Source organism: Fibrella aquatica, from assembly GCF_041321135.1.
GTDB lineage: Bacteria > Bacteroidota > Bacteroidia > Cytophagales > Spirosomataceae > Fibrella > Fibrella aquatica.
In genome coordinates, this window is sequence record NZ_JBGGWF010000011.1 from 1 (window position 1) to 57671 (window position 57671).

Genomic DNA, 57671 nt, shown 5'->3' on the forward strand with positions numbered 1-57671 from the left:
GGCAGGTTATTTACGCGTTACGCACCCGTTTGCCACTGGCATTGCTGCCCGTCCGACTTGCATGTATTAGGCCTGCCGCTAGCGTTCATCCTGAGCCAGGATCAAACTCTCCATCGTAAATATGTGCGTAGCTACTCGAAAGTAACTACTATGTTTTTAGCACGATTTGTGCTTTACTATTCTGCCAATACGCCAAAGAACTGATCCCTGTTTGATAAACTTGCTCACCGTTGTGCGCTGTTTCTATCGATTTGGGACTGCAAAGGTAGGGTGACAATTAGCTTTACGCAAGCCCTAGACTGAAAATAATTTAAAAATCTTTTTCCATAAATGGATAACTCACTGAACGTGGGGAAACTAGCGTTTCTTTTATTGTTCGCATCGATACCCACCGCATCAAATTAACCGCTGATCCAGCCTTGTCATTGGTGCCAGAAGCCCTTGCGCCACCGAAAGGTTGCTGCCCAACAACGGCTCCAGTTGGCTTATCGTTGATGTAAAAGTTGCCAGCCGTGTTCACCAGCTTTGCGGTTAGCTCCGTAATCACATGCCGGTCTTTTGCTAGGATCGCTCCTGTTAAGGCATATGGTGACGTAGTGTCGATCAGGTTTACCACATCATCCAGCTTCGCATCGTCGTACACATAAACGGATAGTACAGGCCCGAACAACTCATCACACATGGTTTGATATTTGGGGTCGCTCACTTCGATTACGGTTGGCTCAACAAAGTAGCCGACCTGATCGCTGTAGTTACCGCCCGCTATGATCGTTTGACCATCGGCTTTTGCCTTATCAATGTAGCTTGTTATCTTTTTATACGACTTTGCATCAATGACCGCGTTGACGAGGTTGCTGAAATCTTCCACGCTTCCCGTTGTCTGCTTGGCGAGTTCTTCCTGTAGCTGTTCTTTTATGGCTGGCCACAAGCTGACAGGTACATAGGCTCTGGATGCTGCCGAACATTTCTGTCCCTGATACTCGAACGCTCCCCGAATCATGGCCACCACCGACTCTGTAACATCGGCCGTGTTGTGAACTAGGATATAGTCTTTACCGCCCGTCTCCCCGACAATCCGTGGGTACGTCTTGTACTTACTAATGTTCTCACCGATTGTTTTCCAGATAGTCTGGAACACACCTGTGCTACCCGTGAAGTGAATACCGGCAAAGTCAGGATGTTTGAAGATTACCTCTCCTGCCTCAGGACCATCTACATAAATCAGGTTGATAACACCGTTAGGCAAGCCGCTTTTCTGCAATACTTCCATGATCACTTGCGCCGAATACGCCTGCGTATAGGCCGGTTTCCAGACAACCACGTTCCCCATCAGCGCCGCTGATGTGGGTAGGTTACCGGCAATTGCCGTGAAATTGAACGGTGTCAACGCGAAAATAAATCCTTCTAATGCTCTGTATTCCAATCGATTCCAAACGCCCGGTGGCGAGTAGGGCTGCTGCGAATATATCTCCGTCATGTAGTGGACGTTGAAACGCAGGAAGTCAATGAACTCACAGGCAGCGTCAATTTCGGCCTGATACGCATTCTTCGACTGGCCCAACATCGTTGCCGCGTTGATCTTTGCCCTGTACGGTCCGGCAAGCAGATCGGCAGCTTTTAGAAATATACTGGCTCGTTGCTCCCACGGCATTGATGACCAGCTTTCGCGCGCCTGCAAAGCGGCGTCTATTGCCTGGTGTACATGTGAGGCATCGCCTTCATGTATATAGCCTAATGTATGCGCATGCTCGTGTGGCGGCGAAACCCGGACTTTTTTACTTCCGAAAACAGTTTCTCCGTTAATGCACATAGGCAGATCCTGCTCGATGGATTTAGCCGCTTTAAGAGCGTCCTGTAAGGCTTTGCGTTCTGGTGAGCCAACCCGATATTCTTTTACCGGTTCGTTCAAAGGCTGGGGTACACCCGTAATTCCGTTTATCATCGTTTTTAGTTTGTCTCTTGCAAACGTAACAAATAGCTACCCTTTAAGCGTTCTTTTCCGACTCATTCTAACGAAGCTGGATTGATTTTCGCTTTCTGTTTCAGGGGCTTTACCCCTAACTTGCAACCACTTTTTTTTGCTAATCGCTGCTCATGACTTTTTATAGTACTAACAATTCGGCCAACGTTGTTTCTCTTCAGGAAGCGCTGTTCAATAGCCTTCCTCAGGATAAAGGCCTTTATATGCCTACCTCTATTCCGCAGTTACCAGATGGATTTATGGAGGGCATTACCAATCAATCGCTGGCCGAAATTGCGTACAAGTTGACGAAGCTCTGGCTGCAAGATGACCTTACTCCTGCTCAGATCGAGGAATTGGTCACGCATGCCTTTCCTTTCGATACGCCCCTGGTTGAACTCGAAGCTAATCGGAAATACGTTCTTGAGCTTTTCCATGGTCCTTCCCTGGCTTTTAAAGATGTTGGCGCTCGGTTTATGGCGGGGCTCATGTCGATCTACTCGGCAACCCAGTCTCGTGAGGTTCATATTCTGGTTGCTACGTCTGGAGATACCGGCGGTGCTGTGGCAATGGGTTTCCATAACGTACCTGGCGTGCGGGTGTCTATTCTGTATCCGAAAGGCCGGGTTAGTCAGCTTCAGGAAAAGCAATTGACCACGCTAGGCGGTAATATCCACGCCTTTGAGGTTGATGGTTCGTTCGATGATTGTCAGGCGATGGTGAAGGCTGCTTTTCTAGATGAAGATCTGACAAGAGCGTTCTCACTTTCATCGGCTAATTCAATCAATATTTTCCGGCTTATTCCACAGAGCTTTTATTACTTCAGGGCACTTGCTCAACTGAAGGCTGATCACGCACCGGCTGTCTTCTCTACGCCTAGTGGAAACTTTGGAAATTTAAGCGCAGGTGTGCTTGCGTGGCGTATGGGATTGCCCGTTCAGGCGTTTGTGGCAGCGACTAATTTGAACAAGGTTGTTCCTGATTATCTCACATCCGGACAGTATGCACCGATGGCGTCGCTGGCAACCCTCTCTAACGCTATGGACGTAGGCAATCCAAGTAATTTTGTGCGACTGCAACGCCTTTTCGAAGACAATTTCGATCAGATGAGCGACCTTGTTTCTGGTGTTTACTTTACTGATGGTCAGACAGTTGACGAGATGATTCACCTACGCGACAAGTACAATTATATCGCTTGTCCACACACGGCTGTTGGTTTACTTGGGCTTGAAAGTTATCAACAATTACATGTGGATAACTGTGGTATAGCGTTGGCAACTGCTCATCCGGCCAAATTCAGCCCGGTTGTGGATACCATCTTTGGCCATGCCGTTGACGTACCTGAACGCCTAGCGGTGCTTTCTCAACGCGAGAAACACGCTATTGCCATTCCAGGTACGTTCAACGCCTTTAAGGAGTCTTTGCTTGAGTTAGTTTAAGCCTACTTATCAACAAACAGAAACGGGCCGGCCCTTCGATATGAAGAGTCGGCCCGTTTCTGTTTGTTGATAAGTAGGCTTAGTTGATTTGATCGCCTCGTAGCTGACGGAGACGCTTGCGGGCATCAGCAGCGAATAAACTTCCTGGGTACGTTGTCAGGAACTGCTGATACAGCTTCAGCGACTCTACGTTGTCCTTCTTTCGTTCATCTGTGAGCTTCGCCATCTCGTATAGCGCATCATCGCCCAGGATATCCAGCGGGTACTTATCCACAATTGTCTTCAAGTTGGCTATGGCCTGGTCGATCTTGCCTTCTTTTACATAGATCTTTGACTGTAGCCAGATAAGCTCGTCGGCTAACGTATGCTTTTCGTACTTTTTCAACATCACGTTGATCTGATTGGTAGCCTCATCCAGCTTATTTTGGAACAGAAGGAGATCAATGGCCGAGTATTCCTTCATGGCTGCTTCTGTGCTGTCGAGGCCGGTGTTATCCAGAATCAGCATACTCAACTGTTCGGCATCGTTGGCGATCTCACGCGTGGTGGCCATTTTCAACACGTCGAGGACACCCTTCGCTAACGTAAAATCGCCGCGGTAATAGTGAAGCTTGGCGTTTTTTAGTTTAGCCTCATATCCCAACAGATCATCTTTTTGTGATTTTTCCACTTGTGAAAACAGCAGGGTCGATTCCCAAGGTTCGTTCTTTAGCAGATATACATCACCCTTGTCCAACTTGCACTTATCCACAAATAGCGGGTCACTTTTCCCCATTGCAATGGCTTTATCCAGCATGACCAAAGCTGAATCTTTCTCATCAAGGTAGTTAGCGTACAGGTTTGCCGAGTTACGAAGCGCATCCAGTGTCTTAGGCGTAATACCCACATCACTCAATACCCGCTGATAATCGTGGATAAGTTTCCTTATTTCCGTTTTCTCGATTGGATATACATTTTTCACTTGCTCTTCACGGGCATTGATTATCATTCGACGGGCGTAGGGATAGAAAGTACCCTGTGGATAAGTCTGGATAATGTACTCGTAGGAGTCGATGGCAGTTTTATATTCCCGATTAGTCATGGCTAACTGGGCTAGTTCAAACACTTTGGCCCCCGATAGCTTCAGGCGCCTATCCATGGCTTTCTCCTGCAACAGTGCCCGGCTAAACTTCTGCTTCTGTAGGTAGTACCAGGTCAGCATATCATTGGTGGCGATAGACTCCGGCTCTTTCTGCACTCGGTCATACAGAACCTGCTCAAGCAATGCTTCTTCCTTCGTGTTGATAAGTGCCTGATAGGCGCCCTGCACCCGCTCTCGTTGATCTGGTTTCTGCGACAAAGGCAGCAGCGTTTCTATCCACCGTTTGGTATCGCCTTTACTGCGATATAAGCTAGCCAAATCCTCTGCGTGAAAGGTTGGGTCTTCTGTAAGTTGTTGGCCTCTCTGATAGGCCTGTATGGCCCAATCAGCGGCGCTGACGTCCTCGAATAGCTCGCCAGCCCGTGCTATCTTCATCGGATCACCTTTCGATAGCTCATAAACCTGAGCAAACTGCTTCTTTGCAGTCATGGTATCGCCCGTTTCCTGCGCATTACTGCCAGTCAACAACAGGGCATACGTTTTCAGGTTGCCCTCGCCTTTAGCCCACTTTTTCAACTGCCGATCGGCTTCATCCGCTTTTTTGGATTTTTTCAAACTGGTAACATATCTGTTCACCGTTTGCCAGGCCGGCCCCCCGTTTTCTTCATTTTTTCGGACTTGCTTCCCATACTCGACCGCAGCTTTTTCGAATTCTCCATTTTTGAAGTATTCGTCGGCCAGGTCTTGCTCGCTTTGACCCCACGACAGCTGGCTGACCAAAAGCAGGAACCCCAGCAAAATCTTTCCACAAGCCCTATTTTTCATTTTATAGTTTTGGTTTCTAAACCCTTTTAATGTCTCTATTATGGCTGTGCATAAGTGTACAACATGGTTGTCCACTAAAATCTATGCCAATTGTGTATAAGCTCTACGAGTTATCCACGGGGTTATCCATGCTCTTTTGGCCTGTTTGACACGCTTTGAACGCTTTTTCCAAGTTATCAACATTTCCCACAATAAGCCAGCGCGTATTTGTGGATTAAGACTGTCCACATTTCAGAAGACTGATAACTTGTTTGGGAGCCGTTCACAACCTGCTTGTTCTGCACACTATCTCTTGTGGATAACAACGAATTGTGAAGAACGCTTCTTTCATCCACATTCCGGTTTCTTACTTTATTTGGTTATCCACAGTTTAGCCAATGTTTTCCACTCTATTCTCCACAGAAAACTGGCGAAAAATATAGTTTTCATTGACCTTTTCTAATATGTAAGGTCTGTATTGTCAGACTCGAAGTTCTGCTTGATTACTATCACACCTGGATAATACACAATAGGTTCAGCGGCTATCCGTTGCTCGTAACGTCCTGTGTTCCAAATCCCGTTATTGTTTGTGTCGATGATGAGTCGCAGTCTATATTTACCCGGCTTGATATTTTTTAATTCGTAGGCAGGTACGTTCCTCAGTCGCTGCACAACAATCTTTCGCTCGTCTATCAACTCCAGGATGTAGTTCGGCTCTTTAGTAGTGATTCGACCACGCAATACACCAAAATTCTCTGGATCAATAATTGGGTATGTAATCGTTACAGCAGTAATGGTATCGCCCATCACACTCTCGAAAGCATCTTTATTCAGCTTTATTCGAATGAACTTCCGGGCTTTAGTAGCTATTCTGGTTGTTAACTCGGTTTGCTGCATACCTATAGCCGACGTGAATGAACTTAAGTCGGCTGTGGAAAGGCTATCGATCGAGAATTGAATTTGCTTTTCACTCACCTTTCCAAGTGGCTTATTGAACAGTAGTTTCCACGAGAAGTTTGGCTCTACTGCATCATTTGGCACTGGCTCTGGTTTGAACGTAAACTCTTCAGGCTTTTCCCGCTTGCTTTTCTGCCTGAAGCTGATTGTATGTTTAAGGGTATTTGAGAGTCCAAGTGAGTCGACTGCTGTCAGCGAAATAGATAGGGTATCCGTTGTCTCTTTTGTTCTGAAGAATTTGATCTGATTAACTGCCGGTTGAATGGATGGTAGGCTATCTGCCGGATTTCGAAAACTGATCGAGTATGTTTTTACTCCCTTGTTCAGATTCAGTACGTAACTGTCAGACCGTGAATCAGTTCGCTGAATACGAATGGGTGTAGTATTCTGCTCGAAGAGCTCGATCGAAAGCCCGCTCACTGACTTATCGAGCTTTACCCGCTCTTTTAAAAAGCCGATATCTTCGCCATTCGGGTTGAATAGGAAGTTGTTGTTCTTGTCTGTAAACGATAAAACATCGTATTCTCCGGCCTTAATATTCTCGATAACAAATCGGCCCGCCGTATCCGTTTTGGTGTAATAGACGGGCTTATTTCGCTGTGCATCAAGCGTATCGCGGGGAGCATACAGTCCGACGAGTGCGCCTTCGACCGTGGTGCCTGTAGTCACGTTAGAGACCGTTCCACTGAGGCTTAACGAGTCTAATTGATCACCCGTACTAAATACCAATTTTAGATTAGTTGCCGGGTTTCGTTCACTAGCATCACGGATACCGTCAGTGAAACTGATCGTGTAAGTTGTGCTGTCTTTCAGAGGTTCGTTGAAGATTAGCACCACGCTCGTTGGCTTCGCCCGATAATCGAATGTCATCCCGCTTCCAGGCGTAATGATTGTTTTTTGAGGCAGGTTTTCAACGTTGATGTACTCGTCAAAGAACAATTCAACCTGCTTGGGCTTCACGCTTTTAGCCCTCATTTTTGGATTACTATCAATCAGTTTGGGTGCAAGGGTGTCTTTCTTCCCACCGGGTGGTTGAGCTATCTGCGCGCAGTTACTGGCAAAAATGGAGATGCATAGTAATAAGAAAACGCCCCACAAGGAAGGCGTTCGGTAAGCGGTTGATTTCATATTGTTAGAGTTTCCTGAACACATAGGTGAGGCTTGAGTAGTTACCCGTTTTACTGGCAGCGGCATTGGATCGTATTCCACTTGCTATGCTTTCTGCATAATTAATTCTTCCGTCCCGATGCTTCGTGCTTAACATGGCGATGTAATAGGCATCGAACCGCATAGGTAAGCTCTTTTGGAGTTTTAGACCGAACGTTTCAATTAAGGCTGTTAAAACTGATGGCGTGAAGTGGTACAAATGTCTGGGTACGTCATAAGCGGCCCAACTTGAGCCATAAAGGGCTGCATCTTTCGAAGCAGGATTTGGTACGGCGATTACCAGATGACCGCCTGTTTTGAGTTTATCCGTCAGCATGGCTACTGTCTCTTTCAGGTCAGCCACATGTTCCAGCACGTGCCATAATGTAATAACGTCAAGCTTCGCCAAACTCCTTATCTCGTCGCTGTCTTTTAAGATTTTTTGGCTTATCCGTTCTTCAGATAGTCGACGGGCGTCAGGATCTGGCTCGAAGCCGGTAACGCTCCACCCTTTCTTCTGACACTCTTTGATGAAGGCTCCTGTGCCACAACCATAGTCGAGCAACGCCCCTGCCCCACCATTCATCGACCTGATCCAACTCTCTTTTTGGCTTAACGCGTAGGAACGGACGGTTCTGTATATAGTGTCAACGACTCCCTTTTTTGTGTCGTCGTGAGAGATATAGGTGTCAGACTTATAGTACGAACCGATGGTTTCGGCGGTTGGTCGAGGATTGGTAAAGAGCAACGTACACTGATTGCACTGCTGAATGACAAACTGTTTTTGACTGACTAACTGATCCTGACAGGTCAGGTACGGTGTAAACAACGTACCTGAACAAGCCGGACATTCCTGTAATTCTTCCACGATTAGCGACCCATGTAAACTAATAATATAGAAATATCGGATGGGCTCACGCCGCTTATCCGTGTAGCCTGACCAATGGTTTGAGGCCGAAGTTTCTTGAGTTTCTCACGGCCCTCGAATGATAGTGCTTTTACCTTATCGAAATCAAACATGGGCGTGATTTCCAGTGATTCCCACTTGGTTAACTTCTCAGCGTTTTGCCGTTCGCGGCTTAAATAGTCGTCATACTTAATCTCAATCACGGCTTGTTCCAATGTTTCGGTGCTGAACGAGGCGGGCACAAATTCTCCGGAAGCCCCGATCAGTTCGAGCAATTGACGAACATCTACAGCATCGATTTCCGGCCGCTTGATTAGGCTTAGCACAACCGATTTTTCACGTAAGGGAGCCGAGCCTCTGGCAGCAAGCCAGTCGTTCACTTCTTCCGGGCGAAGCTTTGCTTGCCGGAAAATAGTGGTTAGCTGTTCAATCCCGGCTTTCTTCAACCGCATTGTCTGGAGGCGGTCGTCATCAGCTAAACCAATTTCGTGGCCCTTCTCGGTCAATCGCAGATCGGCATTGTCTTGCCGGAGTAAGGTTCTGAATTCGGCCCGCGAGGTGAACATTCGGTATGGTTCTTCGGTGCCTTTGGTAATCAGGTCATCGATCAATACACCGATATATCCTTCTGACCGACTGATGGTGAAGGGCGTTAATTCATGCGTATTTCGGTGCGCATTGATACCAGCCATCAGGCCCTGGCAAGCAGCTTCTTCGTACCCCGTTGTTCCATTGATTTGCCCTGCAAAGAATAGGTTGGCTACCAATTGCGTTTCTAGCGTTTGCTTCAGCTGCGTTGGCGGGAAAAAGTCATATTCAACCGCATAGCCTGGACGGAACATCTTTGCCTTTTCAAAACCGGCTATTTTGGTCAGCGCTCTGTACTGAATATCTTCGGGTAACGACGTGGAAAAGCCGTTGACATACACTTCTACAGTGTTCCATCCCTCTGGTTCAACGAAGATCTGATGCCGGTCTTTATCAGCAAATCGGTTGATTTTGTCCTCAATCGACGGGCAATACCGTGGGCCTAATCCTTTGATTCTGCCTGTAAACATGGGTGAACGTTCGAAGCCTTCTTTTAAGACATCGTGAACGGCACCATCCGTATAAGTAATCCAGCACGACCGTTGTTTAGTTAAAGCCGGTGTATTGGTGTACGAAAACTTGCCTGGGTTATCATCACCCAGTTGTTCTTCCATCTTTGTGTAGTCCAGACTGCGTCCGTCTACCCGAGGTGGTGTACCGGTTTTCATTCGGCCCGATTCAAAGCCTAACCCAATCAGTTGTTCCGTTAATCCGGTTGCTGATCGTTCGCCTGTCCGTCCACCGCCGAAGGTCTTTTCGCCGATAAACAGGCGTCCATTCAGAAATGTACCGTTTGTCAGCACAACTGATTTAGCCCTAACCTCAACACCCATGGCGGTTTTCACGCCTACTACGCGATTATCTTTCACGATGACTTCGTCAACGGTATCTTGCCAGAAGTCTACATTAGGATTTCTTTCCAACGTATCGCGCCATTCCTGAGCGAATAATTGACGATCGCTTTGGCAACGCGGACTCCACATAGCCGGGCCTTTAGACCGGTTGAGCATCCTGAATTGAATCATCGTTTTATCGCTGATGATTCCAGATTGACCGCCTAAGGCATCTATTTCACGAACAATCTGCCCTTTTGCTACGCCTCCCATAGCTGGATTGCACGACATCTGCGCAATTGTTTGCATGTTCATCGTGATGAGCAATACGCTGGAACCCATCGTGCCAGCAGCATTCGCTGCTTCGCAACCTGCGTGCCCTGCCCCTACTACGACAACATCATATTCATTAAACATTGGTGAAAATTTAAAAATGTTCCACGTGGAAACTTTTGCAAAAACATAAAAAACGAGCAAACACTACTTGGTTAGCTTCTGCAGATAGCGATTAGATTCCCGCTTATAGAATAAGTTGTAAGCAGGCGAAACAGTTCGTAACGCCTCAACTTGACGAGAGCGATTCTGTAAATCAGGAACAATGAATGCTGGTTGACTAACATTCTGTTGTTTAGCCGCTTCCCCCTGACGCTTTGGATCTTCTTCTTGTTGACGCAAAGCCTTCTCAGATTCCAACAACCGGGTAAGAATATCTTTCTGACGGTTATTGACAACTGGATTCAACCGCTTGTTGACAAGATCCGTTTCGGTTTCATCCATCTTCTTCATCAAGTCCTGCACCTGTTCAGCTTGTTGCTTACCTGCTTCGGTGCCTTTGGCCTTGTCTTGAAGCTCCTTGAGCATATCGCGTAGAACACCCTGTTCGGCAGCCAAACGAGATAGTTCTTCCGATAAAGCCCGGCCCTGTTTGCCGCCTTGAGAAAGTTGCTGAATGCGCTCATTCAGTTGCTGTTGCTTTTCCCCTATACCTGGAGATGGTTGCTCGCCTTTACTTTTTCCTTTACTCTTACCTGATCCTGGCATGGCCATGGCATTCATCTGCGCTTGCATTTGTTTGAATGCATCATTCAACATCAATGATAAATTGTTGATAGATGTCATTGACGATTGCTGACGGGCAGATGCCATACTGAGTCTACGCTCTTTCAAAAACCGTGAACTCTCGTCCATGTAGTAACGCATGTTGGTTAACTCCCGGGTCACAAAAGGCTGAATTTGAGGCTCTCGTGAGGCGAGCGAGTTCAAGCTATCTTCAAGCACTTTAGCGTTATCCTGCAACCGAATTTGCTCTTGAGACAATTTTAAAACACGAGGATCCTGAAGGCTCATGCTCCTGAAGTCGCGCATCAACCGTTCTTGAGTAAATGAAAGTGTAATGAGATTATCGAGCAGATTTCGGAGATCGTCCAGGTTTTCGCTCATGCTTTTCATATCCATGCCCTCCATCGATTCTTCCATCGACTTGGCCATGTTGCGCATCGACTTGGCCGTTTTCTTCTGAGACTTGGCGGCGTTTTTCTGCTCCTTTTTATCCAACTCCTTTTTCGACTCGTCCATCTGTTTCTCAATCTCCTCTTGCTCCTCCTTCTGAGGGTCAGGTGATGATAGCTTTTCTTTTTCAGCTTCCTGTTTCAATTTGTCAAGCTGTTCCTGAAGTTTCTTGAACTCCTCTTCCGCTTTCTTTTGCTCTTCTTTTTGCTTCTCTAAAGAGGCGGGGTCTTTTTTAGCTTCTTCTTTCTCGTTCTTCTCGGCGAGCTTTTCCTGTTTCTCGGCCTGCTTCTCCAGCTCTTTAATTGCGTTCTGCGCTTTTTGATCCTGCTGCATCTGCTTGAACATTTTCAGGGCACGGTCAAGCTCTTTTTCCAGATTGCGCTCTTTCCGATTCAGCTTGTTCATCAGTTCAGAAGAACGCTCATCCTGCTTCTTCTCCATCATCTGTTTCAGCTCTTCATACAGCTTCTTCGACTCAGGGTCCTGCATCTGATCGAATAACTTTTGCAATTGCTCCAGCTTCTGCTTCATCGCTTCCTGCTGCTGCGGATTCATTCGTTGCTGAGTATCGTTCGTTTTCTTGAACTGCTCCTGCAACTTCTCAATCTCATTCATCAACTCGTCGCGCTTCTGCAGAATATCCTGAAGCTGCTTCTTATCCTGAAAGTCTGACGATTTTTTAGTGCGCATCCGCTCCTCTAACTGAGTCAGCTCCTTCTTGATCGCCTGCGCCGTTTTCATGGCGGCATCCATCTGCTGTTCGGTCTTATCGGCCGATTCGTCAACCTGTGCCTGTAGTTGTTCAAGCGAAGGAACGGCAAAGGTCATTACGGCTGAACGGGTCGTTTTCGGCCCGTGAACGCCATCATTATCAGCAACCTGAACGTAATAATCGAGTTTGTCTTTGGGTTGGAGCTTTAAGCTGTCGAGACTCCAGTTATACACGTAATTCTGCGACGTGGTTGAGGTCGCGATAGGAATAGGCCGCGTAAAGGTTTGTTTCGAGGCTCCATCGGCGCGGGTGACGGTAGCCACCAATTTCAGGTTTGAGAAGCCGTAATCGTCTGTAATAAGGCCGTAGAGGCCGATGTAGTTGTAAGTGACTGAGTCCTGTGTTTTCTGAAGATTGATCTGCGGAAAACGATCTGGAATAACTTGAATCGAGTAGGTCAGGTCTCCCCCATTGCGGGCATGACGATTCATCAGATTTAGCGAATACGTACCTGATTGGAGCGCGCGGTGTGATAAACCAAACGCGTTATCTTCTACCTGAGAGGCACGTACGGTACCACCCGGCGCAAACTGCACTGCCAATGAATCAGCATGGTCGGCCAGGAATTTCCATTGAACAGTAGTTCCTTCAGGAACAAGCAGATTGCCGACGTTTGAAAGCTGTTCGGCCGGCTTACCCAAATAAGATGGGTATGTTAGTGAGACATCGAACGAAAGAACTGAAGGGCGATCCAATAACTCGAGTTGGTAAGTTTGGGAGTTAAAGCCCGCCGCAGAAACCTGGAAATCAAGATCACGCTGTACGTTATCGAACGTGTAAGCGTAGGCGTTCTTGCCCACGTTCTCGAGCTTAAAACGGGTATCGTTCAAGACAAGATAAACCGCATCGGGAACGGCGTCTCCCTCCAAATGCAGCTTAAGCGTAAAATCTTCATTACGGAAAGCTTCAAGTCGTTTTGAGTCGAGAACAAACCGGAAAGGAGCTTCTTCCACAAACTCTTTATCGAACTGCACGATGCGCGACGAACTTTTGGTGAAGAAGGCCGGATACAGTAACAGAATACCGCCAATCACTGACGCCGGAATGAGGGCATATTTCAGGAAGCGGCGGTTCTTGTTCAACTGAATAGCTGACGAAAAACGCGTGATCAACAACTGACTGGAGCGTTGCTCAATACTAGCCTTCAGGAGGTCACTCTGGTCATTAGTCAGGCTACGAAGCTGGAGCGTGTTCAGCAGTTTGTCGCCAATTTCGGGGAAGAACTGGCCAATTTGCTGAGCTGCCAATTCGTCGGATATAGGTTTACGAAGACCATATAAGCCCATCAATGGCTTCAACACGTAGCCGTACATACCCGCCAAAAACAGGCCGATATAACTAAACAGCATGAAGGCTCGAACAGGTGTACTGAACCGGCCATAATACTCAACTGTGTTCAAGAGTAGATAGGTTGCCAACAGAATACCCAGAAAGAGCAACGACCCTTTGATCAACTGATTCTGAAAATACCGGCGTTTATATTCGTCGATCTGTTGGGTTAATGCGGTAAAAGAAGATTGAGTGACCATAGTTTAGCTGTTGAGCATCGAGTCAAAATAAAGCAACACATGTGATTTCAATAAGTCTTCCTGAGCAAGAATGTCGCCAGAAGGCAATGGCTTCAATAAGTCGAACTGCGGCCAATTATCTTTATCTGGTCCGATGGGTGAATAAAAACCAGATTGGCTCAAAACTGTACAAACAGCAACATGCAGAAGGTCCTGCTTTTGCTCTTTCGAGAAACGCTTAGGCCCCCGCCCCAACTCCTGCATGCCAATCAGGAACAAGACCCCGTTCAAATCGGCGGGTCGTTTACCCACGAGTTGCTCAATCTTGTTAAGTAAATTTTCCCAGTTGGCATCGAGGGTTGATGAAGCAGTACTAGTGAGCATAAGAAGTTGATAATGATTGATTAAAATTACGCGATTTCCTGCAAAGCAGGATATGGAGAGCTAGAGTAGAAACAGATTTATAAGCAGCAATAACACATATAGTTAGCGTGTATCTACAAAACGCTTAAGAAGCATGTTCCCGTTTATTCGATCGGCCTTTAGTAATCTTATTTATCTGTTTTATCCCACACTCTGTGCGGGTTGCCAAGCGATGCTTTTTGGCGAAGAAAAAGGTCTCTGCACTACCTGTCGGATGCAGCTACCACACATCAATACGGGTGAAGAACAATCTGTACTATTGAATAAATTCGGTGGGCGGGTAACCGTCGATTACGTATATGCTTATGCCTACTTCACAAAGAAGAGTATTGTGCAACGATTAATTCACCAGATGAAATACCGGGGCAAACGCGATCTCGGTTTTCAGTTGGGTAAATGGTGCGGTCAGGAATTGGCGGAGTTGAAAGGAATGCCCATGAAAGCAGATATGCTGATTCCGGTACCGATTCATCCCCTACGCCAACAGCAACGTGGCTATAACCAAAGCGAATGGATTGCTGAAGGATTATCGATGAGTATGGGCATTGTGACCCGTCCCGACGTGATGGAACGTACCCAGTTCATTTCCTCACAAACCCGAAAGAACCGACTCGAACGATGGCAAAATGTGGCAAATGTATTTCAGGTAACGAAACCCGTTGTGGTACGTGGGCAGCACGTAATCATTGTAGATGATGTGCTTACTACCGGCGCAACGCTGGAGGCTTGTATTGCTCAGTTGCGCGATGCTGGTGCAGCAACGGTAGGTATTATAACAATAGCGGCCACCCGATGACGAGTGGCCGCTAAGCGAAAAGAAATGATGTATTAGTGTGGCTTACTTGTTAAGTCCAACACCTGTCATAGCACAACGAAAACCGATGGTAGCCGTGGCTGAATCCTGATCCATAAAACGACGGGTACCCGGTGCTAACCAGTAAGCAACATCGCTCCAAGAGCCGCCCTTATATACACGAAGATTATCATTGATTAACGAGTTGTTACCCTTGCTGTCATAGTTCTTGGCATCGTCGAGATAGCCATTCCGACGAACCGGGTTCAGGTCACTCTCAACCTGGAACGTGAGCGGGCGATAAACGTCATAAACCCATTCGTTAACGTTTCCGGCCATATTGTAGAGGCCGAAGTCATTCGCAGGATAAGCGTAGATCTGTTGTGTAATAATAGCTCCGTCGTTCGACCGACCAGCAATACCGGCATAGTCACCGCGGCCACGTTTGAAGTTGGCTAACATTTGACCTTGTTTACGGCCTTTCTTAGGGTTGCGCACCGATGAGCCATCCCAAGGATAAATACGCTGATTCGACTGATTCTCGTCTACATACTGCGTACCGATGAGTGCCTTAGCGGCATATTCCCATTCTGCTTCGGTCGGAATACGATAATCGGGTAGAATCAATCCACTTTCCAGACTAGGCTTCGTAGAGGCAGTAGCGGTTTCAGCTCCCTGCACCGTTTCAGCAGCAGGATCAACCGCCTTCGACTTCCGTTTGAGCGAGAACCCTTTGCCCCCCTTTTTACCTGGGTTACCTTTCTTATATAGTTCGGCATTCACCGCGTCGGTACGCCATACTGAATAGTCGTTTGCCTGAACCCATGACACACCTACTACCGGATAGTAACGGAACGAAGGGTGACGCAGGTACTGTGTCACATACGAATCGTTAGCCGACAAAAGATTGGCCCAAACGGTTGTATCAGGTAAAGCGCGTGAATAAACCTCTTCCGAAGAATCGCGGCGGATTGCATCCAAATATTCGAGGTAGTGAATATTCGCGATCTCCGTTTCATCCATGTAAAACGACTGAATAGATACCGTACGTTCGCGGTTATCACGCGAGTTCACGACATCTTCTTCCAGAGCACCCAATGTGAAACGGCCACCTTCTACGAATACGAGGTTAGGCCCCGCTCCGGGAACCGAAAATTTCTTTACCTGGAATCCTTCTTTCTGATTGTAGGCAATGCCCGTTGCCGTACTGGTTTTTCCCGGCTTTACGCTCGTCGGGTGTTTGGTCTTACAGGCTGCCATGGCAACCGTGGCTAGAAGCACGAGAGCCGCGCGTTTCAGGTGATACTTCTGAATCATTGTTGTGTATTGTGTGCAGGCTTAAATTGTAGAAGCTAGAAAAGAGAGGTTAGAAGTAAGAAACAAGAGGCAAGACGATTCTCTGTCAGCATTATCTTGTCTCTTGTTTATCAAATCTCGATTCTCATTTCGTCAGTTTTTCAAGAATTCCATCCATCTGATCAATGTTGGTCACGTTCTGATGGGTGAAGAACAACCGGTTTTTAACGTCTTTAAGCGAACACTCCTTTGGGTGCGCCTTGATGTAGTCAATTACCTTGCCAAAGCCGTCGGATGAAAAGAAGCTGTTGGCTTGGTTGTCTTTCTCGGAAGAAACGAAAGTTCCTTTCAAAATCGTATTCTTAAGTGTCAGTTTTTCAAGGTGTAACTCCTCCGCCTTCCAGCGAACAGCCACCATTTTAAATAAATTCTCGACCCCTCTGGGTGGTGGACCGAATCGATCAGATACTTCTTTCCTAAAAGCCTGTAATTCAGCTTTGTCTTTGATGCTATCTAAACGGGTGTACAAAGATAGGCGCTCAGAGATGTTCGTCACATACGACTCCGGAATCATCACTTCGAGATCGGTCTCAATAACGGTATCGGGTAGCAGCGGTCTGAATACTTCGGGCGTATCCATGAACAGTTCTTTAAACTCCGTTTCGCGCAGTTCCTGAACGGCCTCGTCCAGAATCTGATGATACATTTCGTAGCCGAGGTCATTCACAAAACCGCTTTGTTCGGCACCCAACAAATTCCCTGCTCCGCGGATGTCAAGGTCACGCATGGCAATCTTGAAACCTTCGCCCAAGTCAGAGAAATCTTCTAATGTTTGCAGCCGTTTGCGAGCGTCAGACGAGAGCACAGATGCAGGTGGCGTAAGTAGATAACAGAACGCTTTCTTGTTTGACCGCCCTACCCTACCGCGCATTTGGTGTACGTCTGACAAACCGAAGTTCTGCGCCTGATTAATAAGAATCGTGTTGGCGTTTGAAATATCAAGGCCCGACTCGATGATGTTGGTCGACACCAATACGTCGGTTTCGCCTTCGATAAATCGGGTCATGACCTTCTCAAGCCGGTCACCTTCCATCTGTCCATGAGCAACGCCGATGCGTGCATCGGGTACAAGTCGCTTGATCATGTTACCCATCGACTCAATATCGCTAACTCGATTGTGCACGAAGAAAACCTGACCGCCTCGACGAAGTTCATAACTGACCGCATCACGAACTAGGGTATCGCTGAACGGGTGGGTCTCCGTGGTAACGGGCTGACGGTTGGGTGGCGGCGTGGCAATAACCGAGAGGTCGCGGGCACCCATCAACGAGAAGTGAAGCGTACGCGGAATGGGAGTGGCCGTTAGCGTCAAAACGTCGACCTCCACGCGCATCTCTTTTAAGCGGTCTTTCGTCTTCACCCCAAACTTCTGCTCTTCGTCAATGATCAACAAGCCAAGGTCTTTGAACTTGACGTCTTTGTTCACAATCCGGTGGGTGCCGATCAGGATTCCCAATTCGCCGGAAGCTGCCTGCCGAAGGGTTTCCTTGATCTGCGCCGTAGTTTTGAAGCGGTTGATGTAGCCCACTTTCACCGGAAAATTAGCCAGCCGATCTTTGAAGGTGTGGTAATGCTGCATGGCCAGGATCGTGGTCGGGACCAGAATCGCTACCTGCTTATTATCGGTCACTGCCTTGAACGCCGCCCGAATGGCTACCTCTGTTTTGCCGAAGCCTACATCTCCACAAACGAGCCGGTCCATCGGGTGGGGCTTCTCCATGTCGTTTTTGACATCGGCGGTTGCTTTGGCTTGATCGGGGGTATCTTCATAAATAAACGATGATTCCAATTCAGCCTGTAAAAAAGAATCGTCGGAGAACCGATAGCCCGGTGCATTTCGCCTTTTTGCGTACAAAGCGATCAATTCGCGGGCGATATCCTTAACCTGCTTACGAACTTTCGATTTTTTCAGGTCCCACTCCTGCGAGCCTAATTTGTTCATGGTTGGTGGCCCACCCTCTTTCCCACTATACTTAGAGATTTTGTGGAGTGAGTGAATGCTTACCAACAGGATGTCATTGTCGCGGTAGATGAGTCGGATAGCTTCCTGCTCGTTGCCGCCGTGGTCGACCCGCTCCATACCCGCGAACCGTCCGATGCCATGATCGACGTGCGTGACGTAGTCGCCCGGTTGCAGAGTCTTGAGTTCGCGAAGGGTAAGTGCCTTCGACTTGCTAAACTTGTCACGTACCCGGTATTTAAAATAGCGATCGAAAATCTGGTGATCGGTGAAACACGCGACTTTTAGCGTATCGTCGATGAAGCCCTCCTTAATGCCGACTTGCAGCGTTTGGAATTTGAGGAACGGATCCACTTCATCGAAGATCGTTTTCAACCGTTCGAGCTGCTTGAACGATTCGGCCACCAGAACGTTGGTGAACCCTTTGCTCTGGAAATCACTAAGCGCCTCGGCTACCCGCTTAAAATCTTTGTTGAATGAGGGTTGTGGTTTCGACGGATACGCCAGCTTACTCTCTGACTTGAAGTAAAACTTCCGGCCAAATTCAACAGTCGTAAATCCTTTTATTTGATTCAGAAAAGCCCGGCGCGTCTCGAATAACGTTTCAGGATCATCCACCACCTGAATATTCCCACCAGCTCCAACCAATTGCGCCAGGCTTTCCTCGGCGCGTTCAAAACACTTTTCAATAATTTCGAGGGCAAACTCAATGTCTTTGAACCAAAGGCAGGTCTCTTTCGGAAGAAAATCCAGGAACGATTCCCGGGTTTCGTGTGTCAGCCGCGTTTGAACATTCGGGATAATACTTATCAGGTCGAGGCGGTCGGTCGAAAGTTGAGTTTCAGGGTTAAAATGGCGCAGACTTTCCACCTCATCGCCAAAGAGTTCGATGCGATATGGAAACTCAGACGCAAACGAAAACACGTCGATAATGCCGCCGCGAACAGAGAATTGCCCCGCTTCGTACACGAAGTCAGTCTTCTCAAATTCATAAGTTTGTAGCATCTCCGAAATGAAGTTCGTATCGAGCTTATCTCCTGTCCGAACGGCCAGCGTATTGGCCTTCAATGAACGCCGATTGATGACCTTCTCGAACATAGCCTCCGGGTACGTGACAAGCAAAGTGGGCGATGCTCCGCTGTTTTGCTTTGCGTTACCCGACGAGTTACCCATATTGATTCGATTCAGCACCTCGGCGCGCATTAGCACATTGGCATTCTCAATCTCTTCGTATTGATATGGTTTCTTGTACGACATCGGGAACATTAATACATGACTCGATGTGTCTGTAGAAGCTACCTTCCTGTCGCGGTCTTGTATATCAGTGACGCCGAGCAGATTTTGCAGGTCATTGAAGAAGTAAGATGCCTCTTCTTTGTCGGTCAACACAAAAAGATGATTGCCGCCTGTTTGCTTCGTCAATGTAGCCGCCAAGACAGCGTCGAGGCTCCCGGTAATACCTTTTACCTGAACACGTGTAGGGTCAGTTTTGCTGCGATTAAGCAACGGTTGCGCGAGGATGTTGATGAACGGATCGTCGGCGTAAAGCGATAAAAGAGCAGTCGTTGTCAAAGCGTAAATTCAGGTCTGCAGGAACACGAAAAACCGCCGGGCGACTAAACCCGGCGGCATAAAAAGAACAGTAATTCAATCCAATTTGTTGCTGTAACGCGGGCTTTAGCCCGCATTTTCGTGATTAAAAATGCGGGCTAGGCGCCCCCGCTAAAGCCCGCGTTACGGCAATAGAATTACCCTACCACTTCAAATGCGATGCCCTCCTGTTCCATTAGGGCTTCAATGCGAGGGCTGGTCTGAAAAACGACCGAAAACTCTTTCTTGTCCGCCAAATCAGTCTCGTCATCGGCCATCCATTTCCAGTCTTCGGCGGTGGCTTCCAGAATGGCAAGTATCGACGCCATTTTTTTGGGGTCGCGCTCCTGACTGATAAGTTGATCAGTATTGGTGAAATAGAGCACAATCTTCTCATCTTCAAGCCATTGAAGATCATTTAGCGCGTCGTTCAGCGCGTCGAGGTTATTGCCAAAGTCCGGGAATTCCAGTGCATCGGCCATTTGGTCGTAAAACTGCCGGAGTGTCCGGGCCTTACTCCCATCGATGTGCGCAATGAAATGATCCGGAAACCGATCAGCCAAAGCAGGTTCTGATGAAGAAAGTATGAAGTTAGCAGCCATTTTTTTTGGGATTCGTGGTTTGTTGTTTGGGGTTTGTAGTTGCGCTGCTTTATTAGAATTTGGTGATAAAGCAGCGCAACTACAAACCCCAAACAACAAACCACGAACCGGTTTATTTCACTTCCACAAACGTGTTGTAATGATCATTAGTGAACCAAGCGCGGCCATCTGAGCCGGTGACCAGGCGTTGGGTGCCTCGGTTTCGACCCCGAACCTTTGGGTTGACGTCCCATTCCTGATATTGAATAGGCTTACCGTCTGTATCGGAACGAGGCAGATGATTCTCGAAATTACCGAACCGACGGCCGCCAACATACCCGTCCATCGCGCGTTTATTGGCCCGTGCGTAAGCCAGTACGTCGTACACCTTCTGCGGAATCTGCCCGGTTTGGATACGTGTACCATTGTTCTTTCGCGACGCCTTTTCAGACTGATACTGCTGGGTACGTTGCTGATCATCGTGCGGTTGGTAATCCCGGTCGCGATGCCGTTTTCGATGTTTTTTCTTTTGTGATTGCTGCTCCGTTTCCTGCGTTTCTTTCGCTTTGGGCTGGCAGTCAGTTAATAAAGACGTACCCAGAAACAGGCACAAAAACAGGAAGTAACGGCGGAGGTAGAAAGGCATTGATAGTAGCACCGAAGCTCCAGCTTCGGTAGTAAGTTGGCCGGTTTACCACTACCGAAGCTGGAGCTTCGGTGCTACACAGCTTAGTTCAACGAAAACATCGGTACACGCAACGACACCACGTTATTGAACATCAACTCAGAAATATCGGGTTTCATATAGTCGATCAGGGGGAATTGAGCGATCGTTTCCAGTACGTCCAATTCTGTTTCGGCATTAACAATGCACCACAATTTCGACCGGTCGGCTGCCAGCGAATAAGACAGAATATGCCCCTGCTCCATCAGCTCGTTGATTTTAGCACGCTGCTCCGGAACTTTGGCCATGAAGGCGGCGTCCATGTTGGCCAGCGAAAACTCGACCATGAATTGACTCATAACGGTTAGTAGTTAAGTGCCTGACCAGAATTACCCGGCCATTAATACGGTATTAACCAAAGATAATTCATCTTCGTTAATTGTGTGCCCTCCGTTGGGGTAGATTCTCGTCTGAACACGAGCACCCATTTTGGTATAAACAGTGTCTGTCTCCATCACACGTGCTTTCGGGATATGTGAATCCGGGTCGCTACAACCCAGTACAACCGGTGTTTCGGCGAACGTACCCGCGTAATCGCGTGGAGTAGTGTCCGGACCAATTAATCCACCACTAAGACCGAAAATACCACCGTAGGCAGCAGGGTTACGGGCCAGAAATTCCAGCGTTAAACAAGCACCCTGCGAAAAGCCAAGCCAGTACATCTGCGTTGTCTTTACGTTGAAATCAGCCTGCAAACGTGCTCTGAGTATTTCTAACACTGTTAGCGCCGAAGAAAGATACGGTTCGTTACGTTCGGTAGGCTGTAAAAACGAGTACGGATACCAAGTACCATCGGTTGCTTGCGGTGCTACGAAAGCCATGTCGTCGGCATCGAGATATTGAGCCAACGCCAGTATATCACGCGCCGAACCGCCCCGGCCATGCACCATAATCATAACGCGCTTCGCCTCTTCGAGCGGCACGCCTGCGGTCATAAAATTGGTTGGGTTATGAATCATCAGGAAGAAGAGGTTTATAGTTTGAGGTTTTGCGTTTAAACGCAAAACCTCAAACTATAAACTGTTTTTAGTCAATTACCGGCAAAACGCTCTCCAACTGTGCCCGGCGGGCTTCATATTGGGGAGGTAACATCAGCGACGTACCCAGCAATTCGGGCGACTCATCGATGGCAAATCCGGGGGGATTGGTTGCTACTTCGAACAGTACACCACCTGGTTCGCGGAAATAGATACTGTGGAAATAGTTACGATCCTGTACAGGCGTTACCTGATAACCACCTTCGGCCAACTGCTGCTGAATGATTAACTGCGTTTCGTCGGTATCGGTCGAAAAAGCGACGTGGTGGACAGAACCCGCGCCCTGTAAACCGCGAACCGGATTATCTGAAATGTGAATATCCACGTACTTACCTGACCCTCCCAGTCCAGCTTCGAAGCGGAAAAGTCCGGTTTCTTCGGCTACTAACCGGTGCTGCATAATGCCTGTTAATAACTCAACCGTCCGTTCAGGTTTCAGCAGTTCTAAAGTGACCGCATGAAAGCCACGAACGGCATTTTCGGGCGTTATCTGACCATTGTTATAGCCCAAACGAGCGTCGGCATCGGTGAAGACTAATTCAACACCCATGCCGTCGAAATCCTCGAAGCGAATGTACGTTTCGCTGAAGCGTTTAGCCGGTGCCGAGTACGGAATCTGGAACTGATGCAACCGATCGAGCCAAAAGCTCATCGATCCTACAGGTACTGAAAAAGCGGTGTATGTTAGTTGTCCAACGCCTTTTCGGCCCCGTGGAATGTTGCCATATGGAAACGAGGTATAGATGGTACCGGGCGAACCTGTTTCATCGCCGAAATACAAGTGGTACACATCTGGCGCGTCGAAATTGACGGTTTTTTTCAGGAGCCTAAGCCCTAATACATTCCTGTAAAAGTCAACGTTGCGATGCGTATCACCAGCAATGGCGGTGACGTGGTGAAGGCCGTTAATAAGCGTGCTCATGGTCTAGTTATTTTATTTTCAATTGTATTTAATGTTGATACATTTAATGATTCGTATTGGTTCAATTGCTCGTAAATTACCTGAAAAGTCCCACTATGTAGGCTTTTGCTGGCTATTTGAACCACTAGTCAACTGAAACGTTAATGTAGTTCGTCACTCACTATGCTCCATTCTTTACGTACCTGTAATGATTCCCTCTTCGCCACCCAATGAACGTCCGCTTTTAGGCAAGCGCATAGATGGAATACTGTTGTCGCTCAACAACGTATTTATGTTTGTGGGCCGCTTTTTTCGGGAAGTTGTTTTGCCACCTTATGAAGGCCGGGAGATTATTCGGCAATGCTACGAAGTTGGGGTACGTTCGCTGCCGTTGATTTCGCTGACAGGTTTCATCACGGGCATTGTTTTTACCAACCAATCTCGACCTTCGCTTGCGCAGTTTGGGGCCACTTCATGGTTGCCTTCGCTAGTGTCTATTGCGTTGGTACGGGCCATCGGTCCATTGGTAACCTCACTGATCGCAGCGGGCCGGGTGGGGTCAAATATTGGGGCCGAACTTAGCTCGATGCGGGTAACCGAGCAGATCGATGCCATGGAGGTGTCAGCTACTAATCCGTTTAAATTTCTGGTTGTCAGTCGTGTACTGGCCACTACGTTCATGACACCAGTGTTGGCCATGTACGCCATTGCGGTGGGTTTACTGGGCTCTTTCATGAATGTTAGTGGAAACGAGGCCACCAGTATGCAATCGTTTATCAGCGAAGTATTTAACACCATCACGTTTCTCGACATTTTCTCGTCGGTGATCAAATCCGTTGTATTTGGTTTCACCATTGGTATGGTTGGGTGTTACCAGGGGTACAACTCATCGAAGGGTACAGAAGGAGTTGGTAAAGCAGCCAATGCCTCGGTGGTAACCTCTATGTTTCTGATTTTCATTGAAGAATTGCTCGCCTTGCAAATTGTTGGAGCCCTCCGCGACAATTAGGTAAACCACACCACTATGCCAGAATCAGTTATTCAGATGAAAGACCTACACGTCGCTTTTGGCGATAATCATGTGTTGCGTGGGGTTAATCTGGATTTATACAAAGGAGAAAACCTGGTTGTACTTGGCCGTTCGGGTACGGGTAAATCGGTGCTTATCAAACTATTGGTTGGTCTTTTGAAACCCGATTCGGGTACAGTGACGGTACTCGGTGAAGATGTAGTGTCGCTCGATTCAAAAGCGCTTGATCAGCTTCGCCTAAAAGTGGGATTCTCATTCCAGAACAGTGCCTTGTATGATAGTATGACGGTGCGCGAAAATCTGGAATTCCCGCTTGTGCGCAACGTCCGAAACCTAACTCGTGCCGACATAGACCGGCAGATAGAAGAAGCGCTTGACGATGTTGGGCTGAAACAGGCGATTAATCAGATGCCATCCGAATTGTCGGGAGGGCAACGTAAACGCATTGGTATTGCCCGTACGCTAATTCTGCGACCCGAAATTATGCTCTATGATGAGCCGACAGCGGGCCTTGACCCAATCACTTGCACCGAAATCAATAGCCTGATCAACGAAGTACAGGAACGTCACGGGGCTTCGGCGATTGTGATTACTCATGACCTGACCTGCGCCAAAACGGTTGGCGACCGGGTGGCCATGCTCTTCGATGGTCAGTTCCAACGCGTAGGTACGTTCGACGAAGTCTTTGCTACCGACGACGAACGGGTGCAACAATTCTATCATTACAATTTCACTGAATAAAATAATGGGAACACGGATAACGTCGATTGGGCCGATTTGCACTGATCAGTGATAAATCAATTCGTCTGAATCAGTAATTAATCAGCATAAATCTGCCCAATCCGTTCAATCTGCGTTCTAGTCAACATACAACCATATGAAATCAAATCGACGGGGAGTTATTGTAGGCCTGTTTGTGTTTATTGGCCTGGCCATTTTGTTAGCAGGTATCTTGTTTCTAGGCGGGCAGCAAAAGCGGTTTGTGTCAACCATAGAGATAAAAGCTGTTTTTAATGATGTAGGTGGCCTGAAAACAGGCAATAACGTCTGGTTTTCGGGTGTCAAAATTGGCACTATCAAACGCATTCGTTTTGTTGGCTCCTCGAAAGTGGAGGTCGATATGAATATTGAGGAAAAGTCGGCGCAGTATATCCGAAAAGATGCACAGGCTACGCTTGGTTCCGACGGGCTGATTGGCAACAAACTGATCGTGATTGTGGGCGGTTCGCTCAATACACCCTCTGTTGAAGAAGGCGATATGCTGCGCGCCCGCGAAGCCCTTAGCATGGAATCGATCATTGATACGTTACAGGTGACTAATCGTAACTTGTTGAAAATCACGACAGATATTGGCAGTATCGTAAACCGGGTGAAAAACGGACGTGGTTTGGCTGGCTTGTTGTTGAACGACACTGCCATTGTTCAAAACTTCCGTGGTTCGATGGTTAGCTTGCAACAAGCGTCGGCCAACGCGGCGAAAATGACAGGTTCACTCACCACATTCACCGCTAAGCTGAACCGGCCAGGTACGTTGGCCAACGACCTCATCACCGATACCACCATTATGCGGAATGTGCGAACGTCGACTGCCAACTTGCAACGGGCTTCTGTGTCGGCCAATGATGTGGTTGCCGATGTGAAACAGACCACTGAAAAGCTCAAAAACGGCAACAGCGCATTGGGTGTCTTGACTAGTGATGTATCGGTAGGTAATGATATCCGAAGTACCGTTCGGAATTTGAATAGCAGCACCCAGAAACTGGACGAGAATCTGGAAGCCTTAAAAAGCAATTTTCTATTCCGGGGGTATTTCCGAAAACAGGAAAAAGCGAAGGTAAAAGCAGCGAAAGAGGCCGAGAAAAACGGAACGCCGATGCCTGCTGATTCGACAAAATAAGTCCTCTGTCTTCTGTTGCGCTGCTAATCAGTAAGTATGTTGATGAAGCAGCGCAACAGAAGACCGAAAACTCAATCCCTCTACCCCGCCCAATTCTCCCGGTCCAGGCTGCGGTACTGAATGGCTTCGGCGAGGTGCTCGATCTTGATCTCGTCTGAATCGGCGAGGTCGGCAATGGTGCGGGAGACTTTCAGAATGCGGTCGTAGGCGCGGGCTGATAACCCCAACCGCTCCATGGCGGTCTTGAGCAGAATGCGTCCGGCGGGGTTTATCTGGCAAATTTCCTTCACCATCTGCGACGGCATCATGGCGTTGGAATAGATGCCTTCCTGCCCCTCAAATCGTTTCGTCTGTCGTTCACGCGCCTTTATTACCCGTTCACGGATGGCTTCGCTGGTTTCGGCGGGGCGATTGCCAGTCATCTGATCAAAGGAGACAGGCGTCACTTCTACGTGTAGGTCAATTCGGTCGAGCAGGGGGCCACTGACTTTGTTGAGGTACTTTTGCACCACACCGGGTCCACAAACGCACTCTTTATCGGGATGGTTGTAGTAACCACAGGGGCAGGGGTTCATGCTTGAAATGAGCATGAAATTGGCCGGAAATTCAACCGCCCATTTAGCCCGCGAAATGCTGACTTTGCGATCTTCAAGGGGTTGCCGCATTACTTCCAGCGCCGATCGTTTGAACTCGGGCAATTCATCCAGAAACAATACGCCGTTATGGGCCAGCGAAATTTCCCCCGGTTGCGGAAAACTCCCCCCTCCTACCAGCGCTGCATCTGAAATGGTATGGTGCGGTGCCCGATAGGGACGTTGCGATACCAGCGTGGCTTTGGCACCCAGCTTACCCGCCACCGAATGAATTTTGGTTGTCTCCAGCGCCTCCTGTAAAGTCATTGGGGGTAAAATGGTAGGCAATCGCTTGGCTAACATCGTTTTACCAGCTCCCGGTGGGCCAATCATGATCACGTTATGGCCACCAGCGGCGGCAATTTCCATGGCCCGTTTAATATTCTCCTGCCCCTGCACGTGTGCAAAATCGGCGTCGTACGCATTCTGGCTACTGAAGAACAGGTCGCGGGTGTCGACAACGAGGGGATCGATGGTTCTTTTTCCTTCAAAAAATTCGAGGGCTTCCATCATCGTCGCCACCGGAATAATGTCGAGGTTGTTGACGATAGCGGCTTCTTCGGCGTTCTCAACGGGCAGCACAAACCCTTTATAACCGCGTTTCCGAGCTTCAATAGCAATTGGAAGTACACCTTTGATAGGCCGTAGCGTTCCGTCTAAGGCCAATTCGCCCATGATCACATACTCTTCGAGCTCTTTCTCCATGTTGACCTGCTCCGACGCTTTCAGCACGCATAGAGCAATGGGCAAATCATAGGCAGATCCTTCTTTCCGAATATCGGCCGGGGCTAAATTGACAACTACTTTCTGTCGGGGCATCCGGTAGCCCGAATATTTCAACGATGATTCAACCCGCTGTTCACTTTCTTTAACGGCGCTGTCGGCCAGGCCAACCATGAAGAATTTCATGCCCTGACCAGCGGTCACTTCAACGGTAATTATAGTGGCATTAACGCCATAAACGGCTGCGCCATAAGTTTTTGCAAGCATCTGTATACGGTAGGCAAAAGGCAGTTACGCCCGAAAAGTATATTACTCAAAGCTACAACCAATCCTGAATATCTGACGTACCTGATTGCTGGCCCATTTTCCCATTTGCTAAGGTCTTGCACTATTAACGTCTTTTGTTCGTTATGTCCATATCGTTTCATCCAAACCTGCTTTTCTATCGACTTACTCTACCTAATACCTAGTTCGTGTTTGTTTCATTTTAAAAATTCGTACTATAATTATGGAGAGTAATCAGCAAAAGCCTAAGGCAAACGGAGCGCTTTTAGCCGCCCTCATTCTCATGACGGGCCTGGCGGGAGTAACCAGCTACCTCTATTTCGATAAGAAGACAGTAGCAGAAACTCAGGAAGTGACAATTGCAGAACGCGTGGAAGAACTCTCGAACACCCGCGTTACCCTCGATTCGATTTCAACATCCCTAGATGCTAAGATTGCCGAAGTAGAGCGGCTGGGTGGCGATGTAACTGAGCTCAAAAAAGTTAAGGCTAAACTGGAAGCAGATAAGCAGGCACTTTCACGGGGAGCCAAACTTTCGCGGGCAGCCATTGCACAATACGAGCTCAAAATTCAGGAGTATACAGCATTTCTTGCCGAAAAGGATACAGCCATTGCCGTACTTCAACGCGAGAAAGAAGTATTGGTCGTTGATAACCAAACGCTGAATACCGAGAATGTTGGGTTGAAAACACGTCGTCAACAGCTCGAAGATACGGTAGCCGTTGTAGCTTCTCAGAATCAGGAACTGGCCTCGAAAGTAACGCGGGCTTCCGCACTTAAGGCGCAGAATATTAAGGTGCTGGCGGTTAACCCGAAAGGCAAGGTGAAAGAAGATGACGCTTACCGGGCAAAACGCCTGGAGAAAATTAAGCTGATGTATGCCTTGGCTGATAATCCTATTACGCAGGAAGAACCCAAGGATGTATTTATCCGGGTGCTCGACCCAGATGGGGCTGTGATCTCGGATATGGCCAACGGCTCAGGTACGTTCCGGTCGGGTAGCGATGAGATGGTTTACACTGTTAAGCAAACGGTAAACTATGACCGCAATGGTAAAAACGTTGAGCTAATGTATACCCGTGGTACTCCTTATCGGCCCGGAAAATACACGGTAGAGCTCTATAGCGAAGGTTTCAAAATTGGAGCCGGTGCCTTTGCCGTTCGTTAAAAGCAACTAAGTTAATATCGAAAAGCCCCATCAGAGCGCGACTCTGATGGGGCTTTTTTCGTTGTAAATAGTTGATAGTCATGTTAATCGACAATTCCGTTCCCATGTCGATCATCTGGAAACCCGTTCACAAACGCCTGTTTGATCCGACTGCCTTTTTTCAGCAGGAACGTAGCAATCTGTCCTACTGCCGGTGGGCGGCCAGGTAGTTTCCCTCCCGAAAGAACGTGAACGGGGTAGGTCGGAAATGTATCCCGTTTAACCGGATTACGCACGTTAAAGGCGGTTATGCCCTCTTCTCTGAGTTGCATGAGATTCAGCTTCCGCAAGCTGCTTATGGAGTCTAGCGGTTCTGTATACAGGCGCGCTGGCACAAGCGTTAGGCCGGTGGCATCGAGTTCGGCAAGACCGTGAAAGGTGGATAGGTCGCCCATGTCTTCAATGAGGCTTCGGTAAGCAAACGACCGGGCCGAATCGGTATTGACTTCGTAGTGATTGATGCCCAGATCAACGGTAGCCAGTTTGCCATTGCGCACAATGGTGGCGTTCCGAATCAACAGGTCGAACAGGGTACGGCTATTTTCGGGAATGGATTGGTACTCGGTGATTTGTTCTGAAGCGTACGACTCGGTAGCAATGGCGTGCAGAGCCGATAGAATGGCCACGAAGTTGAGGCGGCGAATGCTCATTTTTTCGGCATCACCAACTTGTCCCCCCGACTCGATCAGGACCAGCGTGGTACCCCACTTCTGAATGTTATCGCCAAAAGCGCGGGGTTCAAATTCATCATCATAACGGGCTACCTGACCGGGAATAAACTGCTGCAACACCCTGTTCATACCCACAATCAACTGCATCGATCGCTTTCGCACCTCGTTGATGCTGCGGGCCGGATCGTAGGCCGTAGCTAGAAAAGAAACCACCGCCTGCTTGCCCGACCTGCCTACGCTATAGCGCGGATTCTGGTCGTGCAGGTTGAAGCCTACCAGTGGCTTCAGGGTTTGCTGTAACCCCTTCAACAGCACCGATTCGGGCGATTGAAGTTGCAGGGCATCCCGGTTCATGTCGATGTTGGCCGAGGTACGTCGCTGAAAACGCTGGGCACCGTCGGGGTTGAGCATAGGCACGAAGTAGAGCGACGTCTGACTTAGAATCGTCTGCCGCATCTCGTCGAAACCATCATTGGAAGCTTGCAGGAACCGAAAAATATCGAACAAGGCCATGGTAGCTGTGGCCTCATCGCCGTGCATTTGCGACCAGAGTAGTACCGGAATTGACCCGGTGCCGGCCTTCACCTGATGAATGCTCCGCTTCTCGAGTGATGTACCGATCTGGCTCACCGACAGCGGACTGCCCACGTGCTGAAGGGCCGACACTATGTCGCGGTGTTTAAAGCGGCGATGTGTAAACGTGGTGTCTTTATAGACATCATGGGCATCGTGCAGACGCCTGGACAAGTCCTGCGCCTGGGTTTGGGTCAACGAAATCATGCACAAAAGTAAAATCAAGATTGTTGGGTACGTTGAGGTCATAATGAAAAGAAAAAGCTCAGAATGGAAGGTTAAAATACGCTGGAAAACGTACCTGACCCACATTCTGAGCTTTAACCCGTTACTAATCGCTTATCGGGTCACCATAATTTTTTTCACTTGTTTGGCATCGCCCGCGTTCAACTGCAGGAAATAAATACCAGCTGGCAGTTGGCTTACATCGAGTTGTTCGCTGATCTGTTTGCCGTTACGAACAGCCACAGGTAGCTGGCGCAATGTTTGGCCGGTGGGGCCGCTCAGGGTCATGGTACCTTCTGTAGCCGTTTGCGCCAGCTCTGCCGTTACGCGTACCGTACCCGTGGCGGGGTTCGGGTACACCGCGAAAAGCGGAATTGGTAGCGGCTCGGTGGCCAGAATCGGTGGCGGTGGTGCTACCTGAACTTTAAGATTATCGATCTGCCAGCCCCAGCCATGAACCAGTTGATCAGCAAAAAGCCTGAAACGAATCAGAACAACATCATTTGGTACGAAAAAACCGGTTGCCTGAATAAAGATGGTACGTGGTTTCACAAGAGCCGGTCTGCCTACGGCCGTAGAATTGGTTTCGTTGGGTAATCCCGAGGCTGTACTCGAATTCCAGGCGGTGGTCCAGTCTGTTTTATCGTTGATATTGTATCCATCCAGCATGGGCCGCCAAGTACGTCCCCCGTCTTTGCTGCCTTCTACAATGACATAGTCGTAAAAGCCGGCCTCACCGAAAACAGACCCCGGATCGCTCGGTTCGATCAACGCAATCTCGTCGAACTGAATGCGGGCGCTGTCAGGGTTTTCTTTCACCCGAATGGGGGCAAGCAGGGTGTAGGTGTAGTTGCTTTCGTTGAAAACATCTGCCCCGTTTTTGTAAGGATGATCGGAGTTGATACTCGCACTGCTGAAGCTGGTGGGTTGCTCAATTCTGAACCCGTTTCCAGTAAAATCAGCCGCTGCCGTAGCCGCATTAAAGTCGTTGATATACTGGTTTCTGACGGTCGTTTGCGGGGCCACAACGGTGATTGAATAAAAGCCTGTTGCCGGGCTATACACCAGGTTGCCCGTCGACGATAAGTCACGTGCACCAATTCGGTAACTGATCACAGAGCCTCCTCTGAGCGAGCCTACAGCGATAGGAATACCAGCCACCCAGGTACTGTCGGGTACGTTAAACACCGATGGATCTAACTGGAACATAGAAACGGCAGGTCTCGCCACCCCATCGACCCTATACTCCACGAAAACCGTATCTATGCCTTGTTTGGTCCGGGCCGCGTTCAGAATGCGCCGATCGTCGGTAACCTTGGCTAGAATAGCCAGGGTATCTACTTCTGCTTCCAGTAAAACGCTTTTTTCGGGCGCGTGTACAATGGTGGGTGGTACACGGTCGGGGCCAACCAAAAACGAGTAGTAGTACTGAAGGGTGCCAGCATTGTCTTTACCAGGATTGGTAAACGTCCGCCCCGAGGCATCCCGGGTTTGTAAGTAGTAAACGGTGCGGCCCGGTGTTTCGGTGGCCGGTAGCACGACTGAATAGGTATCTGAAGTGCCCTGGCGAACCAGATTGACCTCTTTATAGGTATTATCGGCTGTGGTTGGAAAACCTGTGCGGTAAAACAGTTTGGGTGGCTCAGCGCCCAGCGTAGTATCGCTGATCACACGCGCCGTAAAGGTTACACCGGCAGCTGATTCAAGATCAGAAATGGGTTCGTGTAGCAGAGACGTGGTTTTCCACTCCATGTCTTCAAAAAATGATAACACGACCGGACCGGGGTTTTGCGATACTTCGGCCGCGCCAATAAAGGGCGTCATTAATGAATTTGGCGTGCCCTGCCGGTATGTATTCTCATCGAGGTGATACAGGCTCGAGCCGGCATCGTAGGTGGCGGGGGCATAAATTTTGGCCTTATCGCCGGTTTTACTACGCAGAATAGGGCCGTTTATAAACAGGTTTTGACCTGTAGCCTGCGTGAGCAAGGCGGCGGGCGAATTAGCAACCTGTTCACTCAAAATTTTGGTGCCCAGATTATTCTCGATGTACGTATCGAACACAACGGGGAGAGCTACTTCAGGCTCTTCATTTTGATTCTCGGTAATACCGCCGCTGAACCCCAGGCCGTGACCCAGTTCATGAAGCACTACCGTAACCAGATCATAGCGTCCACCGGTTGGTTGTCCATCCAGTTTTGTGTACCAGGAAGCGTCGCTACTAAAATTCGCAACGATGTCTGGATTGGCGGGGTTATTCAATGGGCGGCGAGAAATTTTCTCGGCCAACGCAATAGGATAATAAGCGGTGGCTCGCTGCGACCCATCAGGCGCTCCAATGTAGGTGGCAGGCCGGGCACTGCCAAGCGCGCCGGTAGGTAACGATTGCCAGGTAGCTCTGATGCGAATAGGTACCGGGCTCACAATCAACGTTGACCAGATATCTACGGCGCGCTGAAAAGCAGCTCTTGCACTGTCGGGATAACCTACGTAATCAACGATGAACGTCGATGTGGCAGCGCGGCGGGCGCGCGAATCACCAAAACCTTGTGGCGGCCCAATGCGGGTAAATGCATTTTCTTTGGAAGCGTAACAGATGATAGAATCGGCTTTGACTAACCGATTACGCATGGCAAAGTTCTCATAGGTAGTCAGTGGCCGGGTTCGGGCGGTTGACGTTCGCTTTTGGGCCATGAGTGAGCCTGTGGTTAGCAGCAGCACAACCAGCAAACGCAATGCGTAATGGTGCATCATACACGTAGATTTGAGTCAAGAATCAAGAAGGATTGATTAATACTAAAGATACTGAATTCAGGCAATAGCGCAAGCCGGTTGGTGGTGGCCCATCGTCAAACACATGACCGAGGTGAGCGTCGCATACGTTGCAAAGCACTTCTACGCGGTACATACCGTAGCTGTAATCTTTTTCGAGCCGAATGGCGTCGGCAACCAACGGCTCGGTGAAACTTGGCCAACCCGTGCCCGATTCAAACTTGTTGGTCGATTCAAATAAAGGCGTGTGGCAACACACACAGGCATACGTACCCGGATCTTTCGATTCGCAATAAGCCCCCGTAAAAGCGCGTTCGGTACCTTTTTGGCGCGCCACCCGAAACTGCTCGGGCGTCAGAATCTGTCGCCACTCCTCATCGGTTTTGATAACTTTTTCCATGTTAACGTACGTTTCTTTCCTGCGAATTGAGGTTTACAATACAAACGAATAACTCAGCCTTATTGTCTTAAGAAAGCCGGGATGCCCCCGTTATTTTTGCAGTATCTATGACCGCTCGCCAATTATTACAAACGTACTGGGGTTACTCCGCTTTCCGGCCCTTGCAGGAAGACGTTGTCAATGCCATACTCGACGGTCACGATGCGTTGGTGTTGATGCCTACGGGCGGTGGGAAATCGGTTTGCTTTCAGGTGCCCGCTTTAGGAATGGAAGGCGTTTGTATCGTTGTAACGCCGCTCATCGCGCTTATGAAAGATCAGGTCTTTCAGCTTCGGCGGCGTGGCATCCCGGCCGCCGCGATTCACTCGGGCATGCATTACCGCGAAATCGATACCATTCTCGATAACTGTATCTACGGAAATCTTAAGTTTCTATACGTTTCGCCCGAACGGCTACGCACAGAAATAATGATTGAACGGGCCAGGCAAATGACGGTCTGTTTGCTCGCCATCGACGAGGCACACTGTATTTCGGCCTGGGGTCACGACTTCCGCCCCCCCTATCTGCAAATTGCCGACTTTCGGGAGCACCTGTCTGGCAAGGTGCCTACCGTGGCACTGACTGCCTCGGCAACGCCCGATGTGCAGCAGGAAATCATCGAAAAGCTGGATTTTAAAACCGGCTTTCAGGTATTCCGGCAAACGTTTGCGCGGGCTAATCTATCTTATTCGGCCATGTTGGAAGAAGGCAAGGAAGCGCGCCTGCTGAAAATTCTGACCAACGTACCCGGAACGGGTATCGTGTATGTGCGGAGTCGGAAACAAACGCAATACATGGCCGATTGGCTAGTAAAGCAGGGCATCTCGGCCGACTTCTACCATGCTGGTCTTAGCACACCCGAGCGGTCGCAGAAACAGGAAGACTGGATCGAGAACCGAACCCGCATCATCGTCTCTACGAATGCCTTCGGTATGGGTATCGATAAACCCGACGTACGGGTGGTTGTTCACCTCGACCCGCCCGATACGCTCGAAGCCTATTATCAGGAAGCCGGCCGCGCTGGCCGCGACGGACAAAAGGCGTATGCCGTGCTGCTGTATACCGAAGCCGACTGTGAACGAGTGCTGTTCCAGACCGAACAGCAATACCCATCTGTCGAGCTGATTCGACGTACCTACCAGGCGTTGGCCAACTACACCAAAGTGCCCGTTGGCAGTGGCGAATTCGAGACGTTTGATTTTGATCTGGCGCAGTTTACCAAGACCTATTCGCTGCCCCCACAAGACACACATTACGCCTTGAAACAGCTTCAGATGGCGGGCTACATCGACCTTAGCGAAGCTTATTTCCGATCGTCGCGGGTGGTGATGAACATGGATAATCGGGCCATTTACGAGTTTCAGGTTATGAACCCCCGCTTCGACCCGTTCATCAAGCTGATGCTCCGGATGTATGGCGGCGAAATTTTCACCGATTTCCTGCCTATTTCAGAAGGTAATCTGTCGAGGGCGTTTATGGTGTCGGAGAACGAGATCATTCAGCTATTGACGCAGTTGGCCGAACGGGAAGTGATTATCTACGAGAAACAAACGGATAAGCCACAGCTAACGTACCTGACGCCCCGGCAAGATGCTCGCCAACTTCCGTTCGATGTGCAAGGTCTGGAAAAGCGACGTCAGCATGCCCTGGCCAAAGCGCAGGCATCGGTCGATTACACTCGTCATCAGACCCAGTGCCGAACCCGTATCCTGCAAAATTATTTTGGCGAAAAAACGGATGCTGCCTGTGGTGTTTGCGACAATTGTCTGAAAGCCAAAAAGAAAGCGGGCCCTGACCCGCAGATACGTGAGCAGGTACGTCAGTACATCACGCTGGCCCGCGACAAAGGCGTCACACCGAAGCAACTGTCGGGTTATTTCAGTAAAACCGACGAAAACGATCTGGCACAAACTGTGCGCCTGATGCTTGCCGAAGAAGAACTCCGCTACAACGCCGCGGGTAATTTGACGATGAATCGGTAAGGGGGTAAACACGTCTCCAAAAAAGAAACGCCCTTCAGAACTAATCTGAAGGGCGCTCTTGAAAAAAGTGTACGCTGTTATTTGCGACCACCACCGATATCGAAACCGAGTTTCACGCCGACGTATGAATTTTTGCTCTGGACGCTGGTGCCGATCTGGTTTGTGCCGTCGCTGTCGAACACAATAGAGTTGGTGTTGGGCACCAGATTATACTCCAGACCCAGCAGGAAGTGACCAGCCTTGAAACCAACCCGTGCCATACCGCCAAACACATTACCTGCTGCAATAGAGCCATTGCTTGACTGACCGCCGCTTTCTGAAAAACCAGTGCTGGCTACTGAATAAAGACCGGCACCCACGCCAACGAACGGCCGGAAATTATTGGTCGACAGCATGTAGTTACCGGTCAAAATGTAAGAACCAGCCAGCTGAACATCGCCGCTGGTGGTGTTGCCATTCGCGACAACGTTGCGGGCCATAGCGGCCCCCTCAATGCGCAAGCCTAGGTCAATTTGGTCGTTGATGCCATACTTAGGTTCTAGAGAGAACAAAACGCCGCCACCTCCGCTTGGAATGGCTACCCCGAGTGAGAGGTTAACCTTGAACGCTTTAAATTCTTGAGCTTGAGCCGAAAAGCCAAGCAAAAGGGCTGTGAATAACGCAAAACACTGTTTCATAAATTTGAAAGTAAACTTTGTGAGTAAATGGACTTAGTAAAAGACAAAGGTAGACGCAAACAGATAATCAGAAAGGTCCGTTTATCACCTGTAAAGCCCGCTCGAAAAATGGAATGACTATAAACCTGTTATAATCAACCTATTTTACGAACACGAAAATCTGATTTACACGTATGAAACGCTTTTTTGCTACTGCTGCCCTGCTGATGGGCCTGATCGTTTCGGCCAATGCACAAACAGCCTCAACACCAGCTACTGCTCCGTCGCCCGAAATGATGAAGCTCGACTCGCTCACCAAACTGTCGCAGCGCTTTTTGAATGAACAGAAGGTTGATTCGCTCTACGCGCTCATGGGTACGGCATTTAAAAACCAGATTTCGCTGGACCAAATGAAGCAAGTAGCCTCGCAGGTAAGCAACCAATTGGGCAAGTGGACCGCCGCTGAACCCGCGGGCATAAAAGATGGAGTGGCCAAATACAAAGCCACCTTCGCTCTGGCCACGCTCGACTTTTTCATCAGTACCGATGCCGAAGGGAAAATCTACACCTTCCTGATGAAGCCCACAGAGTGACCTGCTTTTAAAAATTAGGGGCCGTGCTAGTCTAAGATCTAACATCCAGCATCCGCGTTAAGCTTGAGGCTGTTAAGTAAATTTAACTGCCTTTTCCAACGATTGGCCGTTAATTTGTATCTGTACTTTGAACGGGACGTACATTATGAAAAAAGCCTTACTCTTTAGCATACTTGCCTTTCTATCGGCCGCCTGTGGCCCTGGCAACGACGTAGCTCCTACGTTGGCGAGTGAAGTGTCGGGAACGTACCTGACCAATGGCTTTCTGGATTATCTCTGCGTGGCCCTTCCCGCCGATCAGATGCCCACCGCCACGTTGACGCCCGAGACCGATGCTACCGTTACGCTAACGTACCTGCGCAAGTACCCGACCGCTCAAATGCAGACGTTTACGCACCTGCAACTGACCCGCCTCGCCGATAAAAGCATTCAGCTATCTCAGCAAGGTCAAATCCTGGGCACCGTCCAAACCGACCGCGCATTCAACACCAACGGCATGGAACGCCAGGCCCTCGTCCTGCGCGTTCAAACCAACCCCAACGATCCGCAAACCGCCATCACCTTCACCGGCGCGAAAGAATAAACGTATCTAACAATACAAAAAGGGCCATTCCTGCACAGGAATGGCCCTTTTTGTATAAATACCTTGAGATAGTAATACAAGTTTTGAGCTTTAAAATGCTTGTATAAACTCGGCAAGGGGATGACTAAGGTATTATCGTTATTATCTTGCAAATAGAAAAAGGGCTGTTCCACCAGCCCTTTTCAACCGTTGTCACGCGCGGAGAGCGTGTCACTATGTTTTACCAAAACCATAAGACCATTATGGCTAAGTCAAACAAGAGCAACTCGAAATTCTCAGTTTCAAGTTGGCTCAAAAAGAACCAGCATAAGATCAATACGATTGCAACGCTGGTTCGGACTGCTTTCTCAATGTTGATGGACTATCATCGACACTAGTAGGCAGTCACCGCTTACCGAAAGCCCTCTGCCTTAATTGTCAGGGGGCTTTTGCCTAAATAGTAGCACAAATATAAATATCTGTCAAGTAACTTTCAAAAATTACTATCAATAGTAATTTTTGAAAGTTACTTGACAGATATAATCATGTCATTTAGCCACTAAAAGCAGCCTCTAATTCCGTAGCGGCTTGCCGCCTTGCAGCAAGCTTTGAATACGCTCTAGCGTTTTCTTCTCGCCGGTTAACGACAGGAAGGCTTCACGCTCCAGGTCGAGGAGGTATTTCTCCGTTACATTCTGGGGTGAACTCAGGTCGCCGCCGCAGATGACGTAGGCTAGCTTATCGGCGATTTTCAGGTCATGATCTGAGATGAACCGGCCCATTTTCATAGCCGTGATACCCGCTTTGAACAGCGCGATGCCCGTTTTGCCCTGAACCTTGATGTCGGTACGTGGTTTCGGCTGCGTGTAGCCGTTTTCGGCCAGTTCAATCGCTACCTGCTTGGCTTCGGCGATCTGGCGGCTGCGGTTCAGCACGATTTGCGCGGAGGGTAACAGGTAATTCATCTCGCGGGCCTCCTGCGCCGAGGTCGACACTTTCGCCGTGGCAATATTCATGTAGGCGGCTTGCAGGATGTTCAGTTCAGGATCGCCGGTTTGGTAGAGATCCGAGCAGCGGGCGGCCATTTCTTTGGTGCCACCACCCGCCGGAATCAGGCCGACGCCTACTTCCACCAGACCCATGTACGTTTCTGAATGTGCCACTACGCGGTCGCAGTGGAGGTTCAGCTCGCAACCACCGCCCAGGGCCAGCGAATGAGGTGCGCCTACGACCGGAATAGACGAGTACCGCGCCCGCATCATAGTCTGCTGGAACTGCGAAATCATGAGGTTGATCTCGTCATATTCCTGCTCCAGGGCAAACATAAACAGCGTAGCCAGGTTGGCCCCCGCCGAGAATGCCTCAGTCGATTCGTTACCGATAACCAGACCACGGAAATCTTTCTCCGCCAGCGCAATCGCCTTGTTCAGACCCTCGATTACTTCCGCGCCAAAGGTGTTCATCTTCGAGCGGAATTCGAGGTTGATAATGCCGTCGCCCAGATCGTAAATGGCAGCACCGGCATTTTTCCAGATCACGTTATCGCTCAGGCTTTCCAGAATGATGAACGACTCGGTACCCGGAATCGTCTTGTACGCCTTGGCGTTGATATCGTAATACTGCTTTTTGCCTTTCTCGGTTTTGTAGAAGCTCGTAGCACCGCTGGCAGCCATGTCGTAGACCCACTGAGCAGGTTTCGTGCCCTGCTTCTCCAGCATGTCGATACCAGCCTGTAATCCAATGGCGTCCCAGGTTTCGAACAGGCCCATCTGCCAGCCAAAGCCCGCTTTGATGGCCTCGTCGATCTTGAACAGTTCGTCGGCTACTTCGGGAATACGATTCGTGGCGTATTGGAAGGCATCGGAGAAGGTGCGGCGGTAGAATTCACCCGCTTTGTCGGTACCCGCCAGCAGCACCGAAAACCGCTTACGTAGGCTCTCGATGGCTTTGGTGCTTTCCAGCGTGGCAAATTTTACTTTCTGCGAGGGTTCGTATTCAAACGTTTTCAGGTTCAAGGCCAGAATGACCGTCTTGCCTTTCTCGTCTTTCGTCTTCTTATAAAAACCCTGCCCTGTTTTGTCGCCGAGCCATTTATTATCGCTCAGCTTCTGCATCACCGACGGCAGTTCAAACGCCTTGTGTGACTCGTCGTACTCCAGCTTCACCAGATTACCCGCCACGTTGACGGTCGTATCCAGACCCACCACGTCTGACAGCCGGAACGTACCTGACTTCGGCCGACCAACTACCGGGCCGGTCAGTTTATCGACTTCCTCCACGCTGAGGCCCATCTCTTCGGCCACGCGGATGGTCTGCACCATAGCGTAGATACCGAGCCGGTTGGCAATGAAGCCGGGCGTGTCTTTGCAAAGAACGGTGGTTTTGCCCAGATACAGATCGCCGTAACTCATCAGGAAATCAATGATGGCGGGATCGGTGTCGGGGCCGGGAATGATTTCGAGCAGACGCAGGTAGCGCGGTGGGTTGAAGAAGTGGGTACCGCAGAAATGCCGGCGGAAATCGTCGCTACGGCCTTCGGTCAGCAAGTGCATCGGAATACCCGACGTGTTGCTGGTGATCAACGTACCTGGCTTGCGGAACTGCTCCACACGCTCGTATAGTGAGCGTTTAATATCCAGCCGCTCCACGATCACCTCGATCACCCAGTCGTAATTGGCAATGTCTTTCAGGTTATCGTCGAAGTTGCCCAGTTTCACGCGGTCGGCAAATTTGGGACTGTAGAGCGACGCAGGCGTTGCTTTCAGCATCGCTTGCCAGGCATCGCCCACCATCCGGTTACGCACGGCGGGGCTGTCGGTAGTCAGGCCTTTTGCGGCTTCGGCGGCGTTGGGTTCACGCGGAACCATGTCGAGTAGCAGAACGTCGAGGCCGATATTGGCGAAGTGAGCCGCAATGCGCGACCCCATGATGCCCGAGCCAAGCACGGCTACACGCCGTATGCTACGGTTCTTCTGGGTTGTTTTGGGTTTTTCGAGTGTTGCTTCCATGAGAAGGGTATTGGTATAGATGGGTACGCGGATTAAAGGGATTTAAAACGATTTACGCGGATTCTTGGATTATAATGGATTGGCTCTGCTTCAGGCTACGAATCCGCTTAAATCCAAAAATCTGCGCTGATCGTTTTAAATCGCTTTAATCCGCGTACCATTATCATCAGCGGTTTATAAGTTTAGTGAGTTCATCTACATCACCAAGGTCCTTAGGGCGGCCAGTGGCTTTTTTTTCAGTGATCAGGTCATTTAGGTGAATGACTTTAAACGGAACATCATCGAACGTGGCATCGCGGGCTCGAGCGTAACAGGCATCGAAATCGGTATCAGCAAATGCTTTCAACGAATGGCCCATGTCCAGCGTAAATCCCTGCTTGCCGACTGTCACTGTCGACCATCCAAATAGCAGGGGAACGTTCATCAGCAACTCGGCTCCAACCACGTTGTTCTCGACCAATGCCTGCACAAGGCTTGCTTTGTTAGCATCGTCAGCTCTGATCCACAAATCAAGGTCTTCCGTTGCCCGGATATAGCCGTGAACAATATTGGCCATACCACCAACCAGCAGATAATGAACGCCAAACCGGTTCAGGCTACGGAAAAGGCTCTGTACGTCGCTCTGCGATATGTCCATCGTCTTGGCTGGATTAGCTGAGTTACCCCGGTAAAACGCGTTCGCCACCTGCATCAGACCAACAAAGCGGTCTAAGAGTGGCTTGGCGATAACAGGGTAAGTCGGTTGCATTAGTGAAATGTCATTAAGTAGTCATTATGCTTTGCTGTCATTAGGTGGCCACTGATAGTCATTTGTTGTCTGGATAGTTTTTTCAATAAATGACTATCAATGACCACTTAATGACGCGAAGCATAATGACATTTCCACTATAAAACGTCTTCGATTGGGGCGTTGGTGGCTTTCAGCTTCACGTTTTCTTCTTCCACGATGAGGTTGATTTCCTTAATGACGTCGAAGAAAACAACGAGCTTGTCGAGCGGGATTTTCTCACGAACCATCTTGTTGAACTCGATGACGCCTTCGCGGGCCATTTCGCGCTTTGCTTTGCCTTCTTCCGTGAGGTAAATGCGCACAAACCGCTTGTCTGACTTGTCGGTCTCGCGCCGAATCAGGGCGCGTTCTTCCAGCGTTTTCAGCATCCTGACCAGGCTTCGCGGCTCCATACCCAACAACGGACCAATTTTCGTCGCCGGTGTGCCTTGCTCTGCATCGATGTTAAGCAGGACGTACCCAGTCGCCATCGTCAGATCGAACCGGGCCGCGTGGGCATTGTACATCCTGGAAATGGCGTGCCAACCCCATTTCAGGTGAAAATCAACGGTTTTCTCTTTCTTCATAGTGGATGTCGCCCGCCCAGGAGGTTGCTGTTCAGTAAGACAAAACTACGAAATTTTCAAAAATAGTATGCATGCATACTGATTTTGGCAAAAATGGAGTTGAAGCGAATCCTGGTTGAGATGGCCGATTAAATAGTGGTCCAATACCTTCTAAAATGTAAGTTAGGTTTGACTATATTGCGGAGGAAGCTATCATGCCTTTAGTTAAGTACCTCCACTGCCGTCACAGCTTTCTGCGTGGTCTGCATATACTTAACAGATAAGTAGTTGAGAGTAAAATGAAACTCAAAACTAAATCGTCAGTCTATTTACGCGATGAACATTAACACAAGAAAGATTCAGCAAGTAATCATTTGGGGAATAATACTGCCTTACTTCTTGCTTAGCACTCTTTACACTATGGTTGTCTACTTTGACAGATCGCTCAGAGTCGACTTTGTTGATAATAATAGAGAGATTATTCAATTGGTCGTCACCGTATGTGGCTGTCTTTGCCTCGTATTAAATTCAGCTGCCATGAAGAAGAAAAACCCATCCTGGCTCGCCATCGCGTATTTCTTCGGCGCTGGCACTGTACTCGTGCTTGCCGGATGCTACCTGTTTGTAACGCATCTCAGCGTAGACGTGGGGCGTACCCTCATGGCAATTGGTATGCTATTAGAGCTAACCGCTTTTTTCCTGACAGCCAGACGGGTGATTAAACATCGTCGTATCGCTTAAAACGAGTTTGGGGTTTGTCGTTTGACGTTTGTCGTTGCTCTGCTGATTCCAAGAATGGTAATCGAGCAGGGCAACGACAAACGTCAAACAACAAACCCCAAACTAATTTCTACGCCGCCCGCGTAACGGCAGGCTTCGCCTTAGCTGCGCCGTAGGCCGGGCAAACGCCTTTGCGGGCGCAGGCACCCATTGAGAGCAACAGCACGGCACTTGCCAACATCACTACCTTTTTCATGAGTTTGATTTAGTTAATTCTCTTCCTTCACTAATTCAGGCTGTAATTCGGCAATTTCCTCTGCTTCTTCAGCGGCCTGTGCCGCCTCCAGTTCAGTTGGTTGCGGTAAATTGGTAGGCGTATAGCCCAATATTTTCAACATCGACTCGCTGTGCTGCTCCGGCGCAAACAGGCGCGTGCGGAGGTTGCCTTCCTCATCTTTGTCGACAATGACGTGTTGTGGCGCCGGAATAAGACAGTGCTGAATGCCGCCATACCCGCCAAGCGATTCCTGGTACGCACCCGTGTGGAACAGGCCCACATACTGATCTTCCGTTTCCTGATCGAAAATAGGTAAATAGAGGTCAGCCGAGTGTACTTCGGTATTATAAAAGTCGTGCGAATCGCAGGTTAGTCCGCCCAAATTTACTTTCTGGTACGGGTTATCCCAGTTATTCACCGATAACATAATGTACTTCTGTCCCAAGCCCCACGAGTCGGGCAGTTGCGTAATAAACGATCCGTCGATCATGTACCACAACTCCTTGTCATTCTGAAGCTTCTGGTCAATAACCTTGTATATAACGGCGCCGCTCTCTCCTACCGTATACGAACCGAATTCTGTGAAGATATGCGGAACAGGTACGTTGTTCTTGTTGCAGATCCACTGAATCGATTCCACGATCTGGTCGATCATGGCCTGGTAGTCGTACGAGAACTGGAACGAGGTCTGAATGGGTAATCCACCACCGATATCGATGCTGTCGAGGTCAGGGCAGATTTTTCGCAATTCGCAGTATTTGTACATGAACCGGCTCAGCTCGCTCCAGTAATACGCGCTGTCTTTCACGCCCGTATTGATGAAGAAGTGCAGCATTTTCAGTTTGAACTTGCTGCTGTTCTGAATCTTGCTCTTGTACAACTCGTTGATGTCGCTGTAACGAATTCCAAGCCGCGACGTATAGAACGCGAAGTTTGGTTCTTCATCCGTTGCAATTCGGATGCCAAGATTTACCGTATCGGCCGTTACTGAGTCTTCGTAGGCCTCAATTTCTTTGAGGTTATCCAGAATCGGGAATACGTTGAAACCCTCGTTGATCAGTTCGCTGATATACTGCGTATAGAGCGGCCGTTTGTAGCCGTTGCAGATGATATACGTGCTTTTGTTGATCTTGCCGCTTCGGTACAACTCCCGAATAATGGGAATATCGAAGGCCGATGAGGTTTCGAGGTGCACGTTGTTTTTCAACACTTCGTCGAGCACAAACCGGAAGTGCGACGACTTGGTGCAATAGCAATACGTGTAATTGCCTTTGTAATTATAGCGCTTCATCGCGTTCTTAAACAGCGACTTAGCCTGATCGATATGTTCCGAAATCTTCGGCAGGTACGTCAGTTTAAGCGGGGTGCCATACTGTTTTACAATGTCCATCAAGGGCACATTGTTGAACAACAGGTGGTTGTTCTCGACGTTGAACTCCAAGGTTGGAAATTCAAAGGTCTGGTCAATCAGGTCGTAGTACGTCTTCATCCCTGCGTTTAGCGCATAAAGAGTTTGTTCGTGGTTAGTTAAAAACGGGTTGCGAAAGTGGGGCTAAATTTGGTGTCGCGCAACTATACCCCACCCGTAGGCTAGAAAACGAAATTGATGGGGGTTTGATTCTATGATGAGCAGTTTTTTGGGGAAAGTTTGGTTGTTACTGTTGATTGGCCTCCTGCCAGATGGTGGATATGCCTGGTGTTTGCCCTCGATGCTGGATGGTAAATATGTAGGGGCAACCGGAATGCCGGACCACCCTCGTGGTCGCCCGCTTTCGGACCGTCAGGGCCGCGTATTTGTTTCGAGAAGATACACACCCGATAATCACAATTCACAGGCCAACGCATTTCCGGCAACTCAACATCCGGGAAATGAATCCCATGTACAGGCGTCCCTGTCGGGCCGAGAGCGGGCGGCCACGATGGGCCGCCCCTACATATCGCCCATCCAGCATCAAATAACCATAAGGCCGTTCACCTTCCGTCGTGGCCTCATGGGGACAACGTTTACGGTTACGCTTTACGCGCCCGACAGCCTGACCGCACAACGTACCTACGAAGCCGTTTCGGCGCGGATGGATACGCTGAACCAGATCATGAGCGATTATCTGGATGGCTCGGAATTGAACCGATTATCGGCAACAAGCGGGCAGAATCGTTGGGTGCATGTCTCGCCTACGCTGTTCGATGTGCTGCAAAAAGCTAAACTCATCGCCCAACAATCGGGCGGGCGGTATGACCCTACGATTGGGCCGCTGTCGCAATTGTGGCGGCGGGCGGTACGACAGCGCCAATTTCCGGATGCGCGCGAACGTCGAAAAGCGCGGAAGGCCGTGTCGTGGCGGTACATCGAACTGGATTCGAGTAGCCAGTCGGTACGATTGCGGAAGCCGGGTATGCGGCTTGATTTGGGTGGCATTGGGCAGGGGTTCGCTATCGATGAAGCGCAGAAAGTGCTTTACCAGCACGGTACTCGCATTTTTCTGCTCGACATTGGCGGCGATATTCTGGTGGGCGACGCACCGCCCACACAGCCCGAAGGCTGGCGAATTGGTCTGCCCAAGGCCGAAGCTGATTCCGTAATTTTCCTTAAAAACGCCGCTATCACTACCTCCGGCGATACAGAGCGGCATCTGGATATAAACGGACGTCGGTACTCGCACATCATGAATCCGCGAACCGGTCTGGGACTGCGTCATTTTGTGCAGGCAACTGTTCATGCGCCCACAGGTACGTATGCCGATGCACTCACGAAGGTCTTCAGCGTAGCCACGCCTAATCAGCGAAAGCGCCTGCAACGCCGTTTCCCGCAGGCGAGAGTGTGGATTAAGGAGAAGAAGAATGGGAATACGGATTTAAGGGATTTAAAATGATTGACACGGATGACAATGGCACGCGGATGATGATGGTACGCGGATTTTGCGGATTAAACGGATTTGCGCAGATTATGGATTTAAGTGGATTTGTAGCCTCAAGCAGAGCTAATCTATTTTAATCCATTATCCGCGCAGATCCGTTTAATCCGCAAAATCCGCGTGCCATCATCACTCGCTTAAATCAAAAACCCGCGCAAATCCATTTAATCCCTTTAATCCGCGTACCATCACCGCACTATGCTCCATCTCCACAATTTCCAGAAATCGTACGGCGAACGGCCCATTCTCACGATTCCTGACTGGCAGTTGCCAACAGGCATTCATTGGTTGAAAGGGCCGAATGGGGCCGGCAAAACCACGCTGTTTCGCTCCATTGCCGGTATGTTGCCGCACGAAGGGTCAGTGATGCTGAATGAACTGGATAGTCGACGCGATGTGATGGCGTATCGGCTGAAGGTGAATTATGCCGAAGCCGAGCCAACCTTCCCGCCATTCCTAACGGCGTACGAACTGATTTCGTGGGTGGCCGATGCCAAGCAGGCACCCGCTGGACAAGCGGAAGGGCTGATTGAAGAGTTTGGCGTGGGTACGTATCAGCACACGCCTGTGGGTACGTATTCGAGCGGGATGTTGAAAAAGACATCGCTGATTATGGCGTTCCTGGGTCAGCCAACGTTGATTTTGCTGGATGAACCATTGGTCACACTCGATGTGGCCGCTACTCAAACGGTGGCCAACCTGATCGACAGAGCACGACTGGCGGGAGTGAATTTCCTGTTATCGTCGCACCAAGCCATGGAAACAGCGCAACTGCCCATTGATTCGGTTTGGCAGGTTGCGAATCAGACGGTGGTGCGGGAAGAATGAGCGATTCTAACTACACACAAAACTTCACAGCAACACAATGCAATCAACAATCACCGTTCTGACCAAAACGCTGGTATATCCATTTTACCGGCAAAATGCGGGTTTGCTTTGGATGACTGGGCTATTAGCGGGCGGTTTCATGCGTGGTGACGATCATATTGCGCTGGCAACCTATGCCGTTTCGTCGGCGCTGGTACTGTCTCTGTACGTGGCTATCTGGCTGCTGTACACCTTGCTGGCTACGCGTTTCGCCGTAGGCATGATCAACCGTTACGATGTATTGCTTCATCTCAGGCTGTTCAGCCCTATTCAGAAATGGGCGGGGCTGGGCATTGCCCAACTCCTGCTGATGGGACCGGCGGTGGCCTATGCCTTGTTTGTTGGGCGAATTGCGGGGCAGGAAAAGCAAATTTGGGCTATAGTGGCCATCATCAGTGGCTTACTTCTACTTTGGGCGGCGGGCCTCAGCTGGTACGAATATGCTCTGCGTCACCCAAATCCGGTGAGTCGCTGGATGGCGTGGGTAAACCGGTTGCGCAGGTACGTTCGTACACCCTATAGCCTGTTTTATTTCAGACATTTAGTGAATCAGGAAGCAACACTTTTCTGGCGAACAAAGCTTGGAACGGGCTTGGTCTGGATCGGTATTTTGAAGCTCTACGCTACGGACCATTACCGGATCAATCTTTTCCGAACCCCCGATTATGACCTTCGGCTGATCGGGTTGGGCGCATTACTTGTTGGTCTGGGCCACGCTACAGTAGTTTACGAACACTATCGGTTTGAGCATCGCTGGTTGTCTATTTATCGGAACATACCTGTGGCCAACTGGCGGCGATGGGCTGGGTACGTTGGTCAGTTTGCGTTGTTGCTGCTCCCCGAAGCCCTGCTCCTGCTCTATCACCTCCCTGTTGATCAACCCCTATGGAGGTCGCTCGGGGCCTGGGTGTTTGGCGTTAGTTTGCTGAGTCTGCAACACGGCCTGCTCCTGCGCGTTCATCGCACGCCCGATCGAACCATGACGTACCTGTATATCATGCTGATCGTCTATTTCCTCTTCATCATGTTCCGGATTCCGCTTTGGGCATTGGCAACGTTTAATTTACTGGCGTCGGGTTGGCTATTTAAACGCTACTACTGGACGTCGGCCTGGGAAGAAGAATGAAAAAATAGTCCGATCTTGTTGTCATGGAAAAAGACCCCTGGGACTTCCTGCAAACCTATACCGCCGCCCGCATCGCACAAGGCCGTGCCGGGCATAGCCTACCAACACGCGCCCTGCTCGATTTTCAACTCGACCATGCCCGCGCTCGCGATGCCGTGTATTCGACACTCGAAACCGGACGGCTCCTAGCCGACATCGATCGCATTTCTCCCCGGCCCGTACTACTCCAAAGTCAGGCCACCGACCGACGAACGTACCTGCAACGTCCTGATCAGGGCCGTCGGCTGGAATCTGATTCGTGGCTTCGGCTGAAAACGCTTAGTACCCGCCCCGCTGACTTGTCAATTGTGGTGGCTGATGGATTGTCTGCCACGGCTATCAATACACACGTTGTTCCGTTGCTGAAGCAGCTTGTTCCTGAATTAGTGACGTTGGGCTGGTCATTAACGCCGATTTGTTTGGTGCAGCAGGGGCGCGTGGCCATTGCCGATGAGGTGGCTCATGCCCTGAAAGCCGGCATGACCCTGATGCTCATTGGTGAACGACCCGGCCTTACGTCGCCCGACAGCATGGGCGCTTACCTGACCTACGCCCCCCGCCCCGGTTTAACCGACGAATCCCGAAACTGCGTCTCGAACATTCGCCCCGAAGGCATGCCGTACCACTTTGCCGTACAAAAGTTGCTGTACCTGCTTTCCGAAATGAAAACCCGCAAACTCTCCGGCGTAGAGCTGAAAGATGAGATGGGGTTACTGGATGAGTGACCGCGCTTACCCTCACCCCTAGCCCCTCTCCCCCTACGGGAGAGGGGAGCAGCACTACAATAGCTTCGCCCGCGCACCAATGCTCAGAGAAACAATATCTTGATAAACAATCGCGAGGTAGAAATGCCCCCCCTCTCCTGGTTTTCAGGAGAGGGGCCGGGGGTGAGGTGAAATGCGATCAATGGTGTTGCCGGTAAAGGGGAGCCCCATGAAGTTGGGAAAATAATAGACCCGGAATGTGCCGTTGTCGTTGATAGTCCAGCGTTCGCGGGTAGCAATGCGGAATAGCCACGACGATACTTCAGATTGCCCCGCCCGGAAACCCCGGTCGCGGAGATATACTTTTACGTTGAGTGTTGTCGTGCTTCCTTCGGCCAGCATCAGCATCGTTGCCGCCATGCGTACAGACTGCCGGTTGAGTGGTTTTAGCTTCATGATTCTCAGAGGTTTAGGTTGTTACAGTTTTACGCGAACCAGATATCGAATGGTGTTTTGATTCTGGTTGTAAACAATGAACTCATTCTTTAACAGGCTCTTACCACGCTGAGCATATACTGAGTCGAGGTTTGGGTTACGTCGTTGTAACACCTCGCCCGTCAGGTTATAGTGCCAGGTTTCATGTTCGTTTACTACAAACTGCTTGCCAACATGTACTTCGTAAATGGCCAAATAAGCCTCACGCTGCCGACCACCTGCCCAAACAGAGCCACTCAGTGAGGTGTAGTTGAGTGATTTGCTGAATTGATCGGCAAAATAGATGCCGTAACCAAACATTTTGCCGGTAATGACGGCGTTGGTCGGCCGGAGCACCAGACCACTTTTCAAGATCGATAACCAGTTTTCGGAGCGGCTTCCGTGCCAGAGCAACTGTGTCTTTTTGTTGTTGGCCGTAGCTACGTGTTTGGTAAAAGACGCCTCAGTATGAGTCTGTTGGACAGAAAAGGCAGCGTCAAATTTAGCGGCGTCTGAACCCATCATCCGCCTAATTAAGGTCAACACCCGGTCATCAGTAACGGGCTCTACGGTCAGGCCCAGCGCGTCGAGCAAAGAGGGCGCTGCCGCTTCGGGACTATTCGGGTCGGGCTTGGGCTGATTCAACTCTACCTGGCTTCGCATCACATCCAATGTGTCTTGTTCGGCAGCCAGGTAATCACGTAATTCCTGTAGATCACTGCTTGTCTGTGGACTTTGCTGGACAAGGTGTTGACTTACCTTCCCCATCTTCCTCGGAATCGTTTTGAACAGGTTCAACAACGCGTCGTTGTATCGCCCGATATCCAAACCCATGTCGGTGAGTGCAGCGAGTTCGTTCAGCAATTGTTGTGCCGTGTCAACCTGTTGTTTCGTCACCTGCTGCGCCGACACTATGTAGTTCTGGAAGATCGACTGATTGGCATACTCCATCAGCTTCGTCATCAGGGCACGTACCTGAACATCGGCGATCGAATCGGCGCTGGTCGTGGTGGGTTTGTCGGCATACAAATGCGTTTGGTCGACGTAGCCCTTCGCCACTTTTTCGCGAAACTTCTTATCCCACAAATTCATCGGGTACGTGGCCGTACTGACCGAACCACCCACCCGGCCATAGCTGACGGTGAACGTACCTGAGGTGGTTTCGTGCATTTCGTAATACTTGTTATTATTGGCCGCCGTCACCATAATCAGCTTCACCGTGCGCAAAGCTGGTGCGCTTGAGTCTGTCACCGACAACGGCGCGGGTGCTGCCGTTGATGTTGTTGTGAGGGCGGGCGCAGTAACTGTTTTCAGCGCCGAAGCCGGATTAGCTGCGCCTGTGATATGTTGTATGAATTGAGATAGCATAAAGAAGGGGTTATTAATTAGGTCGTCATTACGCTTCGCTGTCATTAAGTAGTCATTTGCTTGGCGTCATTTGTAGTCATTTACTGTTAAGCAATGAATGACCATCAATGACAGCGCAGCGTAATGACATTTCTTAAATCATTGCCCGCCAGAAAAGAGTCAGGCGTTCGCGTTGGGTGTAGCTGCCGGCATGGGCATTAGCGCTCTCCGTGATGCTGCCGTACTGGCTTAAGCTGTACATGCGGGCCTGAGCGGGTAGCGAAGCATATTTTACCAGTGCCTGAAACCATGTAGCCCGATCTTGATAAGGAGCCAGCAAGGTGCGGCCACGACTCAGCAAACGGTGCTGTTTCGGTGTCCAGACGGGCCGACGCAGGTAGATCAGGCCGTTGCCGGATAGCAGATCGGGTAATGCCTCGGGAGGAGCGTCGGGCAGCAGTTCGGTAAGCAGAAAAAGACCTAATTCGATATTTAGAAGGCGATTAGCCGATTGGCCCGCCAGGTTATACTGATGCTTCAGGCGTGTAGCCAGGGGTTCCTGCCAGCTGAAACGCGTAGCCCGGATGGGCAGCGAAGGCAGTGGGTTGGAAGCTAGGGTGAAAGCAGTCATGTTCATCTTCTTTGTTGTTGTTCGAGCAAGAGTGCTGCGACATGTCGACCTTAGGCCAGCAGTTGACGCAGGGTAAAGACGCGGTTGCGGAAAAAACCAACCGACTTCTGGTTGAAGTGGCTGCGATCGTTACTAATGTCGAAGGCCTGCATCTGGTCAGTCAGGCGGCTGTATCGGTCAAGAAGGTCGCTCCACAGGTTGCTTTGCTGGAAAGGCCTCAGCAGTTCGCGGCCCCGGTTCAGGCAGCGGCGCTGTTTGGTTGTCCAATTGTCATCCTGGGTCAGTGCGTCATCGCTAAGTAGCGTGGGCAGGTGATCTGGAGAAGCCGTTGGCATCAGTTGGCTCAGGAGCACCAGCCCCAGTTCAACATCAAACAGTTGACGGGCCGATAAGCTGGCTCGATGGCTGACCCGGCGGGGGCAGGTTACGGCAGCTGGCGAGTTGGCCAGTGCGGCGGGGTAAGTTGCGTTCAGTCGCGGACGTTGCGTAAGGTTCATGATTATCGTTTCTGTATGTCCGATACAAATATTTAACTAGCAAGACGTAATCTTTTTACGTTGATCTTTTTTTCTGAAATTTTTTTTCAGGAGATTTACCCGTATTCACCTCACCCCCGACCCCTCTCCTTCATAAGGAGAGGGGGGTGTTCGGCCCATTCTTCAGCGGAGCTACGCCAAAGCAACTCCCCTCTCCCGTAGAGGGAGAGGGGCCGGGGGTGAGGGTAAAACCCCCACTCCTCTCCTATGCCTATTACCCGCTCTGCTTTTCAACGCTACCGCCTAATCGACGAGGTCATTAGCCGGTACCCCCGCCAATATTCCAAAGAACGGTTGTTCGAACTGTGTCAGGAAACCTGTGGTATCCGGTCAATTTCGTCGCTCGAAAAAGACATTCAGCGTCTACGTGAAGACCACGATGCGCCTATCGCCTACGACAAGCGGGCCAATGGTTACTACTACACCAACCCGCAATTCAGGCTGCTGAAGCTCATGCTCACGCCCGACGATATGGAAGCGCTCGATTACGCCCGCGAGGTGCTGGCCGCCACGCAGGGAGCCTCTGTTGCCGATGAACTGACCAGCGCCCTGCAAAAAGTACGGCAGAGCCTCGACATCATCCGCGAGGTAAAACCCGGTGATGGCCCAGAGGGTCTTGGACGGCGTGTGGTGTATGTAGAAGAGAAAATTCTGGGTGGAAACCGGCAATACGTACCTGTGTTGATCCGGGCGGTGAACCAGAACCGGCAGATCATGTTCCGGTACACTAAACACGAGCCCACCGAACCCGGTGTGGTACCCGTACTACGCACGTTGCATCCGATTTTACTTCGGGAAGTGTGGGACAGCTGGTATGTGATTGGTTTCGACGAACGTACCCAGAAAGAACGCACGTTTGCGCTCGACCGCATGAGCGACCTGTCTATTCTCGACGAACCCTGCTACGTACCTGAAGAAATTCTGACCAACGTCAGCGAACTGTTCGAACACATCTACGGCATCACCGACAGCAGCGGCCCTGTTGAAGAAATACGCCTGTCGTTCAGTCCGTTATTCGGCCGCTACGTAAAAGCAAAACCGATTCACCAAACCCAGGAAGTGATTTCCGACACCGAGACGGAGTGCATTGTCCGGCTTCGACTGGCCCCCAACCGCGATTTGCTCATGCACCTGCGCTCCTACGGCGAGCACCTGCGCGTGCTTGCCCCCGCCAGCCTCGCCGAAGCCATGGTGTCATCATTGAAGGCTACGCTGTCGCAGTATTGACGTGCTGCGGCGCACGCGGGGCTGGCGCGAGCATGTGCTCGTGCCTTTTATGTCGCAAGCATCTGCTTGCACAGCGCGAAAGCGCAATATGGTAGAGCAAAAATGTATTTCAGCTACCCTTGCGCTTTCGCGCTGTGCAAGCAGATGCTTGCGATATAAAAGGCACGAGTACACACTCGTGCCAGCGCCGCAGCTAGCCAGTTACACAGCGCGTTAACCTAAAAGCATCAAACTCTCCAACCAGTTACTACCTTGCCTGTCTGACTTTCCAACCCCTTTATAATGACCATTCAATTTATGGGTGCCGCCCGCACTGTTACGGGCAGCAAACACCTCATTACCACCGCCGATGGCTTCCGCATTCTGCTCGACTGTGGCCTGTTTCAGGGCATCAACACCGACGAGCTAAACCAGGATTTTCGCTTTAACCCCGCCGACGTCGACGTACTCATCCTGTCGCACGCGCATATCGATCATACGGGACTGGTGCCCCGGCTCGTGCGTCAGGGCTTTACAGGCCCGATTCTCTGCACACCGTCGACGCTTGATCTGTGCCGGATTATGCTCATGGACAGCGCACGGATTCAGGTGAAAGACCTGGAGCGGGTAAACAAACGCCGCCGCAACCGGAACGAGCCTGAACTGGACATTCTATACACGGAAGACGACGTACAACAGGCCCTCGACCAGATGCAGGCGGTCGAATACGGCAAACGAACGTACCTGAACCCCAACGTCAGCTTCCTCTACACTGACACCGGCCACCTGCTGGGCAGCGCTGCCATCAGCCTGAGCATCAAAGAAGCCAGTGCGGACGGTAAAACGGTGGAAAAGAAAGTGTTTTTCAGCGGCGACATTGGTCGCCCCGATGACAAGATCCTCCGCACGTTCGAGACCTTCCCCCAGGCCGACTACATCCTCTGTGAATCGACCTACGGCGATAAGGTGCACGAAACCGAGCCCGACATGAAAGCGCATTTGTTGCGCATTGTGGAAGAAACCTGCGTGCAGAAGCAGGGTAAGCTACTCATTCCCGCCTTCGCTGTTGACCGCACGCAGGAATTGATTTACGCCCTCGACCAGTTGGCCAGCGAAGGCAGGCTCCCTACCTTACCGGTCTACATCGACTCGCCCATGTCGGTCAGCGCCACCACGGTGATGCGGAACCACGAAGAAGATTTTAACCCCGACATTCTGGCCTACATCAACAAAGACGGCGACGCCTTCGACTTCCCGAACCTGCATTATGTGTCGGATGTGGAGCAGTCGAAAGCGATCAACAACCGGCCGGGGCCGTGCATTATCATCGCGCCGTCGGGTATGGCCGAGGCGGGACGGATCAAGCATCACATCAAAAACAACATTGAAGACCCTAGCACCACGATCCTGTTTGTGGGTTATGCCTCGCCCAACAGTCTGGGCGGCATCCTGAAGCGTGGCGACAAGCAGGTAAACATTTTCGGTGAACGCTACGACGTCAACGCCACCGTCGAGATCATGGATTCGCTATCAGCCCACGGCGATTCGGTCGAGATGCTCCAGTTCCTGAGCTGCCAAAACCCCGCCGCCGTGAAAACCCTGTTCCTCGTCCACGGCGACTACGACACCCAGCAAGTCTGGCGCGAAAAGCTTCTTACCGCCGGTTTTCCCAACGTAGCCATCCCCGATATGTACGAGAAAGTAGAGCTGTGATGATGGTACGAGGACTTTAGGGATTTTAGTCTTCTCTACAAGAAGCTGACCTACACGGATTTGCGTCAGCTAGAAAGATGGTACGTGGATTCAAGGGATTTTAGTTTCAGCTGCAAGAGACGAATCTGCGCGGATTTCCAGCTGACGCACGAGTAAACAGTAGCGTAAGCAAATCCGTGTAAATCCAACTCTTGTAACCAAAGCTAAAATCCCTAAAATCCGTGTACCATTGTTTTTTTGCGCAAATGCTTGCAAAACGTACAGGTGGCCCCTTATCTTTGCAGTCCCAACAAGGGAAAGCGTACCTGCCGAAGTGGTGAAATTGGTAGACACGCACGTTTCAGGGGCGTGTGTCTTTACGGACATGCGAGTTCGAGTCTCGCCTTCGGCACACTAGCAGGATATAAATAACTATAAATCAGTTGTTTATATCCTGCTTTTTTTGTTTGTGTACGGTTTCGTGTACGGTATGCCCAATTTTATCTGTAATCGTCAGATTAGATGGTATAAAGCGAAATAGTATTGCTTTTGAAATACCAATGGATGATGAGCAAAATGGTTAAGACTTACAAAATCAGTTTATGAATTAAGTAACTGATTATCAAATAAATAGTGTTCTATAAAGCCCTTACCATCTAAAAGGTTACTTAAGACAGCGTTTAGCTTGCCGCCACAGTTGCAAAACGGATATGTTTCAAGTAAAATGCGAAAAGTCAAGATAGAGCAATTAGATGAACAACTATCCATGTGAGCATTTAAGCGCAGATGAGTTTGAGAACTTAGTCATTCGTATCTGTAAGGAAATTTTGGGAGTGGGTTGCAAAACATTTTCACCGGGAAGGGATGGAGCAAAAGATAGCTGGTTTACAGGAGTAGCTGAAAATTATCCTTCAAAAGTGAGTCCATGGAAAGGTACATTTAATATTCAGGCAAAGCATACCCAATTACAAGATGCTAGCTGTTCAGATAACGATTTTTACGTGAATGTAAGTAGTGTACTAAGTAAGGAGATTAAAAGACTTAAGGAGGTAATGGTCACTACTAGGTTTGACAATTACATAATCTTCACAAACAGGAAGCTCTCAGGTGGTGCACATACTAATATAATCAAAAAATTACAGACCGGTACTGGGCTGACTAATGTTGAAATTATTGGTAAAGAAGAAATTAATACTTACCTAAACGACTTTCCACATATCGCTCAACAGTTTGGCTTGTTCAAATTTGCAGCTCCACTTCGCTTCTTTGAAAAAGATTTAAAAGATGTAATAATATTCTTTGGAAGAAATAGAAAAGTCTTAAATAGCGGAATTAAAAGCTATGCTTCCGTTTTTCCTATTATTGACAAAGTCCAAAAGAACAAATTGAATAATTTGGGCGAAGAATATTTCGATTTTATAAAGACAAATTCATTACAATACTTTGGAGAAATAGAAGATTTCCTAAGAGAACCTAAAAATGAAATATATACCAACATGTATACTAACACGGTTAGTGATTTACAAGAATTAATAATTTTAGAAAGAAAAAGGTTTAATGAATTTGAACATATTATTAAGCATTTGGTTGAATATGTAGTAGATTCCAATAGACAAGAATTGCAAAGTCTGCGCAGTTTAGTAAGAGTTTTTATTCACTTTATGTACTTTAATTGCGATATAGGAAGAGTTCAATGATTGCTCCACATAAATATTTAGACTTAAACTTATCCATTCTAAATTTAGGTGGTGTTATACTAAAAATTATAATGGAAGACGGTGCTATAAAGTATGACGAACTACTTAACCGTGTTGTGCTTGCTAGAGGCAAAAATGCTAAAGATGTATTTGTGCAAACTTTGAGCTTTTTGTATATTTTAGGGAAAATAAATTATCAAAAGGATATTGACACAATCGAATTTGTAAAATGAAATTAAGTCAAATATATTCTAATAAAAGTTTTAAGAACATCGTTTTCAATGATGGACTGAACCTTGTGTTGGCTAAAGTTACCAAGAAACTCGATCTGAATAAGGATTCTCACAATTTGGGAAAGACAACATTGATTTATGTTATAGATTTTATGCTCTTAAAAGAATTAAGTGAAGAAAATATATTTAAAAAATATCAGGATAAGTTTATAGATCATGAATTTTATTTAGAAATAAAACTTAATGACAATAATTATTTAACAGTAAAAAGATCGATTAAGAATCAGACAAAAGTATCGTTTAAGCAAACAGATACTTCTGTTAATTTAGTAGATGAGCAAGATTGGGATAATCTGAACATGTCTTTATCATCCGCTGAAAAAGCTTTAAATAAATACTTAAATTTTGATGTTTTAAAAGAGTGGTCTTACAGAAAATCAGCAACATACTTTTTAAGAACTCAGCGTGATTATCATGATGTTTTTCAACTCTCAAAATTTGTGAGGGGAAAAGATGTTGATTGGAAACCTTTTATGTTTAATCTATTGGGATTTGACAAGAGCTTATTAATAAGTAAATACGAAATTGATCAAAAAATAAACGAGCAAAAGGTTTTTATAAATAATTTAAAAAATAAATTTTCGGTTGATGCAAATGAAGTGGACAAAATAAAAGGTTCTATTGAACTAAAACGTTCAGAGCAAACGGAGCTGCAAGACCAAATTGACAATTTTAATTTTTATCAGCAAGAAAGGTCTATAAGTAAAGAATTAGTTGATGAAGTAGAAGTTCAAATTTCAATTTTAAACACCGCAGAGTATAACACAGAATATGATTTAGATAAAGCGAGGCAATCACTATCACAGCATATTTCCTTTGATGTAGACCAATTAAAAAGAATATACCAAGAAGTTGAAATATTCTTACCAGATAGCCTAGTTAAAAGTTACAAAGAACTTGAAGAATTCAACAAAAGAATTACTGAAGAAAGAAATAAATATCTTGAAGAGAAGATTACTTCGCTTAATAAATCTCTATTATCCATTAGAAGCGAACTCAAAATACTCGATAGAAAAAGAGAACAACTACTGTCTTCTTTAAAAGATAAAGACTCCTTTCGCAAATTTAAATATTACCAAATTGAGCTTTCAAAAGTGGAGGGGGAACTGTCACGCCTTGATGAACAATTAAAAAATATTGATAAGATTGCTGTATTAAATGAAACAACTCACGAACTCAATGAGGAGTTAGATTCTATAATTGATAGAATCCGATTATTGATAACTTCAGATAATAACAAAATCTATCCTGAAATCAGAAGATTTTTTCATAATATTTTTAAATATATATTTAATGCATCTGCTATAATTTTCATGAAACAAAATCAGCTAGGAAATATTGATTTCAAAGTTGAAGTAACAAAAGAAAATGATATAGTAACTGCCGAAGGAAAAGGTAATTCGTATCAAAAAATGCTATGTATCTCCTTTGATATAGCTGTTCTAGTGGCTTATCACAAGCAATCTTTTTATCGATTTGTTTACCATGATGGCGCACTAGAAGGTTTAGATAATAGAAAGAAGATTAATTATATTAATCTACTAAAAGATTATTGTGAAAAATTCGACATTCAATACATATTCACTTCAATAGAACATGATATTCCACAAGAAATGCTGAGCACTTTGAGTGATAATATATGTCTTAACCTGAATGATTCAGGTGATGATGGTAAATTATTTGAGTTTAGC

Annotated in this window: 48 protein-coding genes, 1 tRNA gene and 1 rRNA gene (2 of these 50 only partly in view); 20 read left to right on the plus strand and 30 right to left on the minus strand. The window is 48.8% G+C overall.

Going from position 1 to position 57671, the window contains the following annotated elements:
* Positions 1-117: ribosomal RNA gene (locus ACAW87_RS20550) — 16S ribosomal RNA — on the minus strand; the annotation flags it as partial.
* Positions 118-310: 193 nt separating this feature from the next.
* Positions 311-1942, minus strand: coding sequence for an L-glutamate gamma-semialdehyde dehydrogenase (gene pruA, locus ACAW87_RS20555; protein WP_370725522.1), 1632 nt, complete (start codon positions 1940-1942; stop codon positions 311-313).
* Between the two features lie 152 nt (positions 1943-2094).
* Between pruA and thrC the strand changes: the two genes are divergently transcribed.
* Entirely contained in the window at positions 2095-3399 is a 1305-nt protein-coding gene (gene thrC / locus ACAW87_RS20560) for a threonine synthase (protein ID WP_370725523.1), read from the plus strand.
* 79 nt (positions 3400-3478) lie between these two features.
* Here thrC and ACAW87_RS20565 read toward each other — a convergent pair whose 3' ends face one another.
* From ACAW87_RS20565 to ACAW87_RS20590, 6 genes are all read right to left on the minus strand, one after another.
* Entirely contained in the window at positions 3479-5305 is a 1827-nt protein-coding gene (locus tag ACAW87_RS20565; RefSeq protein WP_370725524.1) for a tetratricopeptide repeat protein, read from the minus strand.
* Positions 5306-5743: 438 nt separating this feature from the next.
* Entirely contained in the window at positions 5744-7369 is a 1626-nt protein-coding gene (locus ACAW87_RS20570; RefSeq protein WP_370725525.1) for an Ig-like domain-containing protein, read from the minus strand.
* Positions 7370-7373: 4 nt separating this feature from the next.
* On the minus strand, positions 7374-8255 hold the full coding sequence (locus tag ACAW87_RS20575; protein ID WP_370725526.1) for a class I SAM-dependent methyltransferase: 882 nt from the start codon (positions 8253-8255) through the stop codon (positions 7374-7376).
* Between the two features lie 2 nt (positions 8256-8257).
* Positions 8258-10132 carry a tRNA uridine-5-carboxymethylaminomethyl(34) synthesis enzyme MnmG gene (gene mnmG / locus ACAW87_RS20580; RefSeq protein ID WP_370725527.1) on the minus strand — a complete coding sequence of 625 codons (1875 nt, stop codon included), beginning with the start codon at positions 10130-10132 and terminating at the stop codon, positions 8258-8260.
* Between the two features lie 63 nt (positions 10133-10195).
* Entirely contained in the window at positions 10196-13525 is a 3330-nt protein-coding gene (locus ACAW87_RS20585; protein ID WP_370725528.1) for a DUF4175 family protein, read from the minus strand.
* A gap of 3 nt (positions 13526-13528) precedes the next feature.
* On the minus strand, positions 13529-13888 hold the full coding sequence (locus ACAW87_RS20590) for a hypothetical protein (RefSeq protein ID WP_370725529.1): 360 nt from the start codon (positions 13886-13888) through the stop codon (positions 13529-13531).
* 133 nt (positions 13889-14021) lie between these two features.
* Here ACAW87_RS20590 and ACAW87_RS20595 point away from each other — a divergent pair, with 133 nt between their 5' ends.
* Positions 14022-14723: a ComF family protein gene (locus ACAW87_RS20595; RefSeq protein ID WP_370725530.1), complete on the plus strand. Its 702-nt coding sequence runs from the start codon at positions 14022-14024 to the stop codon at positions 14721-14723.
* Positions 14724-14765: 42 nt separating this feature from the next.
* Here the strand turns inward: ACAW87_RS20595 and ACAW87_RS20600 are convergent, their stop codons facing one another.
* From ACAW87_RS20600 to ACAW87_RS20630, 7 genes are all read right to left on the minus strand, one after another.
* A complete protein-coding gene (locus ACAW87_RS20600) occupies positions 14766-16037 on the minus strand; it encodes an SUMF1/EgtB/PvdO family nonheme iron enzyme (protein ID WP_370725531.1) in 1272 nt (423 codons plus the stop codon).
* Between the two features lie 124 nt (positions 16038-16161).
* Complete coding sequence (mfd, locus tag ACAW87_RS20605; RefSeq protein ID WP_370725532.1) at positions 16162-19608, minus strand: transcription-repair coupling factor; 3447 nt, start codon at positions 19606-19608, stop codon at positions 16162-16164.
* 176 nt (positions 19609-19784) lie between these two features.
* The gene (locus ACAW87_RS20610) at positions 19785-20228 is read right to left on the minus strand and encodes a barstar family protein (RefSeq protein WP_370725533.1); all 444 of its coding nucleotides are present in this window, start codon (positions 20226-20228) and stop codon (positions 19785-19787) included.
* 112 nt (positions 20229-20340) lie between these two features.
* Positions 20341-20853: a guanyl-specific ribonuclease gene (locus ACAW87_RS20615; RefSeq protein WP_370725534.1), complete on the minus strand. Its 513-nt coding sequence runs from the start codon at positions 20851-20853 to the stop codon at positions 20341-20343.
* A gap of 83 nt (positions 20854-20936) precedes the next feature.
* A complete protein-coding gene (locus ACAW87_RS20620) occupies positions 20937-21230 on the minus strand; it encodes a muconolactone Delta-isomerase family protein (RefSeq protein ID WP_370725535.1) in 294 nt (97 codons plus the stop codon).
* A gap of 30 nt (positions 21231-21260) precedes the next feature.
* The gene (locus ACAW87_RS20625) at positions 21261-21890 is read right to left on the minus strand and encodes an alpha/beta hydrolase (protein ID WP_370725536.1); all 630 of its coding nucleotides are present in this window, start codon (positions 21888-21890) and stop codon (positions 21261-21263) included.
* A 67-nt stretch (positions 21891-21957) separates the two neighbouring features.
* Complete coding sequence (locus tag ACAW87_RS20630; protein WP_370725537.1) at positions 21958-22890, minus strand: ring-cleaving dioxygenase; 933 nt, start codon at positions 22888-22890, stop codon at positions 21958-21960.
* A 187-nt stretch (positions 22891-23077) separates the two neighbouring features.
* Between ACAW87_RS20630 and ACAW87_RS20635 the strand changes: the two genes are divergently transcribed.
* The 3 genes from ACAW87_RS20635 (at position 23078) to ACAW87_RS20645 (ending at position 25796) form a co-directional block, all read left to right on the plus strand.
* Positions 23078-23878: an MlaE family ABC transporter permease gene (locus ACAW87_RS20635; RefSeq protein WP_370725538.1), complete on the plus strand. Its 801-nt coding sequence runs from the start codon at positions 23078-23080 to the stop codon at positions 23876-23878.
* 15 nt (positions 23879-23893) lie between these two features.
* Positions 23894-24640 (plus strand): ABC transporter ATP-binding protein, encoded by a 747-nt coding sequence (locus ACAW87_RS20640; RefSeq protein ID WP_370725539.1) that lies wholly within the window; start codon positions 23894-23896, stop codon positions 24638-24640.
* Between the two features lie 136 nt (positions 24641-24776).
* Complete coding sequence (locus ACAW87_RS20645; RefSeq protein WP_370725540.1) at positions 24777-25796, plus strand: MlaD family protein; 1020 nt, start codon at positions 24777-24779, stop codon at positions 25794-25796.
* An 80-nt stretch (positions 25797-25876) separates the two neighbouring features.
* Here the strand turns inward: ACAW87_RS20645 and ACAW87_RS20650 are convergent, their stop codons facing one another.
* Positions 25877-27418, minus strand: a complete 1542-nt coding sequence (locus ACAW87_RS20650; protein ID WP_370725541.1) for a YifB family Mg chelatase-like AAA ATPase — start codon at positions 27416-27418, stop codon at positions 25877-25879.
* Positions 27419-27659: 241 nt separating this feature from the next.
* On the opposite strand from ACAW87_RS20650, the gene ACAW87_RS20655 reads away from it, so the two are divergent.
* Positions 27660-28604 carry a DUF8428 domain-containing protein gene (locus ACAW87_RS20655; RefSeq protein WP_370725542.1) on the plus strand — a complete coding sequence of 315 codons (945 nt, stop codon included), beginning with the start codon at positions 27660-27662 and terminating at the stop codon, positions 28602-28604.
* Positions 28605-28687: 83 nt separating this feature from the next.
* Here ACAW87_RS20655 and ACAW87_RS20660 read toward each other — a convergent pair whose 3' ends face one another.
* The 3 genes from ACAW87_RS20660 to msrB form a co-directional block, all read right to left on the minus strand.
* Positions 28688-30112 carry a M14 family zinc carboxypeptidase gene (locus ACAW87_RS20660; RefSeq protein ID WP_370725543.1) on the minus strand — a complete coding sequence of 475 codons (1425 nt, stop codon included), beginning with the start codon at positions 30110-30112 and terminating at the stop codon, positions 28688-28690.
* Positions 30113-30226: 114 nt separating this feature from the next.
* Positions 30227-32866 carry a T9SS type A sorting domain-containing protein gene (locus tag ACAW87_RS20665; RefSeq protein WP_370725544.1) on the minus strand — a complete coding sequence of 880 codons (2640 nt, stop codon included), beginning with the start codon at positions 32864-32866 and terminating at the stop codon, positions 30227-30229.
* Positions 32867-32888: 22 nt separating this feature from the next.
* Positions 32889-33284 (minus strand): peptide-methionine (R)-S-oxide reductase MsrB, encoded by a 396-nt coding sequence (gene msrB / locus ACAW87_RS20670; protein WP_370725545.1) that lies wholly within the window; start codon positions 33282-33284, stop codon positions 32889-32891.
* Between the two features lie 107 nt (positions 33285-33391).
* Between msrB and ACAW87_RS20675 the strand changes: the two genes are divergently transcribed.
* Positions 33392-35305, plus strand: a complete 1914-nt coding sequence (locus ACAW87_RS20675) for a RecQ family ATP-dependent DNA helicase (protein WP_370725546.1) — start codon at positions 33392-33394, stop codon at positions 35303-35305.
* A gap of 77 nt (positions 35306-35382) precedes the next feature.
* Here the strand turns inward: ACAW87_RS20675 and ACAW87_RS20680 are convergent, their stop codons facing one another.
* Positions 35383-35982 (minus strand): hypothetical protein, encoded by a 600-nt coding sequence (locus ACAW87_RS20680; RefSeq protein ID WP_370725547.1) that lies wholly within the window; start codon positions 35980-35982, stop codon positions 35383-35385.
* Positions 35983-36155: 173 nt separating this feature from the next.
* On the opposite strand from ACAW87_RS20680, the gene ACAW87_RS20685 reads away from it, so the two are divergent.
* Positions 36156-36554, plus strand: a complete 399-nt coding sequence (locus ACAW87_RS20685; RefSeq protein WP_370725548.1) for a DUF3887 domain-containing protein — start codon at positions 36156-36158, stop codon at positions 36552-36554.
* 145 nt (positions 36555-36699) lie between these two features.
* On the plus strand, positions 36700-37137 hold the full coding sequence (locus tag ACAW87_RS20690) for a hypothetical protein (RefSeq protein ID WP_370725549.1): 438 nt from the start codon (positions 36700-36702) through the stop codon (positions 37135-37137).
* A gap of 551 nt (positions 37138-37688) precedes the next feature.
* Here ACAW87_RS20690 and ACAW87_RS20695 read toward each other — a convergent pair.
* The 3 genes from ACAW87_RS20695 to ACAW87_RS20705 all read right to left on the minus strand — a co-directional run bounded on the left by ACAW87_RS20695 (position 37689) and on the right by ACAW87_RS20705 (position 41480).
* Entirely contained in the window at positions 37689-40124 is a 2436-nt protein-coding gene (locus ACAW87_RS20695; RefSeq protein ID WP_370725550.1) for a 3-hydroxyacyl-CoA dehydrogenase/enoyl-CoA hydratase family protein, read from the minus strand.
* A 166-nt stretch (positions 40125-40290) separates the two neighbouring features.
* Positions 40291-40872, minus strand: a complete 582-nt coding sequence (locus ACAW87_RS20700) for a hypothetical protein (protein ID WP_370725551.1) — start codon at positions 40870-40872, stop codon at positions 40291-40293.
* A 137-nt stretch (positions 40873-41009) separates the two neighbouring features.
* On the minus strand, positions 41010-41480 hold the full coding sequence (locus ACAW87_RS20705) for a MarR family winged helix-turn-helix transcriptional regulator (RefSeq protein WP_370725552.1): 471 nt from the start codon (positions 41478-41480) through the stop codon (positions 41010-41012).
* 516 nt (positions 41481-41996) lie between these two features.
* Between ACAW87_RS20705 and ACAW87_RS20710 the strand changes: the two genes are divergently transcribed.
* Positions 41997-42200: a hypothetical protein gene (locus ACAW87_RS20710; protein ID WP_370725553.1), complete on the plus strand. Its 204-nt coding sequence runs from the start codon at positions 41997-41999 to the stop codon at positions 42198-42200.
* A 109-nt stretch (positions 42201-42309) separates the two neighbouring features.
* Here the strand turns inward: ACAW87_RS20710 and ACAW87_RS20715 are convergent, their stop codons facing one another.
* Complete coding sequence (locus ACAW87_RS20715) at positions 42310-42435, minus strand: hypothetical protein (protein ID WP_370725554.1); 126 nt, start codon at positions 42433-42435, stop codon at positions 42310-42312.
* Between the two features lie 13 nt (positions 42436-42448).
* On the minus strand, positions 42449-43945 hold the full coding sequence (locus ACAW87_RS20720) for a type III PLP-dependent enzyme domain-containing protein (protein ID WP_370725555.1): 1497 nt from the start codon (positions 43943-43945) through the stop codon (positions 42449-42451).
* Positions 43946-44078: 133 nt separating this feature from the next.
* On the opposite strand from ACAW87_RS20720, the gene ACAW87_RS20725 reads away from it, so the two are divergent.
* The 4 genes from ACAW87_RS20725 (at position 44079) to eutC (ending at position 48125) form a co-directional block, all read left to right on the plus strand.
* A complete protein-coding gene (locus ACAW87_RS20725; protein ID WP_370725556.1) occupies positions 44079-45326 on the plus strand; it encodes an FAD:protein FMN transferase in 1248 nt (415 codons plus the stop codon).
* 240 nt (positions 45327-45566) lie between these two features.
* Complete coding sequence (locus ACAW87_RS20730) at positions 45567-46196, plus strand: ABC transporter ATP-binding protein (protein WP_370725557.1); 630 nt, start codon at positions 45567-45569, stop codon at positions 46194-46196.
* A 37-nt stretch (positions 46197-46233) separates the two neighbouring features.
* On the plus strand, positions 46234-47361 hold the full coding sequence (locus ACAW87_RS20735; protein ID WP_370725558.1) for a hypothetical protein: 1128 nt from the start codon (positions 46234-46236) through the stop codon (positions 47359-47361).
* Positions 47362-47384: 23 nt separating this feature from the next.
* Positions 47385-48125, plus strand: a complete 741-nt coding sequence (gene eutC / locus ACAW87_RS20740; protein ID WP_370725559.1) for an ethanolamine ammonia-lyase subunit EutC — start codon at positions 47385-47387, stop codon at positions 48123-48125.
* Between the two features lie 144 nt (positions 48126-48269).
* Here the strand turns inward: eutC and ACAW87_RS20745 are convergent, their stop codons facing one another.
* From ACAW87_RS20745 to ACAW87_RS20760, 4 genes are all read right to left on the minus strand, one after another.
* Entirely contained in the window at positions 48270-48560 is a 291-nt protein-coding gene (locus ACAW87_RS20745) for a hypothetical protein (RefSeq protein WP_370725560.1), read from the minus strand.
* Between the two features lie 21 nt (positions 48561-48581).
* Complete coding sequence (locus ACAW87_RS20750) at positions 48582-49946, minus strand: ADP-ribose polymerase (protein ID WP_370725561.1); 1365 nt, start codon at positions 49944-49946, stop codon at positions 48582-48584.
* Between the two features lie 133 nt (positions 49947-50079).
* The gene (locus ACAW87_RS20755) at positions 50080-50562 is read right to left on the minus strand and encodes a pPIWI_RE_Z domain-containing protein (RefSeq protein ID WP_370725562.1); all 483 of its coding nucleotides are present in this window, start codon (positions 50560-50562) and stop codon (positions 50080-50082) included.
* Positions 50563-50606: 44 nt separating this feature from the next.
* Positions 50607-51053, minus strand: a complete 447-nt coding sequence (locus tag ACAW87_RS20760; RefSeq protein ID WP_370725563.1) for a pPIWI_RE_Z domain-containing protein — start codon at positions 51051-51053, stop codon at positions 50607-50609.
* A gap of 246 nt (positions 51054-51299) precedes the next feature.
* On the opposite strand from ACAW87_RS20760, the gene ACAW87_RS20765 reads away from it, so the two are divergent.
* The 6 genes from ACAW87_RS20765 to ACAW87_RS20790 form a co-directional block, all read left to right on the plus strand.
* Positions 51300-52319: a helix-turn-helix transcriptional regulator gene (locus tag ACAW87_RS20765; RefSeq protein WP_370725564.1), complete on the plus strand. Its 1020-nt coding sequence runs from the start codon at positions 51300-51302 to the stop codon at positions 52317-52319.
* A 282-nt stretch (positions 52320-52601) separates the two neighbouring features.
* Positions 52602-54011 (plus strand): MBL fold metallo-hydrolase, encoded by a 1410-nt coding sequence (locus tag ACAW87_RS20770; RefSeq protein ID WP_370725565.1) that lies wholly within the window; start codon positions 52602-52604, stop codon positions 54009-54011.
* A 307-nt stretch (positions 54012-54318) separates the two neighbouring features.
* A tRNA-Leu gene (locus ACAW87_RS20775) sits at positions 54319-54402 on the plus strand.
* Between the two features lie 340 nt (positions 54403-54742).
* On the plus strand, positions 54743-55687 hold the full coding sequence (locus ACAW87_RS20780) for an ABC-three component system protein (RefSeq protein WP_370725566.1): 945 nt from the start codon (positions 54743-54745) through the stop codon (positions 55685-55687).
* The gene (locus tag ACAW87_RS20785) at positions 55684-55920 is read left to right on the plus strand and encodes an ABC-three component system middle component 8 (protein WP_370725567.1); all 237 of its coding nucleotides are present in this window, start codon (positions 55684-55686) and stop codon (positions 55918-55920) included. Before ACAW87_RS20780 ends, ACAW87_RS20785 begins: the two co-directional genes overlap by 4 nt.
* Positions 55917-57671 carry the 5' portion of a DUF2326 domain-containing protein gene (locus tag ACAW87_RS20790; protein ID WP_370725568.1) on the plus strand. It continues 6 nt past the right edge of the window, so only the first 1755 of its 1761 coding nucleotides appear in the window; its start codon is at positions 55917-55919; the stop codon falls past the right edge of the window. Before ACAW87_RS20785 ends, ACAW87_RS20790 begins: the two co-directional genes overlap by 4 nt.
* Positions 57657-57671, minus strand: partial view of a hypothetical protein gene (locus ACAW87_RS20795; RefSeq protein WP_370725569.1) — the final stretch only. Its footprint extends 2394 nt past the window's final position; the window shows 15 of its 2409 coding nt (coding positions 2395-2409); its start codon lies off the right edge, out of view — the gene reads right to left on this strand; its stop codon occupies positions 57657-57659. The two genes, ACAW87_RS20790 and ACAW87_RS20795, sit on opposite strands and share 21 nt — an antisense overlap.

Excerpts from the sequence above, each read along its gene's own strand:
- pruA (WP_370725522.1), bottom strand. The coding sequence starts at position 1,942 with ATGATAAACGGAATTACGGGTGTACCCCAGCCTTTGAACGAACCGGTA.
- thrC (WP_370725523.1), top strand. The coding sequence starts at position 2,095 with ATGACTTTTTATAGTACTAACAATTCGGCCAACGTTGTTTCTCTTCAG.
- ACAW87_RS20565 (WP_370725524.1), bottom strand. The coding sequence starts at position 5,305 with ATGAAAAATAGGGCTTGTGGAAAGATTTTGCTGGGGTTCCTGCTTTTG.
- ACAW87_RS20570 (WP_370725525.1), bottom strand. The coding sequence starts at position 7,369 with ATGAAATCAACCGCTTACCGAACGCCTTCCTTGTGGGGCGTTTTCTTA.
- mnmG (WP_370725527.1), bottom strand. The coding sequence starts at position 10,132 with ATGTTTAATGAATATGATGTTGTCGTAGTAGGGGCAGGGCACGCAGGT.
- ACAW87_RS20585 (WP_370725528.1), bottom strand. The coding sequence starts at position 13,525 with ATGGTCACTCAATCTTCTTTTACCGCATTAACCCAACAGATCGACGAA.
- ACAW87_RS20590 (WP_370725529.1), bottom strand. The coding sequence starts at position 13,888 with ATGCTCACTAGTACTGCTTCATCAACCCTCGATGCCAACTGGGAAAAT.
- ACAW87_RS20595 (WP_370725530.1), top strand. The coding sequence starts at position 14,022 with ATGTTCCCGTTTATTCGATCGGCCTTTAGTAATCTTATTTATCTGTTT.
- ACAW87_RS20600 (WP_370725531.1), bottom strand. The coding sequence starts at position 16,037 with ATGATTCAGAAGTATCACCTGAAACGCGCGGCTCTCGTGCTTCTAGCC.
- ACAW87_RS20610 (WP_370725533.1), bottom strand. The coding sequence starts at position 20,228 with ATGGCTGCTAACTTCATACTTTCTTCATCAGAACCTGCTTTGGCTGAT.
- ACAW87_RS20615 (WP_370725534.1), bottom strand. The coding sequence starts at position 20,853 with ATGCCTTTCTACCTCCGCCGTTACTTCCTGTTTTTGTGCCTGTTTCTG.
- ACAW87_RS20620 (WP_370725535.1), bottom strand. The coding sequence starts at position 21,230 with ATGAGTCAATTCATGGTCGAGTTTTCGCTGGCCAACATGGACGCCGCC.
- ACAW87_RS20625 (WP_370725536.1), bottom strand. The coding sequence starts at position 21,890 with ATGATTCATAACCCAACCAATTTTATGACCGCAGGCGTGCCGCTCGAA.
- ACAW87_RS20630 (WP_370725537.1), bottom strand. The coding sequence starts at position 22,890 with ATGAGCACGCTTATTAACGGCCTTCACCACGTCACCGCCATTGCTGGT.
- ACAW87_RS20635 (WP_370725538.1), top strand. The coding sequence starts at position 23,078 with ATGATTCCCTCTTCGCCACCCAATGAACGTCCGCTTTTAGGCAAGCGC.
- ACAW87_RS20640 (WP_370725539.1), top strand. The coding sequence starts at position 23,894 with ATGCCAGAATCAGTTATTCAGATGAAAGACCTACACGTCGCTTTTGGC.
- ACAW87_RS20645 (WP_370725540.1), top strand. The coding sequence starts at position 24,777 with ATGAAATCAAATCGACGGGGAGTTATTGTAGGCCTGTTTGTGTTTATT.
- ACAW87_RS20650 (WP_370725541.1), bottom strand. The coding sequence starts at position 27,418 with ATGCTTGCAAAAACTTATGGCGCAGCCGTTTATGGCGTTAATGCCACT.
- ACAW87_RS20655 (WP_370725542.1), top strand. The coding sequence starts at position 27,660 with ATGGAGAGTAATCAGCAAAAGCCTAAGGCAAACGGAGCGCTTTTAGCC.
- ACAW87_RS20665 (WP_370725544.1), bottom strand. The coding sequence starts at position 32,866 with ATGATGCACCATTACGCATTGCGTTTGCTGGTTGTGCTGCTGCTAACC.
- msrB (WP_370725545.1), bottom strand. The coding sequence starts at position 33,284 with ATGGAAAAAGTTATCAAAACCGATGAGGAGTGGCGACAGATTCTGACG.
- ACAW87_RS20675 (WP_370725546.1), top strand. The coding sequence starts at position 33,392 with ATGACCGCTCGCCAATTATTACAAACGTACTGGGGTTACTCCGCTTTC.
- ACAW87_RS20680 (WP_370725547.1), bottom strand. The coding sequence starts at position 35,982 with ATGAAACAGTGTTTTGCGTTATTCACAGCCCTTTTGCTTGGCTTTTCG.
- ACAW87_RS20685 (WP_370725548.1), top strand. The coding sequence starts at position 36,156 with ATGAAACGCTTTTTTGCTACTGCTGCCCTGCTGATGGGCCTGATCGTT.
- ACAW87_RS20690 (WP_370725549.1), top strand. The coding sequence starts at position 36,700 with ATGAAAAAAGCCTTACTCTTTAGCATACTTGCCTTTCTATCGGCCGCC.
- ACAW87_RS20695 (WP_370725550.1), bottom strand. The coding sequence starts at position 40,124 with ATGGAAGCAACACTCGAAAAACCCAAAACAACCCAGAAGAACCGTAGC.
- ACAW87_RS20700 (WP_370725551.1), bottom strand. The coding sequence starts at position 40,872 with ATGCAACCGACTTACCCTGTTATCGCCAAGCCACTCTTAGACCGCTTT.
- ACAW87_RS20705 (WP_370725552.1), bottom strand. The coding sequence starts at position 41,480 with ATGAAGAAAGAGAAAACCGTTGATTTTCACCTGAAATGGGGTTGGCAC.
- ACAW87_RS20710 (WP_370725553.1), top strand. The coding sequence starts at position 41,997 with ATGAAGAAGAAAAACCCATCCTGGCTCGCCATCGCGTATTTCTTCGGC.
- ACAW87_RS20715 (WP_370725554.1), bottom strand. The coding sequence starts at position 42,435 with ATGAAAAAGGTAGTGATGTTGGCAAGTGCCGTGCTGTTGCTCTCAATG.
- ACAW87_RS20720 (WP_370725555.1), bottom strand. The coding sequence starts at position 43,945 with ATGAAGACGTACTACGACCTGATTGACCAGACCTTTGAATTTCCAACC.
- ACAW87_RS20725 (WP_370725556.1), top strand. The coding sequence starts at position 44,079 with ATGATGAGCAGTTTTTTGGGGAAAGTTTGGTTGTTACTGTTGATTGGC.
- ACAW87_RS20730 (WP_370725557.1), top strand. The coding sequence starts at position 45,567 with ATGCTCCATCTCCACAATTTCCAGAAATCGTACGGCGAACGGCCCATT.
- ACAW87_RS20735 (WP_370725558.1), top strand. The coding sequence starts at position 46,234 with ATGCAATCAACAATCACCGTTCTGACCAAAACGCTGGTATATCCATTT.
- eutC (WP_370725559.1), top strand. The coding sequence starts at position 47,385 with ATGGAAAAAGACCCCTGGGACTTCCTGCAAACCTATACCGCCGCCCGC.
- ACAW87_RS20745 (WP_370725560.1), bottom strand. The coding sequence starts at position 48,560 with ATGAAGCTAAAACCACTCAACCGGCAGTCTGTACGCATGGCGGCAACG.
- ACAW87_RS20750 (WP_370725561.1), bottom strand. The coding sequence starts at position 49,946 with ATGCTATCTCAATTCATACAACATATCACAGGCGCAGCTAATCCGGCT.
- ACAW87_RS20755 (WP_370725562.1), bottom strand. The coding sequence starts at position 50,562 with ATGAACATGACTGCTTTCACCCTAGCTTCCAACCCACTGCCTTCGCTG.
- ACAW87_RS20760 (WP_370725563.1), bottom strand. The coding sequence starts at position 51,053 with ATGAACCTTACGCAACGTCCGCGACTGAACGCAACTTACCCCGCCGCA.
- ACAW87_RS20765 (WP_370725564.1), top strand. The coding sequence starts at position 51,300 with ATGCCTATTACCCGCTCTGCTTTTCAACGCTACCGCCTAATCGACGAG.
- ACAW87_RS20770 (WP_370725565.1), top strand. The coding sequence starts at position 52,602 with ATGACCATTCAATTTATGGGTGCCGCCCGCACTGTTACGGGCAGCAAA.
- ACAW87_RS20780 (WP_370725566.1), top strand. The coding sequence starts at position 54,743 with ATGAACAACTATCCATGTGAGCATTTAAGCGCAGATGAGTTTGAGAAC.
- ACAW87_RS20785 (WP_370725567.1), top strand. The coding sequence starts at position 55,684 with ATGATTGCTCCACATAAATATTTAGACTTAAACTTATCCATTCTAAAT.